The sequence below is a fragment of the Pseudomonas sp. PHC1 genome (genome assembly GCF_046487845.1).
Taxonomy (GTDB): Bacteria; Pseudomonadota; Gammaproteobacteria; order Pseudomonadales; family Pseudomonadaceae; genus Aquipseudomonas; species Aquipseudomonas sputi.
On sequence record NZ_JBJXHJ010000017.1, the window covers coordinates 1 to 54918 of the forward strand.

Sequence of the window (54918 nt, forward strand, 5' to 3'; positions counted from 1 at the left end):
TGAATCTCAAGGAGTTTTCCGTTTCGACTGCGCCGGAAGTGGGGCGAATTATAGAGACTCAGAATCTGCCGTCAACCATTAATTTCGCTTTTCTTTCAATAAGTTGCAGATAGACTGAAAAACACCCGATTCTGTCTATATAGAAGAAAGGATCAACGCTCCTTCTATATAGAGAGAACAATCAGAGCACTCCATCCTCTTTCATCGCAGCCACTGCCCCCGCCCCCAAGCCCAACACACGCTGCAGAACCTCCAGCGTATGCTCACCCAGCAAAGGAGGCGCAAGCCGATACTCGACAGGAGTCCGCGATAACCGAATCGGGCTGGCCACCTGCGGCACCATTCCCGCGAGCGCATGCGGCAGCTCGATCGCCAAACCACGAGACTTCACCTGTGGATCCTCAAACACCTGCGACAGATCATTGATCGGCCCACACGGCACACCAGCCTGCTCCAGCTGACTCACCCACTCCGCGGTGGTCTTGAAAACCGTCGCCTGGCGGATCAGCGGAATCAGCACAGCCCGGTTCGCCACCCGCAGCTTATTCGTCGCGAATCGCGGATCGTCAGCCCACTGCGGCTGACCCGCCACTTCGGCAAACTTGCGAAACTGTCCGTCATTACCCACCGTGAGAATGAAGTCACCGTCTGCTGTAGGAAAATCCTGATAAGGCACGATGTTCGGATGCGCATTCCCCAGCCGCTTTGGCGCAGTGCCCGTCGTCAGGTAGTTCATCGCCTGATTGGCCAGGCATGCCACCTGCACATCCAGCAGCGCCATATCGATATGCTGCCCACCGCCATCGTGATCACGATGAGCCAGCGCTGCCAGGATCGCCACAGTCGAATACAACCCCGTCAGGATATCCGTAAGCGCCACGCCCACTTTCACCGGGCCAGCGCCCTCATCACCTTCAGGTCGCCCGGTCAGACTCATCAACCCACCGAGACCCTGAATCATGAAGTCATAACCCGCACGCTTGGCATACGGCCCGGTTTGTCCGAAACCTGTGATCGAGCAATAGATCAGATCCGGATTGATCGCCTTCAGCGACTCGTAATCCAGGCCATAAGCCGCCAGACCACCCACCTTGAAGTTTTCGATCAGGATATCGGATTTGGCTGCCAGCTCCCGAACCAGCTTCTGCCCCTCGGGGCGAGTGAAGTCGATCGTCACCGATTGCTTATTGCGATTGGCCGACAGGTAGTAAGCCGCTTCGCTGGTGTTCTCGCCGTAAGCGTCTTTCAGGAAAGGCGGCCCCCAGGCGCGAGTGTCGTCACCATTGCCCGGGCGCTCGACCTTGATCACTTCCGCCCCAAGGTCGGCCAGAATCTGACCAGACCACGGGCCGGCCAGCACTCGCGATAAATCCAGTACCCGCAGATGCGACAGCGCGCCCATGGTCGCTCTCCTGTTAATAGAACGCCTGCAGGCCGGTCTGCGCACGACCGAGGATCAGCGCGTGAACGTCATGGGTACCTTCATAGGTATTCACGACTTCCAGGTTGACCAGGTGACGGGCCACACCGAATTCATCGGAGATCCCGTTGCCGCCCAACATGTCACGCGCCATGCGGGCGATCTCGAGAGACTTGCCGCAAGAGTTACGCTTCATGATCGAAGTGATTTCAACCGCAGCGGTGCCCTCGTCCTTCATGCGACCCAGACGCAGGCAGCCTTGCAGCGCCAGAGTGATCTCGGTCTGCATGTCAGCCAGCTTCTTCTGGATCAACTGAGTGGCGGCCAGCGGACGACCGAACTGTTGACGATCCAGCGTGTACTGGCGAGCGGTGTGCCAGCAGAACTCGGCCGCGCCCAGCGCGCCCCAGGAGATGCCATAACGCGCAGAGTTGAGGCAGGTGAACGGACCTTTCAGACCACGCACGTCCGGGAATACGTTCTCCTCCGGCACGAACACGTTATCCATGACGATTTCGCCGGTGATCGACGCCCGCAGACCAACCTTGCCGTGAATCGCTGGCGCACTCAGGCCTTTCCATCCTTTCTCCAGAACGAAGCCGCGGATGTCGCCGGCATCGTCCTTCGCCCAGACCACGAACACATCGGCGATCGGGCTGTTGGTGATCCACATCTTGGCGCCGGTCAGGCTGTAGCCGCCGTCGACTTTGCGTGCACGCGTAATCATCGCGCCCGGGTCGGAACCGTGGTTCGGCTCGGTCAGACCAAAGCAGCCGATCCACTCACCGGAAGCCAGTTTCGGCAGGTACTTCTGTTTCTGCGCTTTAGTACCGAATTCATTGATTGGCACCATCACCAGCGAAGACTGCACGCTCATCATCGAACGATAGCCGGAGTCGACACGCTCGACTTCACGGGCGATCAGGCCATAGCTGACATAGTTGAGACCGCTGCCACCGTACTGCTCGGGGATGGTCGCGCCCAACAGACCAACCTCACCCATTTCACGGAAGATCGCCGGATCGGTCTTCTCATGGCGGAAGGCTTCGAGAACGCGTGGCGCGAGGCTTTGCTGGGCGAATTGCTCGGCAGTGTCGCGGATCATGCGTTCTTCTTCAGTTAGCTGTTGATCCAGCAGCAGGGGATCGATCCAGTTGAAGCTAGCTTTACCGCCCATGAATGAGTCCTCGCAAATCGGGTGAATTAACGTGGCATTGATCCTAGGCCCGCTTCGCTGTCCCGGCAAACGAGGATTTCGCATCCTGTTGTGCTAATTTCTCACTCCGAAACGTCGCGAAATGCCAATTGAGCGATGTATTAGTGAGGTTGACGTACATGCGCCGCAAGATACCCAGCACCACCGCCCTGATCAGCTTCGAGGCCGCCGCCCGGCACGAGAGCTTTACCAAGGCAGCCGAAGAACTTTCCCTCACTCAGGGCGCCATTTGCCGACAGATCGCCAGCCTGGAAGACTTCCTCAGCGTCGAACTCTTCCGACGTTCGCGTCGCGGAGTGAAGCTGACAGAAGCAGGGCTTTCCTACAGCCGGCGCGTCGCCACCCAACTCGACGCCGTTGAGCGCGACACCCTGTCGGTGATGGGTCAGCAAGGTGCCAACGTGATCGAACTCGCCGTGGTGCCCACCTTCGGCACGCAATGGCTGCTGCCAAGACTGAAGGACTTCCAGCTCAAGCACCCGGAAGTGACGGTCAACCTGACCAACCGCACCCGCCCGTTCCTGTTTGCCGACACTGACTTCGATGCCGCCATCTACTTCGGTGATGCCGACTGGTCCGGTACCGAATCCCACAGGTTGATGGGCGAGAATCCTATGCCGGTGTGCAGTCCCGCCCTGCTGGGCAAAAAGACGCATCTGACACCCGACGACATCGCCGACCTACCTCTGCTACAGCAAACCACCCGGCCCTACGCCTGGCGACAGTGGTTCAATTCACAACATCTGAACATCCCCCGCGACATGACAGGTCCGCGCTACGAGCTATTCTCCATGCTGGCTCAGGCGGCCATGCACGACATGGGCATCGCGCTGATCCCACCCTTCCTGATTCAGCGCGAACTGGCCGAGAAACGCTTGGTTATTGCCAACCCGAACGCGCTCTCCAGCATCAAGGCGTACTACCTGATGATTCCGGAGCGTAAGGTGGAATCGGCGTCACTCAAGGCTTTTCGCGACTGGCTGGTGAACCAGGCACACAGCTACAACCTAGAAGACTAAAGGGCTCCAGCGATTGCTAACCCCGTAGTCAGGAAAATTAAAGCCCTACAGATATAACTATTTGTCGCAAATAGACAGACTGTATCCGAAAGTCGTACAGACGTCCCACAAGCGCCTGCCGGCGCGGCTTTGCGCCCTCATTCGCGACTCATTGCGGCCTATTCACGCCACCGATGAGAAATTTCTTCAAATTCATCCAGACTCCTTGAAAGGCACGGCCTGCAAGGGATTCAACTGGCCATCTGCGACATTCGGTCACGGGATGACTTGTAGTTAATTTTCCGTCACCCGTCATAATCCCTTGAAGGGCATAAACTTCGCCTGCAAAATGCCGCGCCCCGCCCTGATTTGGCGGGATCGTGCTGATCGGCCGCCCCAGTCGCACCATCCGTAGTGCATGGGTTTACTCAATAAGATCACGCAGGAGATTTGACGTGCACATTGGTGTTCCTCTCGAAACCCAGACCGGTGAAACACGGGTTGCTGCAACCCCGGAAACCATTAAAAAGCTGATCAGCCAAGGTCATAAGGTCACTGTGCAAACCGGCGCCGGCGTTAAAGCCAGCGTTGTCGACAGTGCCTATGAAGCGGCAGGCGCGACCATTGGCAGTGCCAATGACGCATTTGGCGCCGAGCTGATTCTCAAAGTGGTCGCGCCAAGCGATGCCGAACTGACGCTGATCAAGCGCGGAACGGTGCTGGTGGGCATGCTCAACCCGTTCAACAACGACACCATCGCGAAGATGGCCGAGTGCGGGATCACCGCGTTCGCCCTGGAAGCGGCGCCACGGACCTCTCGGGCCCAGAGCCTCGACGTGCTGTCGTCCCAGGCGAACATTGCCGGCTATAAGGCCGTGCTGCTGGCCGCTCACTATTATCCGCGCTTCATGCCGATGCTGATGACCGCTGCGGGCACCGTGAAGGCGGCGCGCGTGCTGATTCTGGGGGCCGGTGTAGCCGGGTTGCAGGCGATTGCCACGGCGAAACGTCTGGGTGCCGTCATCGAAGCGTCCGACGTACGTCCGGCGGTGAAGGAACAGATCGAGTCCCTCGGCGCCAAGTTCGTCGACGTGCCTTACGAGACCGATGAAGAACGCGAATGCGCGGTCGGCGTCGGCGGTTACGCACGCCCGATGCCGGCGAGCTGGATGCAGCGTCAGGCCCAGGCCGTGCACGAGCGCGCCAAGCAGGCTGACATTGTCATCACCACCGCACTGATCCCGGGTCGCAAGGCACCGACGCTGTTGAGCGCGGACACTGTGGCGCAGATGAAACCCGGCTCGGTGGTCATCGACCTCGCTGCAGCCCAGGGTGGCAACTGCCCGCTGACTGTGGCCGATCAGGTCGTGATCGAGAACGGCGTGACCATCGTCGGCCCGACCAACCTCGCCGGTGAAGTCGCCGCAGACGCCTCGGCGCTGTACGCACGCAACCTGCTGGACTTCCTGAAGCTGGTATTCACCAAAGAAGGCCAGTTCGAAGTGAACCTCGAAGACGACATCGTCGCCGCGTGCCTGATGTGCCGCGACGGCCAAGTCATCCGCAAAAACGCCTAAGCAGGGATTCAGACGATGGAAGAGCTTATCTCCCCCGGTATCTACAACCTGATCATCTTCGTGCTGGCGATTTATGTCGGTTACCACGTGGTCTGGAACGTTACACCCGCGCTGCACACGCCGCTGATGGCGGTGACCAACGCCATTTCGGCGATCGTGATCGTCGGCGCCATGCTCGCGGCTGCACTGACCGTCACCCCGCTGGGCAAGACCATGGGCACCCTCGCCGTGGCGCTGGCCGCGGTCAACGTGTTCGGTGGCTTCCTGGTCACCCGCCGCATGCTTGAGATGTTCAAGAAGAAAGCCCCGAAAGCAAAAGAAGAGGCGCCTAAGTAATGAGCATGAACCTCGTCACGACGCTCTACCTGATCGCGTCGATCTGCTTCATCCAGGCCCTCAAAGGCCTGTCGCACCCGACCACGTCGCGCCGCGGCAACTTGTTCGGCATGCTCGGCATGGCGTTGGCAATCATCACCACTGTCGGCCTCATCTATAAGCTGGGCGCTGAGCTTGCGACGGCGGGCATCGGTTACGTGATCGTCGGCCTGCTGATCGGCGGCACCGCCGGTTCGATCATGGCCAAGCGCGTTGAAATGACCAAGATGCCGGAACTGGTCGCGTTCATGCACAGCATGATCGGTCTGGCAGCGGTGTTCATCGCCATTGCGGCAGTGGTCGAGCCGCAGTCGCTGGGCATCGTCAAGCAACTGGGCGACTCGATCCCGGCGGGTAACCGTCTGGAGCTGTTCCTCGGCGCAGCCATCGGTGCCATCACCTTCTCCGGTTCGGTGATCGCGTTCGGCAAGCTGTCGGGCAAGTACAAGTTCCGTCTGTTCCAGGGTGCACCGGTACAGTTCAGCGGTCAGCACAAGCTGAACGCGGTACTGGGTCTGGCGACGCTGATCCTCGGCGTCACCTTCATGCTGACCGGCAACCTCGCTGCGTTCGCACTGATGCTGGCCCTGGCGTTCGTCATGGGCGTGCTGATCATCATCCCGATCGGCGGCGCCGACATGCCGGTGGTGGTGTCGATGCTTAACAGCTATTCCGGCTGGGCGGCGGCGGGTATCGGCTTCTCGCTGAACAACTCGATGCTGATCATTGCCGGCTCCCTGGTGGGTTCGAGCGGTGCGATCCTCTCGTACATCATGTGCAAGGCGATGAACCGTTCCTTCTTTAATGTACTGCTCGGCGGTTTCGGCAATACAGCAGACGCCGGTCCTGCCGGTGAGAAGGAAGCCCGTCCGGTGAAATCCGGTTCGGCTGACGACGCGACTTTCCTGCTGACCAACGCCGACACCGTGATCATCGTGCCGGGTTACGGCCTGGCGGTGGCCCGTGCACAGCACGCATTGAAAGAGCTGACCGAGAAGCTGACCCACCATGGCGTCACCGTGAAGTACGCGATCCACCCGGTGGCCGGTCGGATGCCTGGCCACATGAACGTATTGCTGGCCGAGGCCGAAGTGCCGTACGACCAGGTGTTCGAGATGGAAGACATCAACTCCGAGTTCGGTCAGGCCGACGTGGTGCTGGTGCTCGGCGCCAACGACGTGGTGAACCCGGCCGCCAAGAACGATCCGAAATCGCCGATTGCCGGCATGCCGATCCTCGAAGCGTTCAAGGCCAAGACCATCATCGTCAACAAGCGCTCGATGGCCAGCGGCTATGCCGGTCTGGACAACGAACTGTTCTACCTGGACAAGACCATGATGGTCTTCGGCGACGCGAAAAAAGTCATCGAAGACATGGTCAAAGCGGTCGAGTAACCCTCGCCGGCAACACCGAACGCCCCGACTTGTCGGGGCGTTTTTGTTTGTGCAAAACGTCGGACAATTTGCCGCGTTGTTGCAGATCCAGTAACGGTGTTTTACTTGAAACCCGCTAAATAGACGCCTCGTTTGCGACCTTGGTAGCGGGACAGGCGCTCGCGAAATTCACTAGACTGCGCATCCTGCTACTCGCTGCCCGAGAAAATAATCCATGTACCGTGACCGTATTCGCCTGCCTTCGTTGTTGGATAAAGTGATGAGCGCCGCCGACGCCGCTGCGCTGATTGAGGACGGCATGACCGTCGGCATGAGCGGCTTCACCCGCGCCGGCGAAGCCAAAGCCGTTCCCCACGCCTTGGCCGAGCGAGCCAAGGTCACGCCGCTGAAGATCAGCCTGATGACCGGTGCCAGCCTGGGCAACGACCTCGACAAGCAACTGACTGAGGCTGGCGTGCTGTCCCGACGCATGCCGTTTCAGGTCGACAGCACCTTGCGCAAGGCAATCAACGCCGGCGAAGTGATGTTCATCGACCAGCACCTGTCGGAAACCGTCGAACAACTGCGCAACCAGCAGCTGAAGCTGCCGGACATTGCCGTTATCGAAGCCGTGGCCATCACCGAACAGGGCCACATCGTGCCAACCACCTCGGTGGGCAACTCGGCGAGCTTCGCGATCTTCGCCAAACACGTGATCGTCGAGATCAACCTGGCGCACAACGCCAACCTCGAAGGTCTGCACGACATCTATATCCCGACCTACCGCCCGACCCGCACGCCGATCCCGCTGGTAAAGGTTGACGACCGTATCGGTAGCACCGCGATCCCGATCCCGCCGGAGAAGATCGTCGCCATCGTCATCACTCAACAGTCAGATTCGCCGTCCACCGTGTCGTCGCCGGATGTCGACACCCAAGCCATCGCCGATCACCTGATCACGTTCCTCAAGCAGGAAGTCGATGCCGGGCGCATGACCAACAAGCTCGGCCCGTTGCAAGCCGGAATCGGCAACATCGCCAACGCGGTGATGTGCGGGCTGATCGATTCGCCGTTCGAAGACCTGACCATGTACTCCGAAGTGCTGCAGGATTCGACCTTCGACCTGATCGACGCCGGCAAGCTGAGCTTCGCCTCCGGCAGCTCGATCACCCTGTCGGAGCGGCGCAACAGCGACGTGTTCGGCAACCTGGAAAAGTACAAGGACAAGCTGGTACTGCGTCCGCAGGAAATCTCCAACCATCCGGAAGTGGTGCGGCGCCTGGGCATCATCGGCATCAACACGGCCCTTGAGTTCGACATCTATGGCAACGTCAACTCGACCCATGTCTGCGGTACGCGGATGATGAACGGCATTGGCGGCTCTGGCGATTTCGCGCGCAACGCCCACCTGGCAGTGTTCGTGACCAAATCGGTTGCCAAGGGTGGCGCGATTTCCAGCGTGGTGCCGATGGTCAGCCACGTCGACCATACCGAGCATGACGTCGATATCCTGGTGACCGAGGTGGGCTTGGCCGACCTGCGCGGGCTGGCGCCACGGGAACGCGCCCGAGTCATCATCGATAACTGTGTGCACCCTGATTACCGCCCTGCGCTGAACGATTACTTCGAAAAGGCCTGTGCCATTGGCGGCCACACCCCGCACATTCTGCGTGACGCCCTGAGCTGGCACATCAATCTGGAAGAAACCGGTCGCATGCTGGCGGTGTAATCCGCACAGATTTCCCGCTGGTGCCAACACAGTTTCGCCAGCGGGATTCTGAAAACCAATGCAACCGTCAAAAACTGTACTGCTGTACTGGTCTTTTCCTACAGCTTTTACCCACCTCACCCATTGAACCGGGCAAAAATGCACCAAATAAGCGCGGACAGGTACAGTTTGCGCAATTTTGACCCGTACACCCTCTATAAACAGTTAACTGGTCACTCACAATACAGGTGAACTGTATCTAGAGAGTCTGGCCAAACGAGAGGATCATGGGCACCAGTTAAACCACTACCTAATCCCGCCACAAGCGGAAGGATGTCAACCATGGAACGTACACTCAGTTCCGAACTGTTCTTCGAAGACAAAGCTGTAAAAACCCAGGCTTCCCTGCCTCTGCGCGTTATCGCCAACCTGATGTTGTGGCAGCGCCGCATCTCCAGCCGCCACCAATTGGCTCGTCTGGACTCGCGTCTGCTGGCCGATGCCGGTATCAGCGAAGCACAACGCTACGAAGAGCTGAGCAAGCCGTTCTGGCGCTAAGCAGCGTCGCTGGCTCTGGTCGCTAGACCCACCGCCAGCAACCCGAATTGAACACACAAGACCCGTCGCGGGAAACCGCGACGGGTCTTGTTGTTTCAGGGCAGAGAAACCTGAATACCCAGCCTGAAACACCAAACAGGTACAGTCTCTAATAAATAGATAAACGACAAGTACAGTTACGCAAAATATGTTCAGGCCTGCATCCTGACCACTGTGCGAATTCGCAACGGAAGCCTAAGCTCCATGCAGAACGTGGCGAATGCTGTGCGACTGGCGTCTGACTTGCAGACACCGAGCCACCTCTCAATACGGTTAATCCACAGGAGTTCTCCCATGTCCCGTCTTCGTCTGTTCAGCGCCGCCGCCCTGCTGGCCGTAGCTGCCAACGCCAGCGCCACCAGCTTCATCGTGACCACCGACGCCGTGGTTGGCGCGCTCAAGTCTTCTTCCGATGCCACCTCCGACGTCACCTCGTCCTTCCGTGACGACAAGATCGTGCTCGCTGCCCGTGACGACGCTGCCAGCTTCGTTGCCAGTGAAGGCGAAATCCGTGGTGTGAAACTGGAGAGCGCACTGGATCACATCCGTCATCAGGCTCCGCAACTGAACGCGACCGACGCACAGCTGGCCCAGGCCATTCTGACGCTCTAAGCGACAGGGGCATCGCGGGACACGCCGCTCGTGTCCCGATGTTTCGGCGCTGGCTCTGGTCCGGGCATTGCGCTAGCCTTGGGGCTCGCCAACAGTTGCCGAGTCCCATGCGTTTTCTTACAAATCTGCTTATACCCTCTGTACTGATTACCGCCAGCTGGATTCCTTTGGCAGACGCCTTCGATGTGTCCACACAAAACACCGTAGTCAGCGTCTGGGCCACCGGCATGGTGTCGTCCGCGCCGTTCGACCGTAAACTGATCATCGCCGCGCACGACGATGCCGCGGCATTCGTTGCCAGTGACGGCCGGATGCGCGGTGCACAGCTTGAGTCCGCCCTGCATTACCTGCGAAAGAGCCGGCCAAAACTTCATGTCAGCGACCTTGAACTGGCAGAGGCAATTCTCGTCCAATAGTCATCCCTGTCCTTTCGGAGTCGTTCCATGCGTAGCCCGCTGATTGCTGCCGCCCTTGGCCTGCTGTTGTTGGCCGATATGGCCCAGGCGCACACCCTGGTAGCCACCAGTAACATCATCGTCCGCGCGTCCCAGCGCACCATCGATTTCACCTCCGACACCACCACGTCGATTCGCGATTCGAAAATCATCCGCGAAGCCCACGACGACGCTGCCAGTTTCGTGGCCAGCGACGGTGATATCCGTGGTGCAAACCTGGAAGCGGCCTTCAATACTTTGCGCACGCGCGTGCCGGAAGCCCGCGACGCCAGTGATCAGGTACTCGCCGAAGCCATCCTCGCACTGTGAAGTCGCTCGGCGCCTGGCTGCTGGCCGGGGCGTTGTTGCTGCTTGGCAACAGCGCCCACGCCGGCTTGCAATTGCGGCTCAAGACCGACGGTCTGAGCCCCGCTCAACAACAGGCCAGCCAGGCGCTGCTCGATGAAGCCATGCAGGCGTTGCCGCCGAGCTTCATCGAACGCCTGGACCGGCGTATCGATGTCGGCTGGACCGACGACATGCCCGGCAACGCCTATGGTCAGGCAACCCTCGTCGCCGAGCTGGACCTGAACCGCAAACTGCTGGCCAGCCTCACTGACGGCAGTGCAGCGACAGAAAAAACCAATCGCCCCCACGGCACCGTTCGCCGGGAACTGCTGGCGACAGTGCTGCACGAAATCACCCATATTTACGATCGCGCGCGCCTGTGGCCGGCGGCCGAGCGCACGCTGATCCAGCGCTGCACCCGACGTAACAGCAGCGCCGGGCTGATCGGCATTCCCGACGAATGCCGAGGCCAGAACGGTCGTCGCTTCACCCTCAGCGATGATCCACGCCTGCTCGACCTCGCCGGCTGGCAACAATACGTCGGGCGCCGGGGTGAGCGGGAACAGCACAACCGGCAGATCGCTCGCAGCCCCGACCTCTACGAAATCTCCAGCCCGAAGGAGTTTGTCGCGATCAACATGGAGTATTTCCTCCTCGACCCGAGCTACGCCTGCCGTCGCCCGGCGCTGTATCGCTATTACCAGCAACACTTCGGCTGGGCACCGCCGACCAAGGATGTCTGCGCCAAAACCTTCGCCTTCCTCAACGCCGGCAACGACTTTGCCAAACAGCCCCTGGGCCAGGTCGATCCGGAGCGCGTGTATGCGGTGGACTACCTGCTGGCCGAAGCCAACCAGAATTGGGTCAGCCGTTGGGGTCACAGCATGCTGCGTCTGGTGATCTGCGCACCGGGCCGGCCACGTGGGCCGGACTGCCGACTCGATCTGGATCAGCATCTGGTGTTGTCCTACCGCGCCTTCGTCGGTGACGTGCAGCTGTCGAGCTGGGACGGTCTGGTCGGCAAGTACCCGTCGCGCCTGTTCGTGCTGCCGCTGGCGCAGGTGATCGACGAATACACCAAGACCGAACTGCGCAGCCTGGCCTCGGTGCCGCTGAATCTCTCGCGCAGCGAAATCGAGGGCGTGGTCGAACACGCCGCCGAAATGCACTGGAGCTACGACGGCAATTACTTTTTCCTCTCCAACAACTGTGCCGTCGAAGGCCTGAAACTGCTGCGCAGCGGCAGCAACAATGCCCGGCTCACCGGCCTCGACAGCATCATGCCCAACGGCTTGCTGGAAGTGCTGAAGGGACGTGGCCTGGCGGACACCAGCGTGCTCGATGATCCGAAAGAAGCGCTGCGCCTGGGTTATCGTTTCGACTCGTTCCGTGATCGTTATCAGGCGATGTTCGATGTCTTGAAGAAACAGTTGCCGATCAAGCAGACAACCGTTGAAGAATGGCTGTCGCTGTCCGCGGAAGAGCGTCGCCCCTGGTTCGAACGGGCCGACCTGCGAACCAGCGCTGCGCTATTGCTATTGGAACAGGCCAGTTTCCGCCGCCAACTGCTGCTGGCTCAGGATGAGGTCAAGCAACGCTACCTCGGCGCCCGGGAGCTGGAAAACGGTGGCATGGACAAGGCCAATGCGACCTTGCAACAGATCCTCGCCAACAGCGGCTTCCTCAGCCGCCCCGCAGAACTGCTGGATTCCCGAGGTTATGGCCTGCCGCAACCGAGCGAGTTCAGCCGCCTGGAAGCGGAAAGCAGCCAGCGCCAGAAACAGCTGCTGGCCCTGACCGGCGATCTCGATAAGGAAGTACGCGCACTGCTGGAGCCCAAACGAGCTGCCGAGATGGCGGCCAACGAGGCTAACGTGAAGCAGATCGGCGAGCATCTGCGCAAACTGCACAAAGCTTCCGGCGGGCTGGAACTGCCCTGAAAACAAAAGACCGCAGCCTTTAAAGGCTGCGGTCTTTTTTATTGCCTGACGGATCAGTACAGAACGCCATCCAGCACTTCGTAAACGATCCCGGTGCCCACCGCGATCAGCACGATGTCACCGCCGACGCGACGCCATTCAAGACCCGGATTAAAAGGCAGGCGACTCAGGGCCCGGTTATCCAGGCGCTCTCCCTGATTCCTCTTTATCAGGAACCTAACCTTCAGCTGACGCGAGCCTTACGCACGCCTTCGGACAGCGCCGAGCACAGGCTCAGCACGCCATCGATGGCCTGATCCGGCGTGGTCGCGTTGGCGATGTGATCGATCAGCGCCGAGCCCACCACCACGCCATCGGCCAGACGCGCGATGGACGCGGCCTGCTCCGGCGTGCGGATACCAAAACCGATGCTGATCGGCAGATCGGTATGACGACGCAGACGCGCCACCGCTTCCTCGACGTGTTCCAGAGTCGCCGCACCGGCACCGGTCACACCGGCAACCGACACGTAGTAAACAAAGCCAGAGCTGCCGTTCAACACTTTCGGCAGACGCACATCATCGGTCGTCGGGGTGGTCAGGCGAATGAAGTCGATGCCCGCAGCCTGGGCCGGGTCGCACAGCTCCGCGTTGTGCTCCGGTGGCATGTCGACCACGATCAGGCCATCGACGCCGGCCTCTTTGGCTTCGGCGATGAAGCGTTCTACGCCGAACTTGTGGATCGGGTTGAAGTACCCCATCAGCACCAACGGCGTTTCACTGTTGTCCTTGCGGAACTCGCGGACCATTTGCAGGGTTTTGACCAGGTTCTGCTTGGCACCGAGGGCACGGATGTTCGCCAGCTGAATCGCCGGGCCGTCGGCCATCGGATCGGTGAACGGCATGCCCAGTTCGATCACGTCGGCACCGGCTTTCGGCAGGCCTTTGAGGATCGCCAGCGAAGTGTCGTAGTCCGGGTCGCCAGCGGTGACAAAGGTCACGAGGGCGGCGCGGTTCTGTTCTTTGAGTTCGGCAAAGCGGGTTTGCAGGCGGCTCATCAGTGTTTCTCCTGCTTCGATTGCTCTTGTTGAGAGTGTTCCATGTGGTGCATGACGGTCTGCATGTCTTTGTCGCCGCGACCGGACAGGTTGACCACCATCAGGTGATCCTTCGGCAGTTTCGGTGCGCGTTTGAATACTTCGGCCAGGGCATGGGCGCTTTCCAGTGCCGGGATGATCCCTTCCAGACGGCAGCACTGGTGGAAGGCGGCCAGAGCTTCGTCGTCGGTCACCGAGGTGTACTGAACGCGGCCGATGTCATGCAACCAGGCGTGCTCAGGGCCGATGCCCGGATAGTCGAGGCCGGCGGAAATCGAGTGGGCGTCGATGATCTGGCCATCGTCGTCCTGCAGCAGGAAGGTGCGGTTGCCGTGCAACACACCCGGTACACCGCCGTTGAGGCTGGCCGCGTGCTTGCCGCTCTCGATGCCATAACCGGCGGCTTCGACACCGATGATTTCCACGCTTTTGTCATCGAGAAACGGATGGAACAGGCCCATGGCGTTTGAACCGCCGCCGATGCACGCCACCAGGCTGTCCGGCAGACGACCTTCCTGAGCTTGCAGTTGATCGCGGGTTTCCTTGCCGATCACGGCCTGGAAGTCGCGAACCATTGCAGGATAAGGGTGCGGGCCAGCCACGGTACCGATCAGGTAGAAGGTGCTGTCGACGTTGGTCACCCAGTCACGCAGCGCTTCGTTCATCGCATCTTTCAAGGTGCCGGTGCCGGCGACCACCGGGATCACTTCGGCGCCCAGCAGCTTCATGCGGAACACGTTGGCCTGCTGACGCTCGATGTCGGTGGTGCCCATGTAAATCACGCAGTCCAGACCGAAACGAGCCGCCACCGTAGCGGTGGCCACGCCGTGCATGCCGGCGCCGGTCTCGGCGATGATGCGCTTCTTGCCCATGCGCCGGGCCAGCAGGATCTGGCCAATGCAGTTGTTGATCTTGTGCGCGCCGGTGTGGTTCAGCTCTTCGCGCTTGAGGTAGATCTTGGCGCCGCCGCAGAATTCGGTCAGGCGCTCGGCGAAATACAGCGGGCTCGGACGTCCGACGTAGTCGCGCTGGAAGTAGGCCAATTCCTCTTTGAACGCCGGATCTCCCTTGGCCGCTTCGTATTCGCGGGCCAGGTCGAGGATCAACGGCATCAGGGTTTCGGCGACGTAACGGCCGCCGAACGAGCCAAACAGGCCGTTGGCGTCAGGGCCGTTACGCAAATCGGAGGTGTTCGAAGTCTGGGTCATGGTTCGCTCCAGCGGATTTCACGAGAAGACAATGGCGTTCACTCTACCCCTGACCTTCCAGGCTGAAAACCGATAAGATCGCCACAACCTGTCAGGAAAACTCACAGATATCATGAGCCATGACCTTCCCCCGCTGAACGCCCTGCGCGCCTTCGAAGCCACCGCCCGCCTGAACAGCGTCAGCCAGGCTGCGGAGCAACTGCACGTCACCCACGGTGCGGTCAGTCGCCAGCTCAAGGTGCTGGAAGAGCATCTAGGTGTCAGTCTTTTCGTCAAGGACGGTCGCGGCCTGAAACTCACAGATGCCGGCATCCGCCTGCGCGATGCCAGCGGCGAAGCGTTCGACCGCTTGCGCAGCGTTTGCGCCGAACTGACCCAAAGCACCGCCGATGCGCCGTTCGTGCTCGGTTGCTCCGGTAGTTTGCTGGCGCGCTGGTTCATTCCGCGATTGGGAAGGCTGAATGCCGACCTGCCGGATCTGCGCCTGCATCTGTCGGCCGGGGAAGGCGATCTCGATCCAAGGCGCCCGGGGCTCGATGCGCTGCTGCTGTTCGCCGAACCGCCATGGCCGGCGGACATGCAAGTGTACGAGCTGGCCAGCGAGCGCATCGGCCCGGTCATGAGCCCGCTGTTCAGCGGCTACCAGCGCCTGCAATCGGCACCGCCCGGCGCCCTGCTCGAGGAGCCCTTGTTGCACACGACTTCACGCCCGCAAGCCTGGCCGAGCTGGGCGCAGCAAAGCGGCCTCGACGCCAAGGCGTTAAAGCTGGGGCAAGGTTTCGAGCATTTGTATTACTTGCTGGAAGCCGCTGTCGCCGGACTGGGCGTGGCGATCGCGCCGGAACCGCTGGTGACCGAAGACTTGAGGGCTGGGCGCCTGGTCGCGCCGTGGGGTTTCAGTGAAACCCCGGCGCAACTGGCGTTGTGGATACCCAAGCGCGCCGCAGACGGGCGCGCCCGGCAACTGGCGCAGTGGCTCAGGAACGAGCTGCGCCAAGCGGATCATTCGCCGCGCTTGAACAGCAAGTAAGCGGCCAGCAGACCCAGCGCGCCCACCGCCACACCGGCGGTCGTCCAAGGATGTTCCTGCGCGTAATCGCGGGTGGCGATCCCGGTCTCGCGGGTTTTGACTTTGACTTCTTCATAGGCATCGCTGAGCAGGTTGCGCGAATGTTTCAGCGCGCTTTCAGCGTTGCTCTTGAGCGCCTTGAGGGTCTTGCGCGACTCGTCCGAAGCGTCGTCCTTCAGGCTTTCCAACGACTTGAGCAGACTCTCGATCTCCGCTTCCATGCTTTGCAACGAGGCTTTGCGTAACGAGGTGTTGGCCATGGTGGCTCTCCTGCAATGGTGATGAGTGGCGTGTGTTGGTTGGGACTTCAGCGTTTCTGGAAAGTGCAGAAAATATGAACTTCCTCTCGCCCGGATCGCCGAAATCAACACGGCAAATCGCTGCTAGGCTCAATTGCACACTTCAAGGAGAACACCATGAGTGACCATCACACCTACAAGAAAGTCGAGCTGGTCGGTTCGTCCACCAGCAGTATCGAAGACGCCATCAACAATGCGCTGGCCGAAGCCAACAAGAGCATCAAACATCTGGAATGGTTCGAAGTGACCGAAACCCGCGGGCACATCAAGGACGGCAAGGCTGCCCACTTTCAAGTGACCCTGAAAGTCGGGTTCCGGATTGCCAGCAGCTGAGTTTGGTCTACGCTTCTGAACTTGCGCGCTGGCCGAGTGCCATAGGAATGGCAATGCGCTACGAGGTGAGTGCATCGAGCGAACGGCTCGATGCCCGCCTTAATTAATCCGACCAGGGAGTGCGACCGATGAAGAAGTTGATATTGGCAGTAGGTTTGTTGAGCCTTGCGGGTGGTGCGTTTGCTGCCGGCAAGCCCTGTGAAGAACTGAAGGCCGAGATTGCGGCCAAGCTGGATGCCAAGGGCGTTTCCGGGTATTCGCTGGAAGTTGTCGACAAGGGTGCGGCCAGTGGCGGCAACGTCGTCGGTACCTGCGAAGGTGGCACCAAAGAGATCGTCTACACCCGCGGCTGATCAGCCGGAAAAACAAAAGCCGACGCCATGCGTCGGCTTTTTTGTGCACGATTTCGGCGATCAGCCCTTCATCACCTGCGCCAGCAGTTCGTAGGAATGCAGGCGGTCGGCGTGTTCATACAGGTCGCAGGTGAAGATCAGCTCATCCGCCTGGGTCTGTTCGATCAACACTTCGAGTTTCGCGCGGATTTTCTGCGGGCTGCCGACCATCGCCAGACCGAGGAAATCACCCACGGCCTCACGCTCGTGGGGCAACCACAGACCGTCCATGGTTTTCACCGGCGGGCGCTGCACCAGACTTTGCCCACGCATCAGCGCGAGGATTCGCTGATACACCGACGTCGCCAGGTAGTCGGCCTGTTCATCGGTGTCGGCCGCCACCAGCGGCACACCGAGCATTACGTACGGTTTGTCGAGCACTGCCGATGGCTTGAAGTGATTGCGGTAGACGCGAATCGCCTCGTGCATGAAACGCGGTGCGAAATGCGAGGCGAAGGCGTAGGGCAAACCGCGCTCGCCGGCCAGTTGCGCACTGAACAGACTGGAACCAAGCAGCCAGATCGGCACGTTGGTGCCGGTGCCCGGCATCGCGATCACCCGCTGATCCGGAGTGCGCGGACCGAGAAAGCGCGCCAGCTCAGCCACGTCTTCGGGGAAATCATCAGCACTGCCGGAACGCTCACGACGCAAGGCGCGGGCGGTCATCTGATCGGAACCCGGCGCACGGCCCAGACCGAGGTCGATGCGTCCCGGATACAGGCTTTCGAGGGTGCCGAACTGCTCGGCGATCACCAGCGGTGCATGGTTGGGCAGCATCACGCCGCCGGAGCCGACCCGGATGGTCGACGTGCCGCCGGCCAGGTAGCCCAGCAACACCGAGGTGGCGGAACTGGCGATGCCATCCATGTTGTGGTGCTCGGCGACCCAGAACCGGGTGTAGCCGAATTTCTCGACATGCTGCGCCAGATCCAACGAGTTGCGCAGTGACTGCGCCGGGCTGCCGTTCTCGCGCACCGGCACCAGATCGAGGGTGGAAAACTTTACGTCGGACAGTTGCTTCATAAACCTGCATCTCCGATTGAGGGCGCAGGTATGTTCTTGGCGAACGTAAACCTGCCCAATTCATAAGCGTGTTCTGTGCAATGAGGGCATATACCCGAGTTTCAATAGCCGATCTGAAATTTCCTACTAAAAAAGTCAACGATTCACATGGGCTGAACTTTGTTCCGCCGTCTATCCTCAGAAGCCTTGCAGGCAAAAACCACGACGGCGCGGCGTTTCGCGCCCGATTTGAAGGAGGCACACATGGCTATCGTGAAGAAAGCATCCGCACATTGGGAAGGTGACCTGAAAACCGGCATCGGCTCGATTTCCACCGAAACCGGCGTCTTGCGTGAAGCCCCCTACGGCTTCAAGGCCCGCTTCGAAGGCGGCAAGGGCACCAATCCGGAAGAACTGATCGGCGCCGCCCATGCGGGCTGTTTCTCCATGGCGTTTTCGATGATCCTCGGCGACGCCGGGCTCAAGGCCGACAGCATCGACACCCAGGCCGAGGTCACGCTGGACCAGATGGACGGCGGCTTTGCAATCACCGCAGTGAAACTGATCCTCAAGGCAAAAATTCCGGGAGCGACCCAGGCGCAGTTCGAAGAGCTGAGCAACAAGGCCAAGGAAGGTTGCCCGGTGTCGAAGGTGCTGAATGCGAAGATCAGTCTCGACGCATCGCTGGTCAGCTGACTGCCTTGAGCCGGATCAGAACCCGCCAGGCAAAAATGTGGTCGAATAAATGACAGCAGCTTTCGCGCATCTTCGTGCGCGCTGCTTCGATGGAGCTTCAACCATGAAACGTTTTGCCTTGGCGGTTATCTGTGGCGTGCTGGCAACGTCGGCCTTCGCAGCGCCCAAAGACTGCGAAGAACTCAAGCAAGAGATCGAAATCAAGATTCAGGCGAACGCCGTGCCCTCCTACACCCTGGAGATAGTGTCCAAAGAGGAGGCTGAAAAACACGACGTCGCCATGATCGTCGGCACCTGCGACAACGGCACCAAAGCCATCATTTATCAGAAGAACGACCGCTGACGCGCATCAAATGATGCAGTTGACTTCGCGATCCTCGGCGACGATTTCCCGCTTGTCGTTGTACAGGCGAGCACTCGGGGTAAACGCCAGAGAGCGGCCTTCCAGTCTGTAACGCTGCCCCGCTTCGAAGTGATCGTAACGGATGGTCAGATAGCACAGGCGCTCCACAGGGCCGGTCATCAGGCTGCCGCCTCCGCCGAACACTTCAAAGTCGAAGCGCACCCGCAGCTCGTGGCTGCCGGGCGTGACCTGAAAGAAACGCCCATCAGTCAGCCGCTGGTTGTCGAGACGCTCGGCCATCAGCAGTTTCCCGCCAGGGGTCGGCGTCGAGAACTCGACCCAGGCCATGTTCGGATCAACGGGGGGCAAGGGTGTCTGGCAACCGGCGAGCAAGCCTGCGGCCAGCAACAGCATCAACGTGCGCATGATGAATGTCCGTGAGTTCGGACATCCAGCATAACGCCGATCAGGTTCGCTGGCAGCCCGCCGGCGTGCCCTGGCCCACCACGTTGCGTTGTTGATCGTAGAGCTTGGCCCACGGGCGGAAACCGATGCTTCCCGCCTGCAACTGATAACGCTGGCCAGCATTGAAATCCTTGAATTTCACGTTCAACTGACAATCGCGCCACAAGGGTTCGGCATCCGGGCCAATGTTGGTCGCTTCGACCGGGAATTGATAACGCACCGTCAGTTCATGGCTGCCGGGCTGCACTTGGAAGTAACGATGATCGACGGCCGCCTTGTCGTCGACTTCCAGCGCCTGCAGCGCTGTGTCCTGTTGCTGGGCATCCAGATCGATCCAGGCCTGCGAGGGGTCAGGGGTCGGCATTCCGAATCCGGCACAACCGGCCAGCGTCAGCACGCTTCCTGTCAGTATCAACATGCGCATAGCGGAGCTCCAATGGGCGGGATAGTCTTGGACAGACTTTCCGGGGGATTTCTTATTTTGATCAGGCCGCTTCCAAGCCATGGGTTACTTGATCGCGTTTTGCGGGTTTTGTTTCCGGGTGTGATGATTTTGTTGCTCAACGGTTGCTCGAGCCTGAGCTACTACAGCCAGCTGGCCAGCGGTCAGTTGCAGCTATTGCAGGCGCGGGAGCCGGTAGCCAAGGTGATCGCCGATCCGACCCGCGACGCCAGACTGCGCACTCACCTGGCCCAGTCCCAAAAAGCCCGGGCCTTCGCCAGCGAACATTTGCACCTGCCGGACAACCAAAGCTATCGCCTCTACGCCGACATCGGTCGGCCGTTTGTCGTGTGGAATGTGTTCGCCACCCCGGAGTTTTCCCTGAGCCCGCAGAACCATTGCTTCCCGATTGCCGGTTGCGTGGCCTATCGCGGCTATTACAGTCAGAGTGCGGCGCGGGGCGAAGCCGCGATTCAGCGCCTGCAAGGCATGGACGTTTCGATCGGCGGCGTCGAGGCCTATTCGACCCTGGGCTGGTTCAATGACCCGATCCTCAACTCGATGATGGGCTGGGGCGACGAGCGTCTGGCAACGCTGATCTTCCATGAACTGGCTCACCAGCGTTTCTATGTGAAGGACGACACCGAGTTCAACGAGTCCTTCGCGACCTTTGTCGAGCAGGAAGGTACGCGGCAGTGGCGAGCGTTTCGTGGCTTGCCCCCGGAAAACGATTCAAAACTGAAGCAACGGGATCAATTCATTCAGTTGATCCTCGATACCCGCTCACGTCTTGAAAAACTCTATGCACAACCGCTGGCGACGGCGCAGATGCGCGAGCGCAAGGCGGCGGAGTTCGAACGGTTTCGACACGACTACCGAACGATGCGCGATGGCCAGTGGGCCGGAGACAAACGCTATGACGCCTGGGTCAATGCGCCGTTGAACAACGCGCGGCTGCTGCCGTTCGGGCTGTATGACCAGTGGGTGCCGGCGTTTGCGGCGTTGTTCAGGCAGGTGAAGGGAGATTGGCCGCAGTTTTATGCGCGGGTCGATCAGCTGGGTAAATTGCCGGCGGACAAGCGCAAGGCAGCCCTGCGCGAGCTGGCTGCCCCTCGCTCGGATTGACGATCAGCGCTGCACAAACGCCTGATGCAACTCCGCCAGAGTCTCGAAGTGATACGCCGGCGCTTCAGCGCTCAGCTCTTCATGGCTGCCGAAACCGTAACCCACTGCCGCCGCGTCCAGACCGTTGCTGCGAGCACCGATCAGATCATGCTTGCGGTCACCGATCATCAGCGTGCTGGCCGGATCCAGCCCTTCCTCGGCCATCAAGTGGGCAATCAACTCGACCTTGTTGGTGCGAGTGCCATCCAGTTCGCTGCCGTAGATCACCTTGAAGTGTCTGGCGAAATCAAAGTGCCGGGCGATTTCCCGAGCGAACACCCATGGCTTCGACGTCGCGATATACAGCTGCCGGCCTTGGCCACTCAGGGTTTCCAGCAACGGCGTGACACCGTCGAACACTCGATTCTCGTACAGGCCGGTGACCTTGAAGCGCTCGCGATAGAAATTCACCGCTTCCCAGGCCTTGGCTTCGTCGAAGCCATAAAACTGCATGAACGCCTGCAACAGCGGCGGGCCGATGAAGTGTTCCAGTTTGGTCAGGTCCGGCTCATCGATGCCGAGTTTGCTCAAGGCGAACTGGATGGAACGGGTGATGCCCTCACGAGGGTCGGTGAGGGTGCCGTCGAGGTCGAACAGTACGGTCTGGTAATGCATGAAGAATCCCGGGCGGTAGAGAGAAAAGTCAGAGTTGGTCGTAGCCTTCAGCCAGATGCAGGTCCTTGAGCTTCACGTAGTTCGCCGCGCTGTAGGTGAAAAAGGCGTTTTCCTTGTCGGTCAGCGGGCGAACCTGTTTCACCGGACTGCCCACGTACAGAAAGCCACTTTCCAGGCGCTTGCCCGGCGGCACCAGGCTGCCGGCGCCGATGATCACGTCGTCCTCGACCACTGCGCCGTCCATGACGATGCTGCCCATGCCGATCAGCACGCGGCTGCCGACGGTGCAGCCGTGCAGCATGACCTTGTGAGCGATGGTCACGTCATCGCCGATCAGCAGCGGGAAGCCGTCCGGGTTGAACGGGCCGGCGTGGGTGATGTGCAACACGCAGCCGTCCTGCACGCTGGTGCGGGCACCGATGCGGATGCGGTGCATGTCGCCGCGGATCACGGTCAGCGGCCACACGGAACTGTCTTCGCCGATTTCGACGTCGCCGATCACCACCGCCGAGCCGTCGACAAAAGCGCCTTGGCTCAGGCGTGGGGTGTGATTCTGGTACTTGCGAAGGGACACGATTAGTTCTCTCTCTGTCGCCGATAGCTGCGGTGGGTGTCGATTGTAATTAAGATGGGCGCATGTTTCTTCCAGCCAAGGTGCCAACCGTGAGCGTGAACAACCCTCTTCTGCAGTCCTACGACCTGCCGCCGTTCTCCGCGATCCGTGCCGAACACGTGCAGCCGGCCATCGAAACCATCCTGGCCGACAACCGCGCCGCCATTGCCGAAATCCTCAAGACCCAGGGCCAGAACCCGACCTGGGCCGGGCTGGTGCTGGCGATGGACGAACTCAATGATCGCCTGGGCGCCGCCTGGAGCCCGGTCAGCCACCTCAATGCCGTGTGCAACAGCGCCGAACTGCGTGAAGCCTACGAGTCGTGCCTGCCGGCATTGAGCGCCTACTCCACCGAGATGGGCCAGAACCGCGAACTGTTCCAGGCCTATGAAGCCCTGGCCAACAGCCCCGAAGCCGCCGGTTTCGACGTGGCGCAAAAAACCATTCTGGAACACGCCCTGCGCGATTTCCGCCTTTCGGGTATTGATCTGCCGGAAGCCGAACAAAAGCGTTACGCCGAAGTGCAGAGCAAGCTGTCCGAGCTGGGCAGCCGCTTTTCCAACCAGTTGCTCGACGCCACTCAGGCCTGGACCAAGCACCTGACCGACGAAGCCGCCCTCGCCGGCCTGACCGATTCGGCCAAGGCGCAAATGGCCGCCGCCGCACAGGCCAAAGGCCTCGATGGCTGGCTGATCACCCTGGAGTTCCCGAGCTACTACGCGGTGATGACCTACGCCCAGGACCGCGCGCTGCGTGAAGAAGTCTACGCCGCCTACTGCACCCGAGCGTCGGATCAAGGCCCGAATGCCGGCCAGAACGACAACGGCCCGGTCATGGACGAAATCCTCGACCTGCGTCAGGAACTGGCCAAACTGCTCGGTTTCTCCAGCTTCTCCGAACTGAGCCTGGCCACCAAAATGGCTGAATCCAGCGATCAGGTACTGAGCTTCCTGCGTGACCTGGCCAAACGCAGCAAACCGTTCGCCGCCCAGGATCTGCAGCAGCTCAAGGCATACGCCGCCGAGCAGGGCTGCGCCGATCTGCAAAGCTGGGACAGCGGTTTCTACGGTGAAAAACTCCGTGAACAACGCTACAGCGTCGCCCAGGAAACCCTGCGCGCCTACTTCCCGATCGACAAAGTGCTGGGCGGGCTGTTCGCTATCGTCCAGCGTCTGTACGGCATCGAAATCGCCGAACTGAAAGGCTTCGACACCTGGCATCCGGACGTGCGCCTGTTCGAAATCAAGGAAAACGGTCAGCACGTCGGCCGCTTCTTCTTTGACCTCTACGCCCGCGCCAACAAGCGTGGCGGTGCCTGGATGGACGGCGCCCGCGACCGTCGCCGCACCGTCGATGGCGTGCTGCAAAGCCCGGTGGCCAACCTGGTGTGCAACTTCACCCCGGCCGACAGCGGCAAACCTGCGCTGCTGACCCACGATGAAGTGACCACCCTGTTCCACGAATTCGGCCATGGCCTGCATCACCTGCTGACCCGCGTCGAGCATGCCGGCGTGTCCGGCATCAACGGCGTGGCGTGGGACGCGGTCGAGTTGCCAAGCCAGTTCATGGAAAACTGGTGCTGGGAACCGGAAGGCCTGGCGCTGATCTCCGGCCACTACGAAACCGGCGAGCCGCTGCCGCAGGATCTGCTGGAGAAAATGCTCGCAGCCAAGAACTTCCAGTCCGGCCTGATGATGGTGCGTCAGCTGGAGTTCTCGCTGTTCGACTTCGAACTGCACGCTACCCACGGCGACGGCCGCAGCGTTGCGCAAGTGCTCGAAGGCGTGCGCAACGAAGTCTCGGTGATGCGTCCACCGGCCTATAACCGCTTCCCGAACAGCTTCGCGCACATCTTCGCCGGCGGTTACGCGGCGGGTTACTACAGCTACAAGTGGGCGGAAGTACTGTCGGCGGATGCCTTCTCGAAGTTCGAAGAAGACGGCGTGCTGAATGCCGACACGGGTCGCGCCTTCCGCGAGGCAATCCTGGCCCGCGGCGGCTCGCAGGAGCCGATGGTGCTGTTCGTCGACTTCCGTGGCCGTGAGCCGTCGATTGACGCACTCTTGCGCCACAGCGGCCTGAGTGAGGACGCGGCAGCATGAGTGAGGCACCCGTGAAGACCAAGAAACGCTTTATCGCCGGGGCAGTCTGCCCGGCGTGCAGCGAGCCGGACAAACTGATGATGTGGAGCGAGGACGATGTCCCGCACCGCGAATGCGTGGAGTGCGGCTACAGCGACACGCTCAATGCCCAAGGGCTGTCGGTGCCGAAAGAGCTGGGCACGCGGGTCAACACCAGCGCGCTCAAGCCGGCACCGGACAAGACGGTTCAGGCGGTGCAGTTCTTTCCGAATCCGAAGCTGAAGAAAAAGCCCGACGAGCAGCACTGAGCCACCACGACACCTTCCCCGATTCGTCGGTGGAAGGTGGTATTGGCTTAACACCTGTCCCCCGCACTTGCTTCGTAGGCTGGCCCTTTGCGCCACGCCTCGAAGGCAGTTGCCATGCCCGACACCAATCCCCTCCTGCAACACTGGACGCTGCCACCCTGGCCAGCGATTCGCGCCGAGCACCTGCTGCCGGCCGTCAACGCCATCATTGCCGACAACCGTTCGAACGCTTTAATCGCGACTGGGTGTTCAACGCGCAAACCGGCCGCGAGTTTCGCACCACGTTCTTTGCACCCGGGGCGGGGCGTGCGCTGCTGGACGCGGTGGAAGCATTCGTCGGCCGCCCGATTACCGGCCTCGTTGATGGGGAGGCCGGGCAGATCACTTCAGATTGACCGTCTGAAACCAGCTTTTCATCGAACACATGGCGAACGCGCTGGTACTGCAATCGCCATTGGCCAGCGCGGTGCGCAACTTGTCCACATCAGCCTGCATCACGTAACGCACACTGTCCCGGAAGTGCCCACTCTCACCAAAACCGCCCTGGGTCATTTCGTTCAGTGCGTCTTCCTTGCTCCAGCCCTGCACCACGATCCGGTACATCGCCGCCATCAGGCCGGTGCGATCGGAGCCGTGCTTGCAGTGCATCAACACCGGGCCGTCGGCTTCGGCGGCCTGGATTGCACGCAGGGTCTTGAGCACATCACTGTCGTCCACGTGATTGGTGCGATAGGGCAATTGCACCTGATGGATACCGGGCGCTTTCAGCCAGCTGGAATCCGCTTCCGGCAGGAAGTTGATGACCGTGGCCACCTTCAGGTTGTTCAGCAGCGGTACCGCACCGTCATCGGGAAGTGCACTGCGGTACAGCGTGGGCGACATCTGGAACAGGTTGTATTGCACCTCTACCGGTTGCGCCCACTCGACGGGACGGGAAGGCGGTATTTGCGCAGCCTGAGCTGGAATCCAGCAGATCAGGGCCAGCAGCGACAAACAGAATGCGGAAGAAAAACGCGTCAGGAACATGCTTTACGGCAACCGTGTGAGTTTCGTCAGTGAGGGCCGCAGCTTGCGGGTCACGCAGTCAAATCCCTGTGAGGCGCTCGTAAAAGAATCGTGAATACCCCGGCTCCCTTGTTCGATAAGCAGTCTTTTTTGGCTGAATCGGTTCATCTCGTTGCTTAGCCTGCTACCATTTGTCACATCATGTTGCAGGCGCGTCCCCTTGCTCCCGGTCGTTCCGGCCATGTCGCAGCCAGAAAATTCTTGAGTCGTTCGCAGAAACGGCTGACAACCATCAATGCCTGATGAGGTGCACCCCCATGTCTGATGAAGATCGAGACAACCCGCGGCGTGAGTTTTTGCGCAAATCCCTGACCCTGATACCGGTCGTCACCCTCGCCGGCAGCGGACTCGGCAGCACGGTGCTGCAAGCCGCGCCCGAAAGCACGCCTGCCACAGCCCCGGCGAAACAGGCCGGCGTTGCAGCCAGCCCTTATCAGCCAAGCTACTTCACTGCCGAAGAGTGGGCGTTCATCAATGCCGCCGTCGCGCAGTTGATCCCCAACGATGCGCAAGGCCCAGGTGCACTCGAAGCTGGCGTGCCGGAATACATCGACCGTCAGATGAACACCCCGTACGCCGCCGGCGCCCTTTGGTACATGCAGGGCCCGTTCAATGCCGATGCCGCGCCGGAGATGGGCTGGCAGAGCAAACTGGTGCCCAAAGAGATCTATCGCCTCGGCATCGCCGCCACGGATCAGTGGGCAAAATCCCTCAACGGTAAAACATTTGCCGAGCAAGACAGCGCTACCCGAGACGATCTGCTCAAACAGCTGGAAGCCGGGAAACCGCAATTCGACAGCGTTCCGGCGAAGATTTTCTTCAGTCTTTTGCTGCAAAACACCAAGGAAGGGTTCTTCTGCGATCCGATCCACGGCGGCAATAAAGGCATGGTCGGCTGGACCATGATCGGCTTCCCCGGCGCCCGCGCCGACTTCATGGATTGGGTGGAACGCAACGAGCAGTACCCCTTCCCGGCAGTTTCGATTCGCGGCGAGAGGGCGTGAGCATGGCAACGGTAATGAAGAAGGTCGACGCAGTGATCGTCGGTTTCGGCTGGACAGGCGCGATCATGGCCAAGGAACTGACCGAAGCCGGACTGAACGTGCTGGCGCTGGAGCGCGGGCCGATGCAGGACACCTACCCCGACGGCAACTATCCCCAGGTGATCGACGAACTCACCTACAGCGTGCGCAAAAAACTCTTCCAGGACGTTTCCAGGGAAACCGTCACCATCCGCCACAGCGTCAACGATATCGCCCTGCCAAATCGCCAATTGGGCGCGTTCCTGCCGGGCAATGGCGTGGGCGGCGCCGGGCTGCACTGGTCGGGCGTGCACTTTCGGGTCGACCCGATCGAACTGCGCATGCGCAGCCACTATGAAGAGCGCTACGGCAAAAGCTTCATCCCCAAGGACATGACTATCCAGGACTTCGGCGTCAACTATGAAGAGCTGGAACCGTTCTTCGACTTCGCCGAAAAAGTCTTCGGCACCTCCGGCCAGGCGTGGACCGTGAAAGGCCAACTGGTCGGCCAGGGCAAGGGCGGCAACCCGTACGCACCCGATCGTTCGAACCCGTTTCCGCTGGAAGCACAGAAGAATACGGTTTCCGCACAGCTGTTCGGCAAAGCAGCCACGGAGGTCGGTTACAAACCCTACAACCTGCCTTCCGCGAATACTTCGGGGCCGTACACCAACCCCTACGGCGCACAAATGGGCCCGTGCAACTTCTGCGGGTTCTGCAGCGGTTACGTTTGCTACATGTACTCCAAGGCGTCGCCGAACGTGAACATTCTGCCGGCCCTGAAACCGCTGCCGAATTTCGAACTGCGGCCCAACGCCCACGTACTGCGGGTCAATCTCGACAGCACGAAAACCAAAGCCACCGGCGTCACCTACATCGACGGCCAGGGTCGCGAGATCGAGCAGCCGGCGGATCTGGTCATTCTCGGCGCGTTCCAGTTGCACAACGTGCGCCTGATGCTGCTCTCCGGCATCGGCAAACCCTACGACCCGATCAGCGGTGAAGGCGTGGTCGGGCGCAACTTCGCCTACCAGAACATGGCCACCATCAAGGCGTTCTTCGACAAGGACACCCACACCAACAACTTCATCGGTGCCGGCGGCAACGGTGTGGCGGTGGATGATTTCAACGCCGACAACTTCGATCACGGACCGCATGGCTTCGTCGGTGGCTCGCCGATGTGGGTCAACCAGGCCGGCAGCCGACCGATCGCCGGCACCTCCAACCCGCCGGGCACGCCGGCCTGGGGCAGTGCGTGGAAACGCGCGACCGCCGATTACTACACCCATCAGGTGTCGATGGACGCCCACGGCGCGCATCAGTCCTACCGTGGCAACTACCTCGATCTGGATCCGGTGTACCGCGATGCCTACGGCATGCCGCTGCTGCGGATGACGTTCGACTGGCAGGAAAACGACATCAAGATGAACCGCTTCATGGTCGAAAAAATGGGCAAGATCGCCGAGGCCATGGGCCCGAAAGCCATCGCCGTGATCGGCAAGAAAGTCGGCGACCACTTCAACACCGCGTCGTACCAGACCACCCACCTCAACGGTGGCGCGATCATGGGCACCGATCCGAAGACCAGCGCGCTGAACCGCTATCTGCAGAGCTGGGATGTGCACAACGTGTTCGTTCCGGGCGCCTCGGCATTCCCGCAAGGCCTGGGTTACAACCCGACCGGCCTGGTCGCTGCGCTGACCTACTGGTCGGCGAAAGCGATCCGCGAGCAATACCTGAAAAACCCCGGCCCGCTGGTTCAGGCTTAAGGAGCGATGACCATGAAGACTCTCGTTATCGCGACCCTGGCGCTGCTCGGCAGCGTTGCCGTTCATGGCGCCGAAGTTGATCAATCCTTGATCAAGCAAGGCGAATACCTCGCCCGTGCCGGTGACTGCGTGGCCTGCCACACCGCCAAGGACGGCAAGCCGTTCGCCGGCGGCCTGCCGATGCAAACCCCGATCGGCACGATCTACTCGACCAACATCACCCCGGACAAAACCGGGGTCGGTGACTACAGCTTCGAGGACTTCGACCAGGCCGTGCGTCATGGCGTGGCCAAAAATGGCAGTACCTTGTACCCGGCGATGCCGTACCCGTCCTACGCCCGCGTCAGCGAAACCGACATGCAGGCGCTCTATGCCTACTTCATGCACGGCGTGGAACCGGTGGCGCAGGAGAACAAGGCCAGTGACATCCCGTGGCCATTGAGCATGCGCTGGCCGCTGACAGGCTGGCGCTGGCTGTTCGCGCCGAAGGTCGAGGACTACAAACCCGCGTCGGACGATGCCGTCGTCAGCCGTGGGGCGTATCTGGTAGAAGGCCTCGGACATTGCGGCGCCTGCCATACGCCACGGGCCCTGACCATGCAGGAAAAATCCCTGAGCGCAGCCGAAGGCAGCAGTTTTCTGTCAGGCAGTGCGCCGCTGGAAGGCTGGATCGCCAAAAGTCTGCGCGGCGACCACAAGGACGGTCTCGGCAGCTGGAGCGAAGAGCAACTGGTGCAGTTCCTCAAGACCGGTCGCAGCGACCGCAGCGCGGTGTTCGGCGGCATGAGCGATGTGGTCACCCACAGCATGCAGTACATGACCGACGCTGACCTGACCGCGATTGCCCGTTACCTGAAATCGCTGCCGGCCAATGATCCGGCCGATCAGCCGCATCAGTACGACGCGAAAACCGCCAAGGCTTTGTGGAACGGCGATGACAGTCAACGTGGCGCCTCGGTGTACATCGATAACTGCGCCGCCTGCCACCGCACCGACGGCCATGGCTACACCCGTGTGTTCCCGGCGTTGGCGGGCAATCCGGTGCTGCAATCGGAAGACCCGACCTCGCTGATCCACATCGTGCTCAAGGGCGGCACCCTGCCTGCGACGCACACGGCGCCGTCCACCTTCACCATGCCCGGTTTCGCCTGGCGTCTGTCGGATCAGGAAGTGGCGGATGTCGTGAGCTTTATTCGTGGAAGTTGGGGTAACAAGGCATCCCCTGTCACCGCGAAAGAGGTTGCCAAGTTACGCACCGACGATATGACTACAACTTCGGCCGGTGACCTTGGGCAAGTAACCAGCCACAACTAAGCGCAATAACCCCTGCATGATTAATCATGCAGGGGTTATTCATTCAATCGCTGTTACGGATTGGTAATACTGGCATAGGCCTTGGCCAGGGCAACCAGCTTGGCTCGATCCTGCTCGCCGATTTCACCGTCACGATCCACATCGTGCTCCAGACGGCCGATGCTGAAGGTATGGCCGCCATCCCGGGAGGTCGCGGTGACAAAAATCGGGTCAACCAGCATTTCGGTCTGCACGCCGGCCTCGGCATCCCAGCCCAGTTCCTTACGCGCCAGTTGCATGGAAACCAACGTATTGGGCTCCGATGGGCCGGGCTGCATCAGTTGCAGAAAAATACCGCGCGAATTAAAAAAAGACATCATCAAATCCTTTTGCCATTTATACAGTCAAGTGTTGTGAAGCGGAGTGGATACTACGAACTTGAACAGTAAACGAACAGCCAACTTATGTTTCTTCAATTTGCACAACTGCAACTTTACCGCTAAACAAACTTATAACTAACCGCGGGATTTATTGATGGACGGCTGAACGGTAGTGGATCATCCGCCACCTTGCAGATACTGTATGCATGTACAGACCAAGGACACCCGTGATGACCAGCCCCTTGCCCCCGCGCGGTCGCGGCACCGCCACCAACCCGCACAACCGCTTCGCACCAAGTCGCTCGGTGGCCGAGGACGACGGCTGGTATCAGGAAGTGCCACTGACCCAGGGCACCGAAGTCAGTTTCGAAACCGCGAAGACCATCATTACCCGCAACACTTCGCCGGACCTGCCCTTCGACCGCTCGATCAATCCCTATCGCGGCTGCGAGCATGGCTGCATCTATTGCTATGCACGGCCCAGCCACGCCTATTGGGACATGTCGCCGGGGCTGGATTTCGAAACGAAGCTGATCGCCAAGACCAACGCCGCCCAGGTGCTGGAAGAGCAGCTGGGGAAAAAAGGCTATCAATGCGCGCCGATCAACCTTGGCTCCAACACCGATCCCTACCAGCCGATCGAACGCGAACACCGGATCACCCGCCAGACCCTCGAGGTACTGCTGCGCTACCGGCATCCGGTGACCATCGTCACCAAGGGCTCGCTGATCCTGCGCGACCTCGACCTGCTCACCGAACTGGCACAACAGCGGCTGGTGGCGGTGATGATCAGCCTGACCACCCTGGACGACGAGCTCAAACGCATCCTCGAACCCCGCGCCGCTGCGCCCAAGGCGCGGTTGCGGGCGATCCGGGTGATGCGCGAGGCGGGGATTCCGGTGGGGGTGCTGTGTTCGCCGATGATTCCGATGATCAATGACAGCGAGATCGAAAGCCTGCTGACCGAAGCCCACGCGGCCGGTGCCCAGAGCGCGGCCTACATGATGCTGCGCCTGCCCCTGGAGGTGGCGCCGCTGTTCGAGGAATGGCTTGAGGCGCACTACCCGCAACGCGCCGCCCATGTCTTGAGCCTGATCCGCCAGAGCCGTGGCGGCGAGCTGTACGACAGCCGTTTTGGCGCGCGAATGCGCGGTGAAGGGCCGTTTGCCGACCTGCTTGCCCAGCGCTTCGCCAAAGCGCTGAAACGCCTGGGGCTCAATCACCGCGAAGGCTTCAACCTCGATTGCACGGCCTTCTGTCCGCCGGGTCGCCAGATGGCGCTGATTTAGAAACTATTGGCCCTCTGATTGAGAGGGAGGAATGCCAGGTCCGGTTTACGCCGGTCACGTTTTTTGTGACCTGGAACACACGTTCTAGAGCGCTTGATTCAGTTTGAGTTAAGTTTCGGCGGTTACCTTGTTCATCGAGTGACTGACGGGTCGGGATGACTCGGATGTTCTAAACAGCCACTGGCTTCACACCGGAATACACGGGAACGACTCCCCGAATCCGCCAATGAGGATGAATCATGAGTGACAAGGATAAACAGCCGTTGGCTGCGTCGGCGCAAGCCGCCCCTGTGGCGGAATCCGCCGATGCAGCGTTGAAGCATATCGTTGACGGCTTTTTGCATTTTCATCATGAGGTCTTTCCGCAGCAGGAAGAACTCTTCAAAAAACTCGCCACGGCCCAGTCGCCACGGGCGATGTTCATCACCTGCGCCGATTCGCGCATCGTGCCCGAACTGATCACCCAGAGCTCGCCCGGCGATCTGTTCGTGACCCGTAACGTCGGCAACGTCGTACCACCCTACGGCCAGATGAACGGCGGCGTTTCCACCGCCATCGAATACGCGGTACTGGCCCTCGGCGTGCAGCACATCATCATTTGCGGCCACTCCGACTGCGGCGCCATGCGTGCGGTACTCAATCCGGACAGCCTGGAAAAGATGCCGACGGTCAAAGCCTGGCTGCGCCACGCCGAAGTCGCAAAAACCATGGTGCATGACAACTGCAACTGCACCGACGAAACAGAAAGCATGCCGATCCTCACCGAGGAAAACGTCATCGCCCAACTGCAGCACTTGCGTACCCATCCTTCGGTAGCCTCGCGCATGGCGAACGGTCATCTGTTCATCCATGGCTGGGTCTACAACATCGAAACCAGCGAAATCAAAGCTTACGACGCGGATCAGGGTTGCTTCCTGCCGCTCGACGGCAGCCATCCGATCCCGGTGGCGACGCCCAAAGCGCGCTTCTGAATCCTCCTAAAAATCCGTGTGGTTTGACGCCGGCCGCTGTATCCGCGGCCAGGCCTTGCCACGCCTGAAGAAAACTTCGGGAGAATCGCCATGCGTGCGGCTCAATTGAAAGCTGTGTTGCCACGGGAGTTGCTGGCTTCAGTGGTTGTGTTTCTGGTCGCTCTGCCGCTGTGCATGGGCATTGCGATTGCGTCAGGGCTGCCGCCGGCCAAAGGCCTGATCACCGGGATCATCGGCGGTCTGGTGGTGGGCTGGCTGGCGGGTTCGCCGTTGCAGGTCAGCGGGCCGGCGGCGGGTCTGGCGGTGCTGGTGTTCGAGCTGGTGCGCCAGCACGGCATCGAGATGCTCGGGCCGATCCTGCTGCTCGCCGGATTTCTGCAACTGGTAGCGGGACGCCTGAAGCTCGGTTGCTGGTTCCGGGTCACGGCGCCAGCGGTGGTGTACGGCATGCTTGCCGGTATTGGTGTGTTGATCGTGCTCTCACAGGTGCATGTGATGCTCGATGCGTCACCGAAACCTTCAGGTCTCGACAACCTCACGGCATTCCCCGGCGCGGTGGCGCAGGCCTTGCCGTCGTTTGGCTGGCAGGCCGGGCTGCTCGGGCTGTCGACCATCGCGGTGATGTGGCTGTGGGAGAAATTCCGCCCGCATTCGCTGCGCTTCATTCCCGGCGCGCTGCTCGGTGTCGGGCTGGCAACCGGTGCCAGCCTTTTGCTGGCGCTGCCAGTGAAGCGGGTTGAAGTGCCGGCGAATCTGGCCGAAGCCATCGACTGGCTGAAACCGGCGGATCTGTTGAGTCTGGCCGACCCGACGCTGCTGATTGCCGCGTTCGCCGTGGCCTTCATCGCCAGTGCCGAAACCCTGCTGTCCGCCGCTGCGGTGGATCGCATGCACAGCGGCCCGCGTTCGGATTTCGACCGTGAGCTGTCGGCGCAGGGCGTCGGCAACATGCTCTGTGGTCTGGTCGGCGCACTGCCGATGACCGGGGTGATCGTGCGCAGTTCGGCCAACGTCCAGGCCGGCGCCACCACGCGTTACTCGACGATTTTCCATGGCCTGTGGCTGCTGGCGTTCGTGTTGTTGCTGTCGAGCGTGTTGCAGAGCATTCCGGTGGCGAGTCTGGCCGGCGTTCTGGTCTACACCGGTTTCAAACTGGTGGATCTCAAGGCGTTCCGTGGTCTGGGGCGTTACGGCCGGATGCCGATGTTCACCTACGCCGCCACAGCGCTGGCGATCATCTTCACCGACCTTCTGACCGGCGTGCTGATCGGTTTCGGGCTGACCCTGCTGAAACTGGCGTTCAAGGCCTCGCGCCTGAAAATCAGCCTGATCGATCTGCCGCAGGACGGGGAAATGGAGTTGCGTCTGGTGGGCGCGGCGACGTTCCTCAAAGTGCCGGCACTGACTCAGGTGCTGGGCAGCATTCCGCCGGGCACGACAGTGCACGTGCCACTCAACCATCTGAGCTACATCGACCATTCGTGTCTGGAACTGCTCGAAGAGTGGGGCCGGGCGAATGCGGCCAAGGGCGCGAAACTGTTGATCGAGTCGCGCGGGTTGAAGCGACGGCTTGAGGGGCGGATCCGCACCACCACCGGGATCGGCGCGGCAGGCTGAGAACATTGGGGGAACAGAGCAATCTGTTCCCCCAATCGTTTGCGCACAGATCAAGCCGCAGGCTGATCCAGCTCCAGGCCCACGCCCAGACGGCGACTCATGCACGGCCAGCGTTTCCACGCCGCACCGGTGTCCGGGCTGCTGAGTTTCTCGCGGTAGGCTTCCACCGACTCCAGCGCAAAGCTGTCATCGTCGAGCATGCTGTCCACCGCGTGATGCACCACTTCGTCGAGTTGGTTGGCAAATTCCTCACCGATCAACTGGTGAGCAATCAGATTGGCGACCGTCATGTCCAAGGGGATCAGTGGCTGGCCGAAATGCTTGATGTACAGGTCGTTGACCTCTTCGACAAAACGGTGCGCCAGATAGGCTTCGTCCAGCAGACTGTCCAGGCCCACGGGCGGCTGGATGAAGTACTGCTCGGCGATTCTCAGCACCGGTTTGATCTGCGATTCGATTCCCGCTTCCCTGGCGACTTCATTGGCTGCATCCAGCAGGTCTGGCACTTCGTCGATGTAGGCGGCGACAAAACGCGTCAGCACGCCGTTGGCGTCGGTTTCCGGCAACTGGATCGCCGGGTGCAGGTGTTGCAGTTGGGCTTCCAGCTGACGGGTCAGCTTTCCGGTTTCAATCTCGTGTTGTCGGGCTATGTGGATCTGCTCGCGCAATGCGGCGGTGTTCATGAAAACTCCAGGAAACAAGGCAATGAAATAGGGAAGACATAACTTAGCTGGCTTACGAAAAATGCTAAGACGCATTTGTCATAATTATTTCATCCTTGATGCACCGGCGTTATATCGGTTTGCCACCACTCGTCTGCATCCTTCTCCATTCGTGCCCTGGAACGCAAGTGCCAGCTGTTTCATTCGATTTACGTGCGCACATTGCATTTTCCAGCCGCTGTCTATACTCGCCATTGAATGGAGTTAGCTGATGACGCCCGACTGCCCACGCAGCAAGGCCCGGCGATTCAAGTTCGTAGTCTGATGCAGCCGCTCCCTTGCCTCTGGTGAAAGCCGGCGGGATAACAAGAACGATAAGGGGAACCCGCAATGATGCGACATCCACACGTCTGGATGGGCCTCCTGTTGTGGTCGATTTTCAGCCCGGCCAACGCGGCCTGGACTGTGAATATGGCGCCTGGAGCGACTGAAATCAGTCACGCAGTATTCGACCTGCACATGACCATTTTCTGGATCTGTGTGGTGATCGGGATCATCGTCTTCGGCGCCATGTTCTGGTCGATGATGGTGCACCGCCGTTCCACCGGGCAGGTCGCCGCAAAATTCCACGAAAGCACCACCGTCGAAATTCTCTGGACCGTCGTCCCGCTGCTGATCCTGGTGGCGATGGCCGTTCCGGCGACCGCGACCCTGATCAAGATGTACGACACCAGTGAGCCGGATATCGACATCCAGATCACCGGCTATCAGTGGAAGTGGCACTACAAATACCTGGGCCAGGACGTCGAGTTCTTCAGCAACCTGGCCACCCCCGCCGAGCAGATCCACAACAAGGAAGCCAAGGGCGAGCATTACCTGCTCGAGGTCGACAAGCCGCTGGTGCTGCCGACCGGCGCCAAGGTGCGCTTCCTCGTGACCTCCGCCGACGTGATCCACTCCTGGTGGGTGCCGGCCTTCGCGGTCAAGCGCGATGCGATCCCCGGGTTCGTCAACGAAGCCTGGACCCGTATCGACAAACCCGGCCTCTACCGTGGCCAGTGCGCCGAACTGTGCGGCAAGGATCACGGCTTCATGCCGATCGTGGTCGAGGTCAAAGAGAAGGCCGACTACGAAAAATGGCTCGCCGAGCGCAAGGCCGAAGCGTTGCAGCTCAAAGAGCTGACCAGCAAGGAATGGACGCTGGACGAGCTCAAGGAGCGTGGCGACAAGGTTTACCACACCACCTGCGTCGCCTGTCACCAGGCCGAAGGTCAGGGCCTGCCGCCAATGTTCCCGGCCCTCAAGGGCTCGAAAATCGCCACCGGCCCGAAAGACGCGCACCTGAGCATTGTCTTCCACGGCAAGCCCGGCACCGCCATGGCGGCGTTCGGCAAGCAACTGTCGGAAGTCGATATCGCAGCGGTCGTGACCTACGAACGTAACGCCTGGGGCAACAACAAGGGCGACATGGTCACGCCAAAAGAAGTGCTGGAGCTGAAACAGGCGGAAAGCAAATGAGCCGGTCTATTGCGTACTACGTGAACCGGTCGGAGCCCTGCGCACCGGCCTGCCCAGTCCACTCACTTGAAGGAGACCGGCCATGAGCGCTGTCATCGATGACCACGGTCATGCCGACCACGCCCACGGCCCCGCCAAAGGCCTGATGCGCTGGGTGCTGACCACCAACCACAAGGACATCGGCACGCTGTACCTGTGGTTTGCGTTCTGCATGTTCCTGCTCGGCGGCTCGTTTGCCATGGTGATCCGCGCCGAGCTGTTCCAGCCCGGCCTGCAGATCGTCCAGCCGGAATTCTTCAACCAGATGACCACCATGCACGGCCTGGTGATGGTGTTCGGTGCGGTGATGCCGGCGTTCGTCGGCCTCGCCAACTGGATGATCCCGTTGATGGTCGGCGCGCCCGACATGGCCCTGCCGCGGATGAACAACTTCAGCTTCTGGCTGCTGCCGGCGGCGTTCCTGCTGCTGGTCTCGACCCTGTTCACCGCCGGTGGCGGGCCGAACTTCGGCTGGACGTTCTACGCACCGCTGTCCACCACCTATGCGCCGGAAAGCGTGACGTTCTTCATTTTCGCCATCCACCTGATGGGGATCAGTTCGATCATGGGCGCGATCAACGTGATCGCCACCATCCTCAACCTGCGCGCCCCCGGCATGACCCTGATGAAAATGCCGCTGTTCGTCTGGACCTGGCTGATCACCGCGTTCCTGCTGATCGCGGTGATGCCGGTGCTGGCAGGGTGCGTGACGATGATGCTGATGGACATCCACTTCGGCACCAGCTTCTTCAGCGCCGCCGGCGGCGGTGATCCGGTGCTGTTCCAGCATGTGTTCTGGTTCTTCGGCCACCCCGAGGTGTACATCATGATCCTGCCGGCCTTCGGTGCCGTCAGCCAGATCATCCCGACCTTCTCGCGCAAGCCGCTGTTCGGCTACACCTCGATGGTCTACGCCACGGCGAGCATCGCGTTCCTGTCGTTCATCGTCTGGGCGCACCACATGTTCGTGGTAGGCATCCCGCTGGTGGGCGAGCTGTTCTTCATGTACGCGACGATGCTGATCGCGGTGCCGACCGGGGTGAAGGTGTTCAACTGGGCCAGCACCATGTGGCAAGGCTCGATGACCTTCGAGACACCGATGCTGTTTGCCGTGGCGTTCGTGATCCTGTTCTCCATCGGCGGTTTCTCCGGGCTGATGCTGGCCATCGCCCCGGCGGACTTCCAGTACCAGGACACCTACTTCGTGGTCGCGCACTTCCACTACGTATTGGTGCCGGGGGCGATCTTCGGGATCTTCGCGTCGGCCTATTACTGGCTGCCGAAATGGACCGGTCATATGTACGACGAAACCCTGGGCAAATTGCACTTCTGGCTGTCCTTCGTCGGCATGAACCTGACCTTTTTCCCGATGCACTTCGTGGGCCTGGCGGGCATGCCCCGGCGGATTCCGGACTACAACCTGCAGTTCGCCGACTTCAACATGGTGTCGTCGATCGGCGCGTTCATGTTCGGTGCCACGCAGATCTTCTTCCTGTTCATCGTGATCAAGACCATCCGCGGCGGCGAGCCGGCTCCGGCCAAACCGTGGGATGGTGCCGAAGGTCTGGAATGGAGCGTGCCGTCACCGGCGCCGTATCACACCTTCACCACGCCGCCGGAAGTGAAATGAACCCTGTAGCCGTTGAGGGCCGCCGCCATGGCTGACTCGATCTCGATGAAGAAGCTGGTCACCCGACTGATCGGCGTGGTGGTGGCGATGTTCGTCTTCGGTTTTGCCCTGGTGCCGATCTACGACGTGATGTGCAAGGCGTTCGGCATCAACGGCAAGACCGCCGGGCAGTACGAGGGCGAGCAGACCGTCGATGCCTCGCGGCAGGTGCGGGTGCAGTTTCTGTCGACCAACACCGCCGACATGCCGTGGGATTTCTACCCCAAGCATGACGAACTGACGGCCAACCCCGGCGCGGTGAACGAGATGATCTTCATCGCCCGCAACCCCACCGACAAGCCGATGAGCGCGCAAGCGGTGCCGAGCATCGCGCCGAGCAATGCGGCCGCGTACTTCCACAAGACCGAATGCTTTTGTTTTACCCAGCAGGTGCTGCAGCCCGGTCAGCAGATCGAGATGCCGGTGCGTTTCATCGTTGACCGCGACATGCCCAAGGACGTGAAGCACCTGACGCTGTCCTACACGCTGTTCGATATCACCGCCCGACATCCTCCGGTGGCTGCAAACACTGGCGGTTAAGCGTGCCCGATAAGGAGAACAATAAATGGCAACTCATGAGCACTATTACGTCCCGGCCCAGAGCAAGTGGCCGATCGTCGCCACGGTGGGGATGTTGGTCACCGTGTACGGCCTGGCGACCTGGTTCAACGATCTGAAGGCGGCGCGTCCGGAGTCCCACGGCCCGCTGATCTTTTTCGTCGGCGGACTGTTGCTGGCGTACATGCTCTTCGGCTGGTTCGGCACGGTGATCAAGGAAAGCCGCGCGGGGTTGTACAGCGCGCAGCTGGACCGCTCGTTCCGCTGGGGCATGAGCTGGTTCATCTTCTCCGAGGTGATGTTTTTTATCGCCTTCTTCGGCGCGCTGTTCTATGTGCGGCACATCTCCGGCCCGGCGCTGGGCGGTGAAGGCACCAAAGGCATCGCGCACATGCTCTGGCCGAATTTCCAGTTCACCTGGCCGCTGCTGCACACGCCGGATCCGAAACTGTTCCCGCCGCCCAAGGAAGTCATCAGCCCTTGGGGCCTGCCGCTGATCAACACCATCCTGCTGGTGAGTTCCAGCGTGACCATCACCATCGCCCACCACGCGCTGAAGAAAGGTCATCGCGGCGCGCTGAAACTGTGGCTGGCGATCACCGTGCTGCTGGGCTGCGCGTTCCTCGGCTTCCAGGCCGAAGAGTACATCCACGCCTATCAGGAACTGGGATTGACCCTCGGCTCGGGCATCTACGGCGCGACGTTCTTCATGCTCACCGGTTTCCACGGCGCCCACGTAACCATCGGCACGATCATTCTGTTCGTGATGCTGATGCGCATCATGAAGGGCCACTTCGACAACGAACATCAGTTCGGCTTTGAAGCGGCGAGCTGGTACTGGCACTTCGTCGATGTGGTGTGGATCGGCTTGTTCATCTTCGTGTATGTGCTCTGAGGATCCGCTCACCAAGGCGCGTGCGACACCAGTTGGCCGCTGTAGAAACCCCAGGCGATCAGGCCGACGGTGACGGCGGCCAACGTCACCCGAACACTCAAGGCGATTACCAGCCGATTCGAGCTGCTGTCGTCCTTGACCAGGAAAAACAGGCCGCTGAACAGGCTGACCACCGTGGCAATCAGCATCAGGACGATGGCTGCTTTGAGCATGGAAAGAACTCCGGGGGAACAAGCGATGCAGTTGAGTATAGCGATCACGCTCACTGATTTTCTGGCACGGCCATGAAGCGCTTCCGGCCGGGCGTGGTGCCGACCCTGGTGGTCGGCCTGCTGCTGCCGTTGCTGATGTCGCTGGGCTTCTGGCAACTGGGCCGGGGCGCGGAGAAAACTGCCCTGCTCACCAGCTACGCCGAGCGCCGCGCCGCCGAACCGATGGCCAGCACCGAGTTGCTGCACAGCGCCGAACCGGCCTTCCGCCGGGTGCATCTGCACGGCCGGTTCGATGCCGCCCACAGCCTGTTGCTGGACAACCGTCAGCGCAACGGCAAGGTCGGCGTCGAATTGCTGCAACCGTTTCAGGATCAACGCAGCGGCCAGTGGCTGCTGATCAATCGCGGCTGGCTGCCGTGGCCGGACCGGCGCACGCCCCCGCAATTCAACACGCCGACGGATGACGTGAATGTCGATGCCTGGGTGTACGTCGCCCCCGGCGCCACTTTCCAGCTGCACGCCGACCCGGACAGCCAGACCTGGCCGCAAACCATCACCGCCGTCGATCCCGCAAAACTGTGGAAAACCCTCGAACGCGACGGCTTCGCCTACGAATTACGTGCCGAACCCGGCCCCGCCATCTATCAGGCCGACTGGCCGGTGGTCGCGATGGGCCCGGAAAAACACCTCGGTTACGCCGTGCAGTGGTTCGCCATGGCCACCGCCCTGCTCGGTCTCTACCTCTATCTCGGCTGGCACAACGCAAAGGAGAAACACCATGGGAGCGGCCATGAATCCACCCAGCATGTCTGAAGCAAAAGCCCCGGCCAGTCGCCGTCGCGGACGCATCCAGCTGCTGCTGATCGTGCTCGGCGTGGTCGGGCCGATGATCCTCGCCACCGGCATGTACAAGTTGCAGTTCTGGGTGCCGGAAGGTCGCAGCTATCACGGCGAACTGATCGGCAACGGCCAGACCCGCGCCGACCTCGGCATCCAGGCTGACGAAACGCGCTGGCAGATGTTGGTCACCGCGCCGAAGGATTGCGCGGTGGACTGCCAGCAACTGGTGTACCTGGCGCGGCAGATCCAGATCGGCCTCGGCCGCGAAGCCGGGCGCGCCAGTCACGCCCTGGCCGCTGCGCAACCACTGGGCACCGAGTACGAAGCCAAGCTGACCCGCGAATACCCGCAGCTGCAACGTTATCCGCTGGACGCAGCCACCTTCAGCAAAGCCACGGGCGACAAGGCCACGCCGCAACTGTGGATCATCGATCCCCACGGCAACCTCGTGCTGCGCTACGAGCCGAGCGTCAAGGGCAAGGATCTGCTCAACGACCTGCGCCACCTGCTGAAACTGTCGAACATCGGATAAGGGCATCGTCATGGCCAAACCTGGATTTCGCCTCGCGCTGTTTGCCACCCTGCTGGCACTGATCGTGGTGCTGCTCGGCGCCTACACCCGCCTGACCCACGCCGGCCTCGGCTGCCCGGACTGGCCGGGCTGCTACGGGTTCATCAGCGTGCCGAAAAGCGAAGCCCAACTGGCCCATGCCGAACTGCATTACCCGGACTCGCCAGTGGAAGCGCACAAGGGCTGGAACGAGATGATCCACCGCTACTTCGCCGGCACCCTCGGCCTGCTGATCTCGGTGCTGGCCGGTCGCGCCTGGGTCAACCGTCGTCATCCAGGGCAACCGCTGAAGCTGCCGCTGTTCCTGCTGGCGGTGGTGTTCGCCCAGGCGGCGTTCGGCATGTGGACGGTGACGCTCAAGCTCTGGCCGCAAGTGGTGACCGGGCATTTGCTCGGCGGTTTCGCGACCTTGAGCCTGCTGTTTCTGCTGACCTTGAGGCTGTCCGGCGTGCTGCCGGCGCTGACCGTGCCCAAGCGTCTGCAATATTGGGCGACTGCCGGATTGCTGTTGGTGATCGGCCAGATTGCTCTCGGCGGCTGGGTCAGTTCCAACTATGCGGCCGTGGCCTGTATCGACTTCCCGACCTGTCACGGCCAATGGCTGCCGCCGGCGGATTTCGCCAACGGCTTTCACCTGACCCAACACATCGGCCCGAACTACCTTGGCGGGCAACTCGACAGCGATGCCCGCACCGCGATTCACCTGACCCACCGCATTGGCGCGTTGCTGGTGACGGTCGTCCTGCTCGGCCTGGCCTGGCAACTGAAAGGGGTGGGCATGACCCGACTGGCCGGGCTGGTGCTGATCGCCCTCGCCGCGCAGATCACCCTCGGCATCAGCAACGTGCTGTTCCATCTGCCGCTGCCGGTGGCCGTGGCGCATAACGCCGGCGGTGCGGCGCTGCTGCTCACCATGGTGCTGGTCAATTATCACGCGCGGACCAGCCTGGTTCGGGTCAGGCAGCCGATGATCGCGCGCTGGCGCCTCAGCCCGCGTAAGCACTCGGCGGCGCCCATCACTATTAAAGGAGAGACGCCATGGCGATTCTGATCGGCGAACGTCCGGCGCAGGCGCTGTGGCGTGATTACCTGGAACTGACCAAACCGAAAGTCGTGGTGCTGATGCTGATCACCTCGCTGGTGGGCATGTTCCTCGCGACCCGTGCCGGGGTGCCGTGGACGGTGCTGGTGTTCGGCAATCTGGGGATCGCGCTGTGTGCCGGCGGCGCGGCGGCGGTCAATCATGTGGTGGACCGGCGCATCGATGCGGTCATGGCGCGCACCCATAAACGGCCGCTGGCCGAGGGCCGGGTTTCGCCCACAGGAGCACTGACCTTTGCGCTGGTGCTGGCACTGCTCGGTCAGGCTTTGCTGCTGACCTTCACCAACCCGCTGACCGCGTGGCTGACCCTGGCCTCGCTGCTCGGCTACGCGGTGATCTACACCGGTTTCCTCAAGCGTGCGACGCCGCAGAACATCGTCATCGGCGGCCTCGCCGGCGCCGCGCCACCGCTGCTCGGCTGGACTGCCGCCACCGGCCATGTCAGCGCCGAACCCTTGCTGCTGGTGCTGATCATCTTCGCCTGGACCCCGCCGCACTTCTGGGCGCTGGCGATCCATCGCAAGGAGGAATACGCCAAGGCCGACATTCCGATGCTGCCGGTCACCCATGGCGAGCACTACACCAAGGTGCACATTCTGCTGTACACCTTCGCTCTGCTGGCGGTCAGCCTGTTGCCGTACGTGATCCACATGAGCGGCTTGCTGTACCTGATCTGTGCGCTCGGTCTGGGCGCGCGGTTTCTGCAATGGGCCGTGGTGCTGTACCGTGGCACTCGGCCGCACGCGGCGATCAACACCTTCAAGTACTCTATCTGGTACTTGTTTCTGCTGTTCATCGCCCTGCTCGTAGACCACTACTTACTGTTGAACCTATGACTCGAACCCAGAAAACCGTCTTCATCCTCGTCGCCGTGATCGCGCTGATCCTCGGCCTGACCGTCAACAAAGTGCTGAGCGGCAAGGGCCAGGGCGACCCGACCGCGCTGATCGACGCCGGCATCATCCTGCTGCCGCAGAGCCGCAACCTGCCGGACGTGACGATGACCAATCAGGACGGCCAACCGGTCACGGTCAACGAGCTCAAGGGCAAGTGGAGCCTGCTGTTCTTCGGCTACACCTTCTGCCCGGACATCTGCCCGACCACCCTCGCCCAGCTGCGCCAGATCAAGAGCGAACTGCCGAAGGATGCGCTAGATAAATTGCAGATCGTGCTGGTCAGCGTCGACCCGAACCGCGACAACCCTGCGCAGTTGAAGCAGTACCTGGGCTACTTCGATCCGCAGTTCATCGGCCTGACGCCGAAGTCGATCGACGAACTGCAAAAAGTGGCGAACGCGGTGAGCATTCCGTTCATCCCGGCCGACACCAGCAAGCCGAACTACACGGTGGATCACAGCGGCAACCTGGCGGTGATCGGGCCGGACGGGACGCAGCGCGGGTTTATTCGGGCGCCGCTGAACAACGCCAAGCTGGTTGCGCAGTTGCCGGTGATGTTGAGCCGCAAGTAAAAACTGAACGCACAAAAAAGGGGACGCCATGGGCGTCCCCTTTTCGTTTAGATCGTTCCCACGCTCTGCGTGGGCACGATCAGATCAGAACGCCGGCAACACCGCGCCTTTGTATTTCTCGGTAATGAATTTCTTCACTTCCGGGCTGTGCAGGGCGGCGGCCAGTTTCTTCATGGCGTCGCTGTCCTTGTTGTCCGCGCGGGACACCAGGATGTTTACGTAAGGCGAGTCGCTGCCTTCGATGACCAGCGCGTCCTTGGACGGATCGAGCTTGGCTTCCAGCGCGTAGTTGGTGTTGATCAGCGCCAGGTCGACCTGGGTCAGCACGCGCGGAATGGTTGCGGCTTCCAGCTCACGGATCTTCAGGTCTTTCGGGTTCTGGGCGATGTCCTTGACGGTCGACAGGATGTTGCTCGGATCCTTCAGGGTGATCACGCCAGCCTTGGCCAGCAGCAACAGTGCACGGCCGCCGTTGGTGGCGTCGTTCGGGATCACCACGTTGGCGCCGCTTGGCAGCTCTTCGATTTTCTTGAACTTGCTGGAGTAGGCGCCCAGCGGTTCCAGGTGCACACCCGTCACGGACACCAGGCTGGTGCCTTTGGCCTTGTTGAACTCATCGAGGTACGGCTGGTGCTGGAAGAAGTTGGCGTCCAGACGCTTCTCGGCCACCTGGACGTTCGGCTGAACGTAGTCAGTGAAGACCTTGACCTTCAGATCCACGCCTTCTTTGGCCAGCACCGGCTTCACGAACTCGAGGATTTCCGCGTGCGGCACCGGGGTGGCGGCGACGGTCAGGGTTTCGTCGGCGTGGGCCGAGAATGCTGCAACGGCAGCCAGGGCAACGATCAGTTTTTTCATTCAGCTAACTCCTTTTTACGGCGCCCGTCTGGCGCCTGCCAGCGAATGGCCGGCTCATGTCATTACAAAACCGGTTATTTGCGCGAGAAGTGCACAACCAGTCGGTCGCCGACCATTTGCAGCACTTGCACCAGAATCAGCAGCAGCACCACGGTCACGATCATCACGTCGGTCTGGAACCGCTGGTAGCCGAAACGGATCGCCAGGTCACCCAGGCCACCGGCGCCGACCACACCGGCCATCGCCGTGTAGGAAACCAGTGTAATCGCCGTCACCGTAATTGCCGCGAAGATGCCCGGACGAGCCTCCGGCAGCAAGGCGTTCATGATGATCTGGCGAGTGGTCGCGCCCATCGACTGGGTTGCTTCGATGATGCCGCGATCGACTTCACGCAGGGCGGTTTCCACCAGCCGCGCAAAGAACGGCGTCGCACCCACCACCAGCGGCGGAATCGCACCGGCCACGCCCAGCGAGGTGCCGGTGATCAGCACGGTGAACGGAATCATCACGATCAACAGAATAATGAACGGCAGCGAACGCAGGATGTTCACCACCAGCGACAGCAGCGCGTACACGCCTTTGGCTTCGAGCAACTGACGCGGGCTGCACAGGAACAGCAATACACCCAGCGGCAGGCCGAGCAACACGGTAAACAACAGAGAACCGCCAAGCATCATCAGGGTGTCGCCAGTGGCGAGCCAGATTTCGTACCAGTCGATATTGGTGAAGAAACTCATCAGGTCTTCCATTAGCGCAACACCTCCATGTGAACGTCAGCGGCGGTGAAGCGGGCGAAAGCCGCCTCCATGTCGCCACCGGTGACGGCGAGGGTCAATTGCCCGTAAGGAATGTCTTTGATGCGGTCGATGCGACCGGCCAGGATGCTGTAGTCCACACCGGTCTCCCGGGCGACGGTTCCGAGCAACGGCGCGTAGGTCGCTTCGCCCTGGAAGGTCAGACGCACGATGCGGCCCGGCACGTGAGCGAAGTCATCGCGCTGCTCGCTTTCGTCGATCTGTTCGTCTTCCTGCACGAAACGCTTGGTGGTCGGGTGCTTCGGATGCAGGAACACATCGGCCACCGAACCTTGCTCGACGATCACACCGGCATCCATCACGCCGACCTGATCGCACACACGGCGGATCACATCCATCTCGTGAGTAATCAGGACGATGGTCAGTTTCAGTTCACGGTTGATCTCGGCCAGCAGTTGCAGGACCGACGCCGTGGTCTGCGGGTCGAGGGCGCTGGTGGCCTCGTCGCACAGCAGGATTTTCGGCTTGGTCGCCAGGGCGCGGGCGATGCCGACACGCTGCTTCTGGCCGCCGGACAACTGCGCCGGGTACTTCTTGGCGTGATCGGACAGACCGACCCGCGCCAGTAACTCGGCCACACGCTGGTCGATCTCGGCACGGGACAGTTCACCGGCCAGGGTCAACGGCAGCGCGACGTTGTCAGCCACGGTCTTGGACGCCAGCAGGTTGAAGTGCTGGAAGATCATCCCGACCTGCTGGCGAAAACGGCGCAGGCCGTTGGCGTCCAGCGCGGTGACTTCTTCGCCGTCGACGATGATCTTGCCGCCACTGGATTGTTCCAGGCGATTGATCAGACGCAGCAGGGTACTTTTTCCCGCGCCGGAATGGCCAATCAGGCCGAACACCTGACCGTTCTCGATGGAGAAGCTGGTCGGGTGCAGCGCGGTGATGTCCTTACCGGCGACGCGGTAAGTCTTATGGACGTTTTGAAACTCGATCACGTAGCGAACCTTGTGGGGCGCGTTGGAAAAGGATCAGCGGTTAGCCGGGCGCGCATTTTAGCCTGTCCGTATAGAGGTTCTTAGCATTTATTTCGCGAATAACCTTCGATTTGGCAATAACAAGATCAAAGGTCATAAAAAAGGAACGCCCGAGACCCTCGTCAGTCACTCATTAAGCGACTTGAAAACCCTGGGTGCCGTGCCTGGGAAACACTCAAGCGTCCTGGAGCAATCCCGGGACAAACAGGAGTTCATGACTGATGAGTACCAAGAAACCTGCCAATGACAAAAGCCAACTGGCCGGCACCGATACCCCGGATCGCGCCAACACCAACGCCAAACTCGACAGCCTGGAGAAGTTTCGCTCCGACGCCACGGGCCAGGCTCTGCGCACTAACCAGGGCGTGAAGATCGCGGACAACCAGAACACCCTCAAGGCCGGGGCTCGCGGGCCGTCGCTGCTGGAAGACTTCATCATGCGTGAAAAGATCACGCACTTTGACCATGAGCGCATCCCCGAGCGCATTGTCCACGCCCGCGGCACCGGCGCCCACGGTTTCTTTCAGAGCTACGAGAACCATTCGACGCTGACCAAGGCCGGTTTCCTGCAGGATCCGGGGAAGAAAACCCCGGTATTCGTGCGCTTTTCCACGGTCCAGGGACCGCGCGGCTCCGGCGACACGGTGCGTGACGTGCGCGGTTTTGCCGTGAAATTCTTCACCGACGAAGGCAACTTCGATCTGGTCGGCAACAACATGCCGGTATTTTTCATACAGGACGCGATCAAGTTTCCCGATTTCGTCCACGCGGTAAAACCCGAACCGCATAACGAGATCCCTACCGGCGGCTCGGCCCACGACACGTTCTGGGATTTTGTGTCGCTGGTACCGGAATCGGCGCACATGGTCATCTGGGCCATGTCCGACCGGGCCATTCCGAAAAGCCTGCGCAGCATGCAGGGCTTCGGCGTGCACACCTTCCGGCTGATCAACGCCGAGGGCAAATCGCGCTTCGTCAAATTCCACTGGCGCCCAACCGCCGGCACCTGTTCCCTGGTGTGGGATGAGGCGCAAAAGCTTGCGGGTAAGGACACCGACTACCATCGGCGCGATCTCTGGGAAGCCATCGAAATGGGTGACTACCCGGAATGGGAACTCGGCGTTCAGGTCATCGAAGAGGAAAACGAGCACGACTTCGATTTCGACATCCTCGACCCGACCAAACTGATTCCCGAGGAAATCGTCCCGATCACGCCGCTGGGCAAGATGACCCTCAACCGCAACCCGGACAATTTCTTCGCCGAGACCGAACAGGTCGCGTTCTGCCCCGGCCATATCGTGCCGGGGATCGACTTCTCGAATGACCCGCTGCTGCAGGGCCGGCTGTTTTCCTACACCGACACGCAGATCAGCCGACTGGGCGGGCCGAACTTTCATGAGCTGCCGATCAATCGCCCGGTCGCACCGTTCCACAACGGCCAGCGCGATGCCCAGCACCGTACGGTGATCGACAAGGGCCGCGCCTCTTACGAACCGAACTCCATCGATGGCGGCTGGCCGAAAGAAACGCCGCCGGCCGCTCAGGACGGCGGGTTCGAGAGTTATCCGGAGCGCATCGACGCCCACAAGATCCGCCAGCGCAGCGAGTCGTTCAGCGATCACTTCTCCCAGGCGCGGCTGTTCTTTAACAGCATGAGCCCGCACGAGAAAGAGCACATCATCGCAGCCTACAGTTTCGAACTGGGCAAGGTTGAGCGTGAGTTCATCCGGGCGCGGCAAGTCAACGAGATTCTCGCCAACATCGATCTGGAACTGGCCAAGCGTGTGGCGGCCAACCTGGGTCTGCCCACGCCAACCAAAAGTACTGTCGACGTGCCGAAAACCTCACTTGATCGCTCGCCAGCACTGAGTCAGGCCAACCTGTTGCCGGAAAACATCAAGACCCGAAAAGTCGCGATCCTTGCGGCAAACGGTGTCGATGGTGCGGCGATTGAGGCGATGAAGCAGGCGCTGGCGGCAGAGGGTGCGCACGCTAAACTGCTCGGTCCGACTTCGGCGCCAGTGAAGACCGCCGATGGCAAAACCCTCGCGGTGGATGCGTCGATGGAAGGTTTGCCTTCGATTGCGTTCGATGCGGTGTTCGTGCCGGGTGGCGCGGCGTCGGTCAAGGCATTGAGCGGTGACGGCGTGGCGTTGCATTACCTGCTGGAGGCGTACAAGCACCTGAAGGCGATTGCGCTGCATGGCGAGGCCAAACAGTTGCTGGGCGTGTTGAAGCTGGAGACGGATGCGGGGTTGCTGGAGGGCAAGGATGTTGGCGCGCTGACCAAGCCATTCTTTGCGGCAATCGGGCAGCACCGGGTTTGGGCGCGTGAGCCTAAGGCGAAAGCCATTCCGGCTTAAAAGATTGGGCGCCTGGTAGTAAATCATCGCGGGCAAGCCCGCCCCTACAGGATTACGCTGCACCTGTGGGGGCGGGGCTTGCCCGTGATGCTTTTTAAGGTTTGCGCGGGCTCAGAACCATCTGCGCCGGCACAGTGCGCAAAATCTGTTTCTCGATCTTCAGATCGAAATCCGGATCAAGCTTCTTAACCCGCTTGGTGATCAACGTCGCCAGCCATGGGTAATCATTGGCGCGCGGGGCCTGAATGCTCACCGCACAATCGTAATTCACCACATCGGCGGCGATCGCATCCAGTTGGCGGCGAAGTTGGCGGCTATCAGTGATGTTCAACGCAACCGTGGTGCTTTCGGCGGTCGGATCGATCACCTTGGCTTTCGGCTTGGCTTCAGCGGCCTGGAGCGCCGCTTCGGCTTTCTCCAGTTCAGCCTTGCGCGCTTCGGTGATCGCGCCATTGACGCCACCGGTCAGCGCCGGGGCCTTGGGCATCAGCACGCGGGCACGGGCCAGCGCGGTCGCGGCCGCATTGACATCGCCCTTCTGCAGGACGATCTGGCTGCGGCGCAGATAGGCTTCGGCCAACTGGCGCTGGTATTGCTCAAGGGATTGATCGTTGGGTGTCTCGGCCTGCAAGGCTGCCAATTGGTCTTCGGCAGTGGCCAGTTCGCTGCTGGCCAGGCTTTGCTCCAGCTGTGCGATGGCCGTGGCTCGCGCATCGGGAACTTCGGCCACCGGCGGCGTGCTTTGGCAGGCGCCCAGCAGCACTGAAAAGGCCACAAGGAGCAGATAACGGGAGGCGAACGGCTTCATTCCTGCGACTCTCTATTTGCGCAAAAAACGAGCAAGTCTACACCCCTCGACGGGGCAGAACAAAACTCAGCAGAAACAGTGCGGCGGCCGTCACAACGATTGACGGGCCGGCCGGGGTGTCCTTGAACCAGGACAGCGCCAGCCCGCCACACACCGCGAGCATGCCCAGCACGCTCGCGCCCAGCGCCATCTGCTCCGGCGAACGGGCGTGACGCTGTGCCGCAGCCGCCGGAATGATCAACAGCGACGTAATCAGCAATACACCGACGATTTTCATCGCCACCGCGATCACTACGGCGATCAACAGCATCAACGCCATGCGCAAACCGGCCACGGGCAGGCCTTCGACCCTGGCCAGCTCTTCGTGCACGGTGATTGCCAGCAGCGGCCGCCACAAGGTCACCACCAGCACCAGCACCGCCGCGCTGCCGCCGAGGATCCACGCCAGATCGGTCGGGCTGATCGCCAGCAGGTCGCCGAACAGATAGGCCATCAGGTCGATCCGCACTTCATGCATGAAGCTTAGTACCACCAGGCCGAGAGAGAGTGTACTCGGTGCGAGAATGCCCAACAGCGTGTCGGACGCCAGTGGCTGACGCTGCTGCAAGGTCACCAGCAGCACTGCCAGCAGCAGGCAGCCAACGGTAACCGCAACGGTCGGGCTGACATCCAGCAGAAAGCCCAGCGCCACGCCGAGTAGTGCGGCATGGGACAGCGTGTCGCCGAAATAGGCCATGCGCCGCCAGACCACGAACGAGCCGAGCGGCCCCGCGACCACTGCCAGCGCCAGACCTGCAAGCAGGGCGTAAAACAGAAAATCAGCCATGCTTGCAGCTATCTCCGTGAACGTGAGGTTGGCCCGACACGGGCCCCTTGACCACCGAACCGTGCAGGTCGTGGGCGTGGTCGTGATGGTGGTGATAGATCGCCAGGCTCGGCGCGTTGTTGCCGAACAATTCGACAAAGGCCGGATCGCCGCTGACCTGCTCGGGATGCCCGGAGCAGCAGACGTGACGGTTGAGGCACACCACCTGATCGGTGGTACTCATGACCAGATGCAGATCGTGGGACACCATCAACACGCCGCAGCCGTGACGGTCGCGCAGCCGGGTGATCAGGCTGTAAAGCTCGGCTTGCCCGGCGACGTCGACGCCCTGCACCGGCTCGTCGAGCACCAGCAGTTCCGGCTCGCGAAGCAGTGCCCGAGCCAGCAGCACGCGCTGCATTTCACCGCCGGAAATGCTTTGCACCGGGCTGTCGATGACGTGCTCGGCGCCGACTTCCTTGAGTGCCGCCAGCGCACGTGGGCGATCGACGCCCGGCACCAGCCGCAGGAAGCGCAGCACCGACAGCGGCAAGGTCGGATCGACGTGAAGCTTTTGCGGCATGTAGCCGACGCGCAGTTTCGGCTTGCGCCAGACGCTGCCGCTGTCGGGTTTCAACAGCCCGAGCACGGCGCGCACCAGGGTGGTCTTGCCGGCGCCGTTGGGGCCGATCAGGGTGACGATCTGCCCCGGCTCGACGCTCAGGTGAATGTTGTCCAGCACGTTCTGCCCGGCAAACCGGACCGCCACCTGCTCCAGACGGATCAGCGCATCGCTCATCAAGCCCCCCGGCAACCGGAGCAGAGACCGACCACTTCGACGGTCTGGGCCTCGACGATGAAGCCGACGTCCCTGGCGCTGTGGACAATGGCGTCGCTGATGGTTTTTTGCTCAAGTTCGATGGCCGCATGGCATTCGCGGCAGATCAGGAACTGGCCCTGGTGCGAATGTTTCGGGTGAACGCAGCCGACGAAGGCGTTCAGCGAAGAGATGCGGTGCACCAGACCGTTTTCCAGCAGAAAATCCAGCGCCCGGTACACGGTCGGGGGCGCGGCGCGGCGCCCGTCCTGCTCGCTGAGCACGGCCAGAATGTCGTAGGCGCCCAGCGGCTTGTGGCTCTGCCAGACCAGTTCCAGCACCCGCCGGCGCAACGCGGTCAGGCGCAGGCCTTTCTGTGCACACAGGGCATCGGCCTCGGACAGCGCGCTGTGAACGCAGTGCGAGTGGTCGTGGGGACGGCTGGCAATCGGTGTAATAGGCATGAGCGGCGACGAGTTTGGTTAGAGACGTTATTATGTTACCCGTTCTCGCCTCATTGAGTGGTCATCGTGTCCCGACTTTTTTCTGTTTTTGTCGTATTCATCACCGGTTTTCTGCTGATCGGTCCGGCTCAGGCCGAGGTCAGAGTCCTCACCAGCATCAAGCCCCTGCAACTGATCGCCGCTGCGGTACAGGACGGCGTGGCAATTCCGGAAGTACTGCTGCCGCCAGGCGCTTCGCCGCATAACTACGCGCTGCGCCCGTCTGACGTGCGCAAGGTGCAATCGGTGGACCTGCTGTACTGGATCGGCTCGGACATGGAAGGTTTCCTGCCTCACGTGCTGAACGGTCGTACGCTGCCGAGCGTTGCGGTACAGGACCTGCCGGGCATGCAGCTGCGCCGTTTCGCTGCGGACAGCCACTCCCACGCAGAAGAGGCCGACGAACATGATCACGATCATCGCCCGGGCAGTCTCGATGCGCATTTGTGGCTATCGCCAGTGAACGCGCGAGTTATTGCCGACAAAATGGCCGCAGATCTGAGCGCTGCAGACCCGGCCAACGCCGAGCGCTATCAGAGCAACGCCAAGGCGTTCGATGAGCGTCTGGATGCGCTGGATCAACGCTTGAAGAAACGTCTGGCCGGTATTGAAGGCAAACCCTACTTCGTCTTCCACGAAGCCTTCGATTATTTCGAAGAGGCCTACGGCTTGAAACACGCCGGTGTGTTCAGCGTCGCGGCGGAAGTACAGCCGGGCGCCCAGCATGTGGCGGCGATGCGTACGCGTTTACAGGAAGTCGGCAAGACCTGCGTGTTCAGTGAGCCACCGCTGCGTCCACGTCTGGCCGAGACCCTGGTGGCAGGCCTGCCGGTGAAACTGGCGGAACTGGATGCGTTGGGCGGGTACACGCCAGCGACGGCTCAGGGTTATGAGCAAGTGCTGGAAAAACTGGGGAATGATCTGGCGGGATGCCTGGAATCGCTCTGATACAAAAAACCGCAGCCTGCACAAGGCTGCGGTTTTTTCTTTTACAGGGCGAAAGGTAGTGGTGTGCTGACCTGCTGACGCTGCGCCAGCCGTTGCTCGAACTCTTTCGGATCGTGAATCAGCACGTCCTGCCCGGCGAACGATTCCGCTGCAATCAACCGCGACAGCCAGAACCGCACGCACGCCACTCGCAGCATGGTCGACCACAGTTCAGCCTCGGCCGCCGTGAACGGACGCAGTGCCGCGTAAGCACCAAGAAACGCACGCGCACGTGGGCCGTCGATCATTCCGTCATCGTCCGAACACCAGTCGTTCAGGGCAATTGCCACGTCATAGAGCATCGGGCCGGAGCAGGCGTTGTAGAAGTCGATCAATCCAGTCAGGTGCGTGCCTTCGAACATCGCGTTGTCGCGGAACAGGTCGGCATGGATGTTTGCCCGAGGCAGCGCGAGAATTTTCTCTTTCTGTTGAGTGATTTCATCCAGAGACTTTTGCAGCAGCGCGCGCGGTTCGTCGCTCAGGTGCGAAAGAAACTGCGTGCCCTCTTCCAGCATCCAGTCCAGGCCACGATCAGTCTTGCGCTTGATCATGTTGTCGCCCTGGGTTGCCAGGTGCAGATGGGCCTGCAAGTCACCGACCTGGGCGCAATGCTGGGCGTTGGCCTGCTTGATGTGCTTGCCGGACAGACGCGGTTGCAGCAGCGCCGGTTTGCCTTTCAGCTCGCGCAGGGCCACGCCGTCGGTGGTGCGCAGCGCGTAGGGCACTGGCAGATCGGCCTCGTGCAGCACGTCGAGCAGGTCGATGAAGAACGGCATTTCCTGCACCGGGCCGCGCTCGACCAGGGTCAGGACGAACTCGCCCTTTTCCATGCTGATAAAGAAGTTGGTGTTTTCGCTGCCGGCGGCGATCCCCTGGAAATCGAGCAGACGGCCGAGCCCGTACGGGGCGAGAAAGGTTTCCAGCTCGGGCCGAGCCAGGGGGGTGAACACAGACATGGTTAAAAACTGCTCAGTTCTGGCGCCGCTATCAAACGGCGCCGATTAAAAGTCAGGAAATTCACTTCCAGGTAAAGATTTCCCACGACGGAATCAGCATATCCGGCTGATCGGATCGAATGTAGTTCGCGTCCGTACCATCGGCGCGCACCAGAAAATAGGGTTTGCCGCCCTTCGGTGTGACCTTGATCGCATACACGAATCCACTCCGGCTGTATTCCTGAATGACCTTGTCACCTTCCGTGTGCGTGCTAATGGTAACTTCCGGCTCCGCCGATGGCGCATCATCCGCCGCGATCGCGGCCAGCGGTGAGACAGCAATCAGACTGACCAGCAGCAAGCGATTTAACGTACGCATGATAACCTTGTCCCTTTGTCGTCAACGGTCCCGCTATTCTAGCGCCGGGCCCGCCGAAAAGGTTGATTCTGCTCATGAGCCAAGCCCCCCTCGTCCTGGTGGACGGTTCGTCTTACCTGTACCGCGCCTTTCACGCGCTGCCACCGCTGACCACCTCCAAAGGCCTGCCGACCGGTGCGGTCAAAGGCGTGCTGAACATGCTCAAGAGCCTGCGCAAGCAGTATCCGGACAGCCCGTTCGCCGTGGTGTTCGACGCCAAGGGTGGGACATTTCGCGATGAGATGTACGCCGAATACAAGGCCAACCGCCCAAGCATGCCCGACGACATGCGCGTGCAGATCGAACCGCTGCACCAGAGCGTGATCGCCCTCGGCTTCCCGCTGCTGTGTGTCGAAGGCGTCGAGGCCGACGACGTGATCGGCACCCTGGCCCGCAGCAGTGCGGCCGCCGATCGCCCGGTGATCATCTCCACCGGCGACAAGGACATGGCGCAACTGGTCGACGGCCACATTACCTTGGTCAACACCATGTCCGGTAGTTCGATGGACGTGGAGGGCGTGAAGGAGAAATTCGGCGTCGCTCCGGAACAGATCATCGATTATCTGGCCCTGATGGGCGATTCTTCCGACAACATCCCCGGCGTTCCAGGCATCGGCCCGAAAACCGCGTCCGGCCTGCTGGTGGGCGTCAACGGTGGTCTGACCGAGCTTTATGCACAGCTCGACATCGTGCCGACCCTGCCGATTCGTGGCGCCAAGACCCTGCCGGCCAAGCTCGAAGAGCACAAGGAGATGGCCTTCCTCTCCTATCAACTGGCGACCATCAAGGTCGACGTGCCGCTGGACATCGGTCTCGACGACCTGCAAATGGGCCCGGAAGACCCGGCCAAACTTTACGAGCTGTACACCCTGCTGGAATTCAAGAGCTGGCTGAATGACCTGGATCGCGATGCCAAGCGCCAGGAACTGAGCGCTGCCGCCGAGCCTGCGCCGGCCGGCGATCTGTTCAGCGCGCCTGCGGAACAA

At 61.0% G+C, this 54918-nt stretch carries 59 protein-coding genes and 1 pseudogene (1 of these 60 only partly in view); 36 read left to right on the top strand and 24 right to left on the bottom strand.

The window, feature by feature from the left end; genetic code table 11:
- Nucleotides 1–181 precede the first annotated feature (181 nt).
- Together ACKJSM_RS19815 and ACKJSM_RS19820 are read right to left on the bottom strand one after the other, a co-directional pair.
- Nucleotides 182–1402, bottom strand: coding sequence for a CaiB/BaiF CoA transferase family protein (locus tag ACKJSM_RS19815; protein WP_410238602.1), 1221 nt, complete (start codon nucleotides 1400–1402; stop codon nucleotides 182–184).
- A gap of 13 nt (nucleotides 1403–1415) precedes the next feature.
- On the bottom strand, nucleotides 1416–2597 hold the full coding sequence (locus tag ACKJSM_RS19820) for an acyl-CoA dehydrogenase (RefSeq protein WP_410238603.1): 1182 nt from the start codon (nucleotides 2595–2597) through the stop codon (nucleotides 1416–1418).
- A gap of 158 nt (nucleotides 2598–2755) precedes the next feature.
- On the opposite strand from ACKJSM_RS19820, the gene ACKJSM_RS19825 reads away from it, so the two are divergent.
- The 10 genes from ACKJSM_RS19825 to ACKJSM_RS19870 all read left to right on the top strand — a co-directional run bounded on the left by ACKJSM_RS19825 (nucleotide 2756) and on the right by ACKJSM_RS19870 (nucleotide 12598).
- Nucleotides 2756–3655, top strand: coding sequence for a LysR family transcriptional regulator (locus ACKJSM_RS19825; protein ID WP_410238604.1), 900 nt, complete (start codon nucleotides 2756–2758; stop codon nucleotides 3653–3655).
- 434 nt (nucleotides 3656–4089) lie between these two features.
- Nucleotides 4090–5211, top strand: coding sequence for a Re/Si-specific NAD(P)(+) transhydrogenase subunit alpha (locus ACKJSM_RS19830; protein WP_011331831.1), 1122 nt, complete (start codon nucleotides 4090–4092; stop codon nucleotides 5209–5211).
- Between the two features lie 15 nt (nucleotides 5212–5226).
- Nucleotides 5227–5547 (top strand): NAD(P) transhydrogenase subunit alpha, encoded by a 321-nt coding sequence (locus tag ACKJSM_RS19835; protein ID WP_003220416.1) that lies wholly within the window; start codon nucleotides 5227–5229, stop codon nucleotides 5545–5547.
- Nucleotides 5547–6980, top strand: coding sequence for an NAD(P)(+) transhydrogenase (Re/Si-specific) subunit beta (locus tag ACKJSM_RS19840; RefSeq protein WP_085613551.1), 1434 nt, complete (start codon nucleotides 5547–5549; stop codon nucleotides 6978–6980). The genes ACKJSM_RS19835 and ACKJSM_RS19840 overlap by 1 nt, the downstream gene beginning before the upstream one ends.
- Nucleotides 6981–7194: 214 nt before the next feature.
- Nucleotides 7195–8688, top strand: coding sequence for an acetyl-CoA hydrolase/transferase family protein (locus tag ACKJSM_RS19845; protein WP_410238605.1), 1494 nt, complete (start codon nucleotides 7195–7197; stop codon nucleotides 8686–8688).
- Between the two features lie 321 nt (nucleotides 8689–9009).
- On the top strand, nucleotides 9010–9225 hold the full coding sequence (locus ACKJSM_RS19850; RefSeq protein WP_011331828.1) for a DUF1127 domain-containing protein: 216 nt from the start codon (nucleotides 9010–9012) through the stop codon (nucleotides 9223–9225).
- Between the two features lie 333 nt (nucleotides 9226–9558).
- Nucleotides 9559–9876: a DUF2388 domain-containing protein gene (locus ACKJSM_RS19855; RefSeq protein ID WP_236180088.1), complete on the top strand. Its 318-nt coding sequence runs from the start codon at nucleotides 9559–9561 to the stop codon at nucleotides 9874–9876.
- Nucleotides 9877–9983: 107 nt separating this feature from the next.
- Nucleotides 9984–10292 carry a DUF2388 domain-containing protein gene (locus ACKJSM_RS19860; protein WP_236180086.1) on the top strand — a complete coding sequence of 103 codons (309 nt, stop codon included), beginning with the start codon at nucleotides 9984–9986 and terminating at the stop codon, nucleotides 10290–10292.
- Between the two features lie 27 nt (nucleotides 10293–10319).
- Nucleotides 10320–10640, top strand: a complete 321-nt coding sequence (locus tag ACKJSM_RS19865) for a DUF2388 domain-containing protein (protein WP_007953910.1) — start codon at nucleotides 10320–10322, stop codon at nucleotides 10638–10640.
- On the top strand, nucleotides 10637–12598 hold the full coding sequence (locus tag ACKJSM_RS19870; RefSeq protein ID WP_410238606.1) for a DUF4105 domain-containing protein: 1962 nt from the start codon (nucleotides 10637–10639) through the stop codon (nucleotides 12596–12598). Before ACKJSM_RS19865 ends, ACKJSM_RS19870 begins: the two co-directional genes overlap by 4 nt.
- A 53-nt stretch (nucleotides 12599–12651) precedes the next feature.
- Here the strand turns inward: ACKJSM_RS19870 and ACKJSM_RS19875 are convergent.
- From ACKJSM_RS19875 to trpB, 3 genes and pseudogenes are all read right to left on the bottom strand, one after another.
- Nucleotides 12652–12792, bottom strand: a pseudogene (locus tag ACKJSM_RS19875) (RcnB family protein); the annotation flags it as partial.
- 29 nt (nucleotides 12793–12821) lie between these two features.
- Nucleotides 12822–13634 (bottom strand): tryptophan synthase subunit alpha, encoded by an 813-nt coding sequence (gene trpA, locus ACKJSM_RS19880; protein ID WP_236180083.1) that lies wholly within the window; start codon nucleotides 13632–13634, stop codon nucleotides 12822–12824.
- On the bottom strand, nucleotides 13634–14881 hold the full coding sequence (gene trpB / locus ACKJSM_RS19885) for a tryptophan synthase subunit beta (RefSeq protein ID WP_410238607.1): 1248 nt from the start codon (nucleotides 14879–14881) through the stop codon (nucleotides 13634–13636). The genes trpA and trpB overlap by 1 nt, the downstream gene beginning before the upstream one ends.
- 112 nt (nucleotides 14882–14993) lie before the next feature.
- Here trpB and ACKJSM_RS19890 point away from each other — a divergent pair, with 112 nt between their 5' ends.
- On the top strand, nucleotides 14994–15911 hold the full coding sequence (locus ACKJSM_RS19890) for a LysR family transcriptional regulator (protein WP_410238608.1): 918 nt from the start codon (nucleotides 14994–14996) through the stop codon (nucleotides 15909–15911).
- Here ACKJSM_RS19890 and ACKJSM_RS19895 read toward each other — a convergent pair.
- A complete protein-coding gene (locus ACKJSM_RS19895) occupies nucleotides 15884–16210 on the bottom strand; it encodes a YqjD family protein (RefSeq protein WP_236180079.1) in 327 nt (108 codons plus the stop codon). The two genes, ACKJSM_RS19890 and ACKJSM_RS19895, sit on opposite strands and share 28 nt — an antisense overlap.
- Before the next feature lie 156 nt (nucleotides 16211–16366).
- On the opposite strand from ACKJSM_RS19895, the gene ACKJSM_RS19900 reads away from it, so the two are divergent.
- Together ACKJSM_RS19900 and ACKJSM_RS19905 are read left to right on the top strand one after the other, a co-directional pair.
- Nucleotides 16367–16582 carry a dodecin gene (locus ACKJSM_RS19900; protein ID WP_007953919.1) on the top strand — a complete coding sequence of 72 codons (216 nt, stop codon included), beginning with the start codon at nucleotides 16367–16369 and terminating at the stop codon, nucleotides 16580–16582.
- A 128-nt stretch (nucleotides 16583–16710) separates the two neighbouring features.
- Complete coding sequence (locus ACKJSM_RS19905; RefSeq protein ID WP_410238609.1) at nucleotides 16711–16935, top strand: DUF1161 domain-containing protein; 225 nt, start codon at nucleotides 16711–16713, stop codon at nucleotides 16933–16935.
- A 60-nt stretch (nucleotides 16936–16995) separates the two neighbouring features.
- Here the strand turns inward: ACKJSM_RS19905 and ACKJSM_RS19910 are convergent, their stop codons facing one another.
- Entirely contained in the window at nucleotides 16996–17997 is a 1002-nt protein-coding gene (locus ACKJSM_RS19910) for an LLM class flavin-dependent oxidoreductase (protein ID WP_039764807.1), read from the bottom strand.
- A gap of 243 nt (nucleotides 17998–18240) precedes the next feature.
- On the opposite strand from ACKJSM_RS19910, the gene ACKJSM_RS19915 reads away from it, so the two are divergent.
- Entirely contained in the window at nucleotides 18241–18672 is a 432-nt protein-coding gene (locus tag ACKJSM_RS19915) for an OsmC family protein (RefSeq protein ID WP_410238610.1), read from the top strand.
- A gap of 103 nt (nucleotides 18673–18775) precedes the next feature.
- Nucleotides 18776–19015, top strand: coding sequence for a DUF1161 domain-containing protein (locus ACKJSM_RS19920; protein WP_074689739.1), 240 nt, complete (start codon nucleotides 18776–18778; stop codon nucleotides 19013–19015).
- Between the two features lie 6 nt (nucleotides 19016–19021).
- Here ACKJSM_RS19920 and ACKJSM_RS19925 read toward each other — a convergent pair whose 3' ends face one another.
- Together ACKJSM_RS19925 and ACKJSM_RS19930 are read right to left on the bottom strand one after the other, a co-directional pair.
- Nucleotides 19022–19441 carry a hypothetical protein gene (locus tag ACKJSM_RS19925; RefSeq protein ID WP_236180075.1) on the bottom strand — a complete coding sequence of 140 codons (420 nt, stop codon included), beginning with the start codon at nucleotides 19439–19441 and terminating at the stop codon, nucleotides 19022–19024.
- Between the two features lie 40 nt (nucleotides 19442–19481).
- Nucleotides 19482–19904: a hypothetical protein gene (locus tag ACKJSM_RS19930; protein ID WP_410238611.1), complete on the bottom strand. Its 423-nt coding sequence runs from the start codon at nucleotides 19902–19904 to the stop codon at nucleotides 19482–19484.
- Nucleotides 19905–19961: 57 nt separating this feature from the next.
- Between ACKJSM_RS19930 and ACKJSM_RS19935 the strand changes: the two genes are divergently transcribed.
- Nucleotides 19962–21047: an aminopeptidase gene (locus ACKJSM_RS19935; protein WP_410238612.1), complete on the top strand. Its 1086-nt coding sequence runs from the start codon at nucleotides 19962–19964 to the stop codon at nucleotides 21045–21047.
- 3 nt (nucleotides 21048–21050) lie between these two features.
- Here ACKJSM_RS19935 and ACKJSM_RS19940 read toward each other — a convergent pair whose 3' ends face one another.
- A complete protein-coding gene (locus tag ACKJSM_RS19940; protein WP_236180069.1) occupies nucleotides 21051–21701 on the bottom strand; it encodes an HAD family hydrolase in 651 nt (216 codons plus the stop codon).
- 28 nt (nucleotides 21702–21729) lie between these two features.
- Nucleotides 21730–22275, bottom strand: a complete 546-nt coding sequence (locus tag ACKJSM_RS19945) for a gamma carbonic anhydrase family protein (RefSeq protein WP_064379538.1) — start codon at nucleotides 22273–22275, stop codon at nucleotides 21730–21732.
- Nucleotides 22276–22337: 62 nt separating this feature from the next.
- Here ACKJSM_RS19945 and prlC point away from each other — a divergent pair, with 62 nt between their 5' ends.
- Both prlC and ACKJSM_RS19955 read left to right on the top strand, forming a co-directional pair.
- Entirely contained in the window at nucleotides 22338–24416 is a 2079-nt protein-coding gene (gene prlC / locus ACKJSM_RS19950; RefSeq protein ID WP_410238613.1) for an oligopeptidase A, read from the top strand.
- Complete coding sequence (locus tag ACKJSM_RS19955; RefSeq protein ID WP_410238614.1) at nucleotides 24413–24703, top strand: YheV family putative zinc ribbon protein; 291 nt, start codon at nucleotides 24413–24415, stop codon at nucleotides 24701–24703. The genes prlC and ACKJSM_RS19955 overlap by 4 nt, the downstream gene beginning before the upstream one ends.
- A 381-nt stretch (nucleotides 24704–25084) precedes the next feature.
- Here ACKJSM_RS19955 and ACKJSM_RS19960 read toward each other — a convergent pair whose 3' ends face one another.
- Nucleotides 25085–25729, bottom strand: a complete 645-nt coding sequence (locus tag ACKJSM_RS19960; protein WP_410238615.1) for a dual specificity protein phosphatase family protein — start codon at nucleotides 25727–25729, stop codon at nucleotides 25085–25087.
- 296 nt (nucleotides 25730–26025) lie between these two features.
- Here ACKJSM_RS19960 and ACKJSM_RS19965 point away from each other — a divergent pair, with 296 nt between their 5' ends.
- From ACKJSM_RS19965 to ACKJSM_RS19975, 3 genes are read left to right on the top strand one after another with little or no spacing between them, the layout of a single operon-like run.
- Nucleotides 26026–26772, top strand: coding sequence for a gluconate 2-dehydrogenase subunit 3 family protein (locus ACKJSM_RS19965; protein ID WP_236180063.1), 747 nt, complete (start codon nucleotides 26026–26028; stop codon nucleotides 26770–26772).
- Between the two features lie 2 nt (nucleotides 26773–26774).
- Nucleotides 26775–28559: a GMC family oxidoreductase gene (locus tag ACKJSM_RS19970; protein WP_410238616.1), complete on the top strand. Its 1785-nt coding sequence runs from the start codon at nucleotides 26775–26777 to the stop codon at nucleotides 28557–28559.
- Between the two features lie 12 nt (nucleotides 28560–28571).
- Nucleotides 28572–29873 (top strand): c-type cytochrome, encoded by a 1302-nt coding sequence (locus ACKJSM_RS19975; protein WP_410238617.1) that lies wholly within the window; start codon nucleotides 28572–28574, stop codon nucleotides 29871–29873.
- 53 nt (nucleotides 29874–29926) lie between these two features.
- On the opposite strand, the gene ACKJSM_RS19980 is transcribed toward ACKJSM_RS19975, so the two are convergent.
- Nucleotides 29927–30229 carry a hypothetical protein gene (locus ACKJSM_RS19980; protein ID WP_007953977.1) on the bottom strand — a complete coding sequence of 101 codons (303 nt, stop codon included), beginning with the start codon at nucleotides 30227–30229 and terminating at the stop codon, nucleotides 29927–29929.
- Between the two features lie 233 nt (nucleotides 30230–30462).
- Here ACKJSM_RS19980 and ACKJSM_RS19985 point away from each other — a divergent pair, with 233 nt between their 5' ends.
- The 3 genes from ACKJSM_RS19985 (at nucleotide 30463) to ACKJSM_RS19995 (ending at nucleotide 34109) form a co-directional block, all read left to right on the top strand.
- On the top strand, nucleotides 30463–31521 hold the full coding sequence (locus ACKJSM_RS19985) for a PA0069 family radical SAM protein (protein WP_039764828.1): 1059 nt from the start codon (nucleotides 30463–30465) through the stop codon (nucleotides 31519–31521).
- 239 nt (nucleotides 31522–31760) lie between these two features.
- Nucleotides 31761–32492 carry a carbonic anhydrase gene (locus ACKJSM_RS19990; RefSeq protein WP_410238618.1) on the top strand — a complete coding sequence of 244 codons (732 nt, stop codon included), beginning with the start codon at nucleotides 31761–31763 and terminating at the stop codon, nucleotides 32490–32492.
- A 90-nt stretch (nucleotides 32493–32582) separates the two neighbouring features.
- Nucleotides 32583–34109, top strand: coding sequence for a SulP family inorganic anion transporter (locus ACKJSM_RS19995; RefSeq protein WP_236180055.1), 1527 nt, complete (start codon nucleotides 32583–32585; stop codon nucleotides 34107–34109).
- A gap of 50 nt (nucleotides 34110–34159) precedes the next feature.
- On the opposite strand, the gene ACKJSM_RS20000 is transcribed toward ACKJSM_RS19995, so the two are convergent.
- On the bottom strand, nucleotides 34160–34792 hold the full coding sequence (locus ACKJSM_RS20000; RefSeq protein WP_236180053.1) for a hypothetical protein: 633 nt from the start codon (nucleotides 34790–34792) through the stop codon (nucleotides 34160–34162).
- Between the two features lie 369 nt (nucleotides 34793–35161).
- On the opposite strand from ACKJSM_RS20000, the gene coxB reads away from it, so the two are divergent.
- The 4 genes from coxB to ACKJSM_RS20020 all read left to right on the top strand — a co-directional run bounded on the left by coxB (nucleotide 35162) and on the right by ACKJSM_RS20020 (nucleotide 39450).
- A complete protein-coding gene (gene coxB, locus ACKJSM_RS20005; RefSeq protein ID WP_236180051.1) occupies nucleotides 35162–36289 on the top strand; it encodes a cytochrome c oxidase subunit II in 1128 nt (375 codons plus the stop codon).
- 82 nt (nucleotides 36290–36371) lie between these two features.
- Entirely contained in the window at nucleotides 36372–37958 is a 1587-nt protein-coding gene (ctaD, locus tag ACKJSM_RS20010; RefSeq protein ID WP_236180049.1) for a cytochrome c oxidase subunit I, read from the top strand.
- Nucleotides 37959–37985: 27 nt separating this feature from the next.
- Entirely contained in the window at nucleotides 37986–38537 is a 552-nt protein-coding gene (locus ACKJSM_RS20015; RefSeq protein WP_410238619.1) for a cytochrome c oxidase assembly protein, read from the top strand.
- 25 nt (nucleotides 38538–38562) lie between these two features.
- Nucleotides 38563–39450, top strand: a complete 888-nt coding sequence (locus tag ACKJSM_RS20020; protein WP_236180047.1) for a cytochrome c oxidase subunit 3 — start codon at nucleotides 38563–38565, stop codon at nucleotides 39448–39450.
- 8 nt (nucleotides 39451–39458) lie between these two features.
- Here ACKJSM_RS20020 and ACKJSM_RS20025 read toward each other — a convergent pair whose 3' ends face one another.
- Complete coding sequence (locus ACKJSM_RS20025) at nucleotides 39459–39662, bottom strand: twin transmembrane helix small protein (RefSeq protein ID WP_064592503.1); 204 nt, start codon at nucleotides 39660–39662, stop codon at nucleotides 39459–39461.
- A gap of 72 nt (nucleotides 39663–39734) precedes the next feature.
- On the opposite strand from ACKJSM_RS20025, the gene ACKJSM_RS20030 reads away from it, so the two are divergent.
- From ACKJSM_RS20030 to ACKJSM_RS20050, 5 genes are read left to right on the top strand one after another with little or no spacing between them, the layout of a single operon-like run.
- The gene (locus tag ACKJSM_RS20030; protein ID WP_410238620.1) at nucleotides 39735–40475 is read left to right on the top strand and encodes an SURF1 family protein; all 741 of its coding nucleotides are present in this window, start codon (nucleotides 39735–39737) and stop codon (nucleotides 40473–40475) included.
- Entirely contained in the window at nucleotides 40441–41034 is a 594-nt protein-coding gene (locus ACKJSM_RS20035) for a hypothetical protein (protein WP_410238621.1), read from the top strand. Before ACKJSM_RS20030 ends, ACKJSM_RS20035 begins: the two co-directional genes overlap by 35 nt.
- Nucleotides 41035–41044: 10 nt before the next feature.
- The gene (locus ACKJSM_RS20040) at nucleotides 41045–42124 is read left to right on the top strand and encodes a COX15/CtaA family protein (RefSeq protein WP_236180041.1); all 1080 of its coding nucleotides are present in this window, start codon (nucleotides 41045–41047) and stop codon (nucleotides 42122–42124) included.
- On the top strand, nucleotides 42112–43011 hold the full coding sequence (gene cyoE, locus ACKJSM_RS20045) for a heme o synthase (protein ID WP_007953992.1): 900 nt from the start codon (nucleotides 42112–42114) through the stop codon (nucleotides 43009–43011). Before ACKJSM_RS20040 ends, cyoE begins: the two co-directional genes overlap by 13 nt.
- Entirely contained in the window at nucleotides 43008–43643 is a 636-nt protein-coding gene (locus ACKJSM_RS20050) for an SCO family protein (protein ID WP_236180040.1), read from the top strand. The genes cyoE and ACKJSM_RS20050 overlap by 4 nt, the downstream gene beginning before the upstream one ends.
- A gap of 84 nt (nucleotides 43644–43727) precedes the next feature.
- Here the strand turns inward: ACKJSM_RS20050 and ACKJSM_RS20055 are convergent, their stop codons facing one another.
- The 3 genes from ACKJSM_RS20055 to ACKJSM_RS20065 form a co-directional block, all read right to left on the bottom strand.
- Nucleotides 43728–44501, bottom strand: coding sequence for a MetQ/NlpA family ABC transporter substrate-binding protein (locus ACKJSM_RS20055; protein ID WP_102718515.1), 774 nt, complete (start codon nucleotides 44499–44501; stop codon nucleotides 43728–43730).
- Between the two features lie 74 nt (nucleotides 44502–44575).
- Complete coding sequence (locus tag ACKJSM_RS20060; protein WP_011331789.1) at nucleotides 44576–45250, bottom strand: methionine ABC transporter permease; 675 nt, start codon at nucleotides 45248–45250, stop codon at nucleotides 44576–44578.
- Nucleotides 45250–46257, bottom strand: a complete 1008-nt coding sequence (locus ACKJSM_RS20065; RefSeq protein WP_230734522.1) for a methionine ABC transporter ATP-binding protein — start codon at nucleotides 46255–46257, stop codon at nucleotides 45250–45252. The genes ACKJSM_RS20060 and ACKJSM_RS20065 overlap by 1 nt, the downstream gene beginning before the upstream one ends.
- A gap of 260 nt (nucleotides 46258–46517) precedes the next feature.
- Between ACKJSM_RS20065 and katE the strand changes: the two genes are divergently transcribed.
- Nucleotides 46518–48659 carry a catalase HPII gene (gene katE, locus ACKJSM_RS20070; RefSeq protein WP_410238622.1) on the top strand — a complete coding sequence of 714 codons (2142 nt, stop codon included), beginning with the start codon at nucleotides 46518–46520 and terminating at the stop codon, nucleotides 48657–48659.
- 94 nt (nucleotides 48660–48753) lie between these two features.
- On the opposite strand, the gene ACKJSM_RS20075 is transcribed toward katE, so the two are convergent.
- The 4 genes from ACKJSM_RS20075 to zur are packed head-to-tail and all read right to left on the bottom strand — an operon-like array spanning nucleotide 48754 to nucleotide 51553.
- Nucleotides 48754–49467 (bottom strand): PA5502 family lipoprotein, encoded by a 714-nt coding sequence (locus ACKJSM_RS20075; protein ID WP_236180035.1) that lies wholly within the window; start codon nucleotides 49465–49467, stop codon nucleotides 48754–48756.
- A gap of 37 nt (nucleotides 49468–49504) precedes the next feature.
- A complete protein-coding gene (gene znuB / locus ACKJSM_RS20080; RefSeq protein ID WP_410238623.1) occupies nucleotides 49505–50293 on the bottom strand; it encodes a zinc ABC transporter permease subunit ZnuB in 789 nt (262 codons plus the stop codon).
- Nucleotides 50286–51071, bottom strand: a complete 786-nt coding sequence (gene znuC, locus ACKJSM_RS20085) for a zinc ABC transporter ATP-binding protein ZnuC (protein ID WP_410238624.1) — start codon at nucleotides 51069–51071, stop codon at nucleotides 50286–50288. The genes znuB and znuC overlap by 8 nt, the downstream gene beginning before the upstream one ends.
- Nucleotides 51071–51553, bottom strand: a complete 483-nt coding sequence (zur, locus tag ACKJSM_RS20090; RefSeq protein ID WP_064379572.1) for a zinc uptake transcriptional repressor Zur — start codon at nucleotides 51551–51553, stop codon at nucleotides 51071–51073. The genes znuC and zur overlap by 1 nt, the downstream gene beginning before the upstream one ends.
- 66 nt (nucleotides 51554–51619) lie before the next feature.
- Here zur and ACKJSM_RS20095 point away from each other — a divergent pair, with 66 nt between their 5' ends.
- A complete protein-coding gene (locus ACKJSM_RS20095; RefSeq protein WP_410238625.1) occupies nucleotides 51620–52540 on the top strand; it encodes a zinc ABC transporter substrate-binding protein in 921 nt (306 codons plus the stop codon).
- Between the two features lie 41 nt (nucleotides 52541–52581).
- Here ACKJSM_RS20095 and ACKJSM_RS20100 read toward each other — a convergent pair whose 3' ends face one another.
- A complete protein-coding gene (locus ACKJSM_RS20100; protein ID WP_410238626.1) occupies nucleotides 52582–53535 on the bottom strand; it encodes a homoserine kinase in 954 nt (317 codons plus the stop codon).
- A gap of 61 nt (nucleotides 53536–53596) precedes the next feature.
- On the bottom strand, nucleotides 53597–53893 hold the full coding sequence (locus ACKJSM_RS20105) for a DUF2782 domain-containing protein (RefSeq protein WP_236180029.1): 297 nt from the start codon (nucleotides 53891–53893) through the stop codon (nucleotides 53597–53599).
- 74 nt (nucleotides 53894–53967) lie between these two features.
- Between ACKJSM_RS20105 and polA the strand changes: the two genes are divergently transcribed.
- Nucleotides 53968–54918, top strand: partial view of a DNA polymerase I gene (polA, locus tag ACKJSM_RS20110; protein WP_410238627.1) — the 5' end (the start) only. 1854 nt of this gene lie beyond the right edge of the window; only the first 951 of its 2805 coding nucleotides appear in the window; the start codon lies at nucleotides 53968–53970; its stop codon lies off the right edge, out of view.

Bases quoted from the DNA above. Each gene is read 5' to 3' on its own strand.
- ACKJSM_RS20040 (WP_236180041.1), top strand. From the start codon at position 41,045: ATGGCCAAACCTGGATTTCGCCTCGCGCTGTTTGCCACCCTGCTGGCA.
- ACKJSM_RS19845 (WP_410238605.1), top strand. From the start codon at position 7,195: ATGTACCGTGACCGTATTCGCCTGCCTTCGTTGTTGGATAAAGTGATG.
- ACKJSM_RS19910 (WP_039764807.1), bottom strand. From the start codon at position 17,997: ATGAAGCAACTGTCCGACGTAAAGTTTTCCACCCTCGATCTGGTGCCG.
- ACKJSM_RS19905 (WP_410238609.1), top strand. From the start codon at position 16,711: ATGAAGAAGTTGATATTGGCAGTAGGTTTGTTGAGCCTTGCGGGTGGT.
- ACKJSM_RS20050 (WP_236180040.1), top strand. From the start codon at position 43,008: ATGACTCGAACCCAGAAAACCGTCTTCATCCTCGTCGCCGTGATCGCG.
- ctaD (WP_236180049.1), top strand. From the start codon at position 36,372: ATGAGCGCTGTCATCGATGACCACGGTCATGCCGACCACGCCCACGGC.
- ACKJSM_RS20060 (WP_011331789.1), bottom strand. From the start codon at position 45,250: ATGGAAGACCTGATGAGTTTCTTCACCAATATCGACTGGTACGAAATC.
- ACKJSM_RS19920 (WP_074689739.1), top strand. From the start codon at position 18,776: ATGAAACGTTTTGCCTTGGCGGTTATCTGTGGCGTGCTGGCAACGTCG.
- znuC (WP_410238624.1), bottom strand. From the start codon at position 51,071: ATGAGCGATGCGCTGATCCGTCTGGAGCAGGTGGCGGTCCGGTTTGCC.
- ACKJSM_RS19835 (WP_003220416.1), top strand. From the start codon at position 5,227: ATGGAAGAGCTTATCTCCCCCGGTATCTACAACCTGATCATCTTCGTG.
- trpB (WP_410238607.1), bottom strand. From the start codon at position 14,881: ATGACCCAGACTTCGAACACCTCCGATTTGCGTAACGGCCCTGACGCC.
- ACKJSM_RS20075 (WP_236180035.1), bottom strand. From the start codon at position 49,467: ATGAAGCCGTTCGCCTCCCGTTATCTGCTCCTTGTGGCCTTTTCAGTG.
- ACKJSM_RS19960 (WP_410238615.1), bottom strand. From the start codon at position 25,729: ATGTTCCTGACGCGTTTTTCTTCCGCATTCTGTTTGTCGCTGCTGGCC.
- ACKJSM_RS19975 (WP_410238617.1), top strand. From the start codon at position 28,572: ATGAAGACTCTCGTTATCGCGACCCTGGCGCTGCTCGGCAGCGTTGCC.
- ACKJSM_RS20100 (WP_410238626.1), bottom strand. From the start codon at position 53,535: ATGTCTGTGTTCACCCCCCTGGCTCGGCCCGAGCTGGAAACCTTTCTC.
- ACKJSM_RS19900 (WP_007953919.1), top strand. From the start codon at position 16,367: ATGAGTGACCATCACACCTACAAGAAAGTCGAGCTGGTCGGTTCGTCC.
- ACKJSM_RS19815 (WP_410238602.1), bottom strand. From the start codon at position 1,402: ATGGGCGCGCTGTCGCATCTGCGGGTACTGGATTTATCGCGAGTGCTG.
- ACKJSM_RS19820 (WP_410238603.1), bottom strand. From the start codon at position 2,597: ATGGGCGGTAAAGCTAGCTTCAACTGGATCGATCCCCTGCTGCTGGAT.
- ACKJSM_RS20055 (WP_102718515.1), bottom strand. From the start codon at position 44,501: ATGAAAAAACTGATCGTTGCCCTGGCTGCCGTTGCAGCATTCTCGGCC.
- ACKJSM_RS19940 (WP_236180069.1), bottom strand. From the start codon at position 21,701: ATGCATTACCAGACCGTACTGTTCGACCTCGACGGCACCCTCACCGAC.
- ACKJSM_RS19995 (WP_236180055.1), top strand. From the start codon at position 32,583: ATGCGTGCGGCTCAATTGAAAGCTGTGTTGCCACGGGAGTTGCTGGCT.
- katE (WP_410238622.1), top strand. From the start codon at position 46,518: ATGAGTACCAAGAAACCTGCCAATGACAAAAGCCAACTGGCCGGCACC.
- ACKJSM_RS20020 (WP_236180047.1), top strand. From the start codon at position 38,563: ATGGCAACTCATGAGCACTATTACGTCCCGGCCCAGAGCAAGTGGCCG.
- trpA (WP_236180083.1), bottom strand. From the start codon at position 13,634: ATGAGCCGCCTGCAAACCCGCTTTGCCGAACTCAAAGAACAGAACCGC.
- cyoE (WP_007953992.1), top strand. From the start codon at position 42,112: ATGGCGATTCTGATCGGCGAACGTCCGGCGCAGGCGCTGTGGCGTGAT.
- ACKJSM_RS20105 (WP_236180029.1), bottom strand. From the start codon at position 53,893: ATGCGTACGTTAAATCGCTTGCTGCTGGTCAGTCTGATTGCTGTCTCA.
- ACKJSM_RS20015 (WP_410238619.1), top strand. From the start codon at position 37,986: ATGGCTGACTCGATCTCGATGAAGAAGCTGGTCACCCGACTGATCGGC.
- ACKJSM_RS19970 (WP_410238616.1), top strand. From the start codon at position 26,775: ATGGCAACGGTAATGAAGAAGGTCGACGCAGTGATCGTCGGTTTCGGC.
- ACKJSM_RS19840 (WP_085613551.1), top strand. From the start codon at position 5,547: ATGAGCATGAACCTCGTCACGACGCTCTACCTGATCGCGTCGATCTGC.
- ACKJSM_RS20030 (WP_410238620.1), top strand. From the start codon at position 39,735: ATGAAGCGCTTCCGGCCGGGCGTGGTGCCGACCCTGGTGGTCGGCCTG.
- ACKJSM_RS19890 (WP_410238608.1), top strand. From the start codon at position 14,994: ATGAGCCATGACCTTCCCCCGCTGAACGCCCTGCGCGCCTTCGAAGCC.
- ACKJSM_RS19930 (WP_410238611.1), bottom strand. From the start codon at position 19,904: ATGCGCATGTTGATACTGACAGGAAGCGTGCTGACGCTGGCCGGTTGT.
- ACKJSM_RS20025 (WP_064592503.1), bottom strand. From the start codon at position 39,662: ATGCTCAAAGCAGCCATCGTCCTGATGCTGATTGCCACGGTGGTCAGC.
- ACKJSM_RS19825 (WP_410238604.1), top strand. From the start codon at position 2,756: ATGCGCCGCAAGATACCCAGCACCACCGCCCTGATCAGCTTCGAGGCC.
- ACKJSM_RS19860 (WP_236180086.1), top strand. From the start codon at position 9,984: ATGCGTTTTCTTACAAATCTGCTTATACCCTCTGTACTGATTACCGCC.
- zur (WP_064379572.1), bottom strand. From the start codon at position 51,553: ATGCCTATTACACCGATTGCCAGCCGTCCCCACGACCACTCGCACTGC.
- ACKJSM_RS19850 (WP_011331828.1), top strand. From the start codon at position 9,010: ATGGAACGTACACTCAGTTCCGAACTGTTCTTCGAAGACAAAGCTGTA.
- prlC (WP_410238613.1), top strand. From the start codon at position 22,338: ATGTTTCTTCCAGCCAAGGTGCCAACCGTGAGCGTGAACAACCCTCTT.
- ACKJSM_RS19965 (WP_236180063.1), top strand. From the start codon at position 26,026: ATGTCTGATGAAGATCGAGACAACCCGCGGCGTGAGTTTTTGCGCAAA.
- ACKJSM_RS20000 (WP_236180053.1), bottom strand. From the start codon at position 34,792: ATGAACACCGCCGCATTGCGCGAGCAGATCCACATAGCCCGACAACAC.
- ACKJSM_RS19925 (WP_236180075.1), bottom strand. From the start codon at position 19,441: ATGCGCACGTTGATGCTGTTGCTGGCCGCAGGCTTGCTCGCCGGTTGC.
- ACKJSM_RS19855 (WP_236180088.1), top strand. From the start codon at position 9,559: ATGTCCCGTCTTCGTCTGTTCAGCGCCGCCGCCCTGCTGGCCGTAGCT.
- ACKJSM_RS19865 (WP_007953910.1), top strand. From the start codon at position 10,320: ATGCGTAGCCCGCTGATTGCTGCCGCCCTTGGCCTGCTGTTGTTGGCC.
- znuB (WP_410238623.1), bottom strand. From the start codon at position 50,293: ATGGCTGATTTTCTGTTTTACGCCCTGCTTGCAGGTCTGGCGCTGGCA.
- coxB (WP_236180051.1), top strand. From the start codon at position 35,162: ATGATGCGACATCCACACGTCTGGATGGGCCTCCTGTTGTGGTCGATT.
- ACKJSM_RS19955 (WP_410238614.1), top strand. From the start codon at position 24,413: ATGAGTGAGGCACCCGTGAAGACCAAGAAACGCTTTATCGCCGGGGCA.
- ACKJSM_RS19985 (WP_039764828.1), top strand. From the start codon at position 30,463: ATGACCAGCCCCTTGCCCCCGCGCGGTCGCGGCACCGCCACCAACCCG.
- ACKJSM_RS19980 (WP_007953977.1), bottom strand. From the start codon at position 30,229: ATGTCTTTTTTTAATTCGCGCGGTATTTTTCTGCAACTGATGCAGCCC.
- ACKJSM_RS20035 (WP_410238621.1), top strand. From the start codon at position 40,441: ATGGGAGCGGCCATGAATCCACCCAGCATGTCTGAAGCAAAAGCCCCG.
- ACKJSM_RS19990 (WP_410238618.1), top strand. From the start codon at position 31,761: ATGAGTGACAAGGATAAACAGCCGTTGGCTGCGTCGGCGCAAGCCGCC.
- ACKJSM_RS19895 (WP_236180079.1), bottom strand. From the start codon at position 16,210: ATGGCCAACACCTCGTTACGCAAAGCCTCGTTGCAAAGCATGGAAGCG.
- ACKJSM_RS19915 (WP_410238610.1), top strand. From the start codon at position 18,241: ATGGCTATCGTGAAGAAAGCATCCGCACATTGGGAAGGTGACCTGAAA.